54 protein-coding genes and 1 riboswitch (1 of these 55 only partly in view) are annotated in these 56,500 nt (G+C 72.0%); of the genes, 30 read left to right on the top strand and 24 right to left on the bottom strand.

Annotated features, from left to right (window positions below):
* The 6 genes from ACFWM2_RS19460 to ACFWM2_RS19435 form a co-directional block, all read right to left on the bottom strand.
* Positions 1 to 762: the 5' portion of a sterol desaturase family protein gene (locus tag ACFWM2_RS19460; RefSeq protein WP_383280945.1), read on the bottom strand. It extends 111 nt beyond the left edge of the window; only the first 762 of its 873 coding nucleotides appear in the window; the start codon lies at positions 760 to 762; its stop codon lies off the left edge, out of view.
* A 159-nt stretch (positions 763 to 921) separates the two neighbouring features.
* The gene (locus ACFWM2_RS19455; RefSeq protein ID WP_383280942.1) at positions 922 to 1,632 is read right to left on the bottom strand and encodes a VIT family protein; all 711 of its coding nucleotides are present in this window, start codon (positions 1,630 to 1,632) and stop codon (positions 922 to 924) included.
* 46 nt (positions 1,633 to 1,678) lie between these two features.
* The gene (locus ACFWM2_RS19450) at positions 1,679 to 2,974 is read right to left on the bottom strand and encodes an amidohydrolase family protein (RefSeq protein ID WP_383280939.1); all 1,296 of its coding nucleotides are present in this window, start codon (positions 2,972 to 2,974) and stop codon (positions 1,679 to 1,681) included.
* Entirely contained in the window at positions 2,971 to 4,254 is a 1,284-nt protein-coding gene (locus tag ACFWM2_RS19445; protein ID WP_383281118.1) for an amidohydrolase family protein, read from the bottom strand. Before ACFWM2_RS19445 ends, ACFWM2_RS19450 begins: the two co-directional genes overlap by 4 nt.
* Positions 4,255 to 4,345: 91 nt before the next feature.
* A complete protein-coding gene (locus ACFWM2_RS19440) occupies positions 4,346 to 5,230 on the bottom strand; it encodes an SDR family NAD(P)-dependent oxidoreductase (RefSeq protein ID WP_383280937.1) in 885 nt (294 codons plus the stop codon).
* Positions 5,230 to 6,027: an acetoacetate decarboxylase family protein gene (locus ACFWM2_RS19435; protein ID WP_383280934.1), complete on the bottom strand. Its 798-nt coding sequence runs from the start codon at positions 6,025 to 6,027 to the stop codon at positions 5,230 to 5,232. The genes ACFWM2_RS19440 and ACFWM2_RS19435 overlap by 1 nt, the downstream gene beginning before the upstream one ends.
* Before the next feature lie 144 nt (positions 6,028 to 6,171).
* Between ACFWM2_RS19435 and ACFWM2_RS19430 the strand changes: the two genes are divergently transcribed.
* From ACFWM2_RS19430 to ACFWM2_RS19405, 6 genes are all read left to right on the top strand, one after another.
* Positions 6,172 to 6,792, top strand: coding sequence for a TetR/AcrR family transcriptional regulator (locus ACFWM2_RS19430; RefSeq protein ID WP_383280931.1), 621 nt, complete (start codon positions 6,172 to 6,174; stop codon positions 6,790 to 6,792).
* A gap of 363 nt (positions 6,793 to 7,155) precedes the next feature.
* Positions 7,156 to 8,148 carry a DEDDh family exonuclease gene (locus ACFWM2_RS19425; protein ID WP_383280929.1) on the top strand — a complete coding sequence of 331 codons (993 nt, stop codon included), beginning with the start codon at positions 7,156 to 7,158 and terminating at the stop codon, positions 8,146 to 8,148.
* Between the two features lie 133 nt (positions 8,149 to 8,281).
* Entirely contained in the window at positions 8,282 to 8,515 is a 234-nt protein-coding gene (locus ACFWM2_RS19420; protein WP_383280926.1) for a hypothetical protein, read from the top strand.
* Between the two features lie 77 nt (positions 8,516 to 8,592).
* Positions 8,593 to 9,384: an SURF1 family protein gene (locus ACFWM2_RS19415; RefSeq protein ID WP_383280923.1), complete on the top strand. Its 792-nt coding sequence runs from the start codon at positions 8,593 to 8,595 to the stop codon at positions 9,382 to 9,384.
* Between the two features lie 168 nt (positions 9,385 to 9,552).
* Positions 9,553 to 11,337 (top strand): glycoside hydrolase family 15 protein, encoded by a 1,785-nt coding sequence (locus ACFWM2_RS19410; RefSeq protein WP_383280921.1) that lies wholly within the window; start codon positions 9,553 to 9,555, stop codon positions 11,335 to 11,337.
* Positions 11,338 to 11,342: 5 nt separating this feature from the next.
* On the top strand, positions 11,343 to 12,098 hold the full coding sequence (locus ACFWM2_RS19405) for an SDR family oxidoreductase (RefSeq protein ID WP_383280918.1): 756 nt from the start codon (positions 11,343 to 11,345) through the stop codon (positions 12,096 to 12,098).
* Positions 12,099 to 12,148: 50 nt separating this feature from the next.
* Here ACFWM2_RS19405 and amaP read toward each other — a convergent pair whose 3' ends face one another.
* Genes amaP through ACFWM2_RS19380 form a run of 5 tightly spaced genes read right to left on the bottom strand, consistent with a single transcriptional unit; the run spans position 12,149 to position 14,549 of the window.
* On the bottom strand, positions 12,149 to 12,736 hold the full coding sequence (gene amaP / locus ACFWM2_RS19400; protein WP_383280915.1) for an alkaline shock response membrane anchor protein AmaP: 588 nt from the start codon (positions 12,734 to 12,736) through the stop codon (positions 12,149 to 12,151).
* A 2-nt stretch (positions 12,737 to 12,738) separates the two neighbouring features.
* A complete protein-coding gene (locus tag ACFWM2_RS19395; protein ID WP_383280912.1) occupies positions 12,739 to 13,449 on the bottom strand; it encodes a DUF6286 domain-containing protein in 711 nt (236 codons plus the stop codon).
* Positions 13,446 to 13,829, bottom strand: a complete 384-nt coding sequence (locus ACFWM2_RS19390) for a hypothetical protein (protein ID WP_383280909.1) — start codon at positions 13,827 to 13,829, stop codon at positions 13,446 to 13,448. Before ACFWM2_RS19390 ends, ACFWM2_RS19395 begins: the two co-directional genes overlap by 4 nt.
* Before the next feature lie 3 nt (positions 13,830 to 13,832).
* The gene (locus ACFWM2_RS19385; RefSeq protein WP_383280906.1) at positions 13,833 to 14,018 is read right to left on the bottom strand and encodes a hypothetical protein; all 186 of its coding nucleotides are present in this window, start codon (positions 14,016 to 14,018) and stop codon (positions 13,833 to 13,835) included.
* A 33-nt stretch (positions 14,019 to 14,051) separates the two neighbouring features.
* Positions 14,052 to 14,549 (bottom strand): Asp23/Gls24 family envelope stress response protein, encoded by a 498-nt coding sequence (locus ACFWM2_RS19380; RefSeq protein WP_383280903.1) that lies wholly within the window; start codon positions 14,547 to 14,549, stop codon positions 14,052 to 14,054.
* Between the two features lie 87 nt (positions 14,550 to 14,636).
* On the opposite strand from ACFWM2_RS19380, the gene ACFWM2_RS19375 reads away from it, so the two are divergent.
* Positions 14,637 to 15,398 (top strand): nucleopolyhedrovirus P10 family protein, encoded by a 762-nt coding sequence (locus tag ACFWM2_RS19375; RefSeq protein ID WP_383280900.1) that lies wholly within the window; start codon positions 14,637 to 14,639, stop codon positions 15,396 to 15,398.
* 16 nt (positions 15,399 to 15,414) lie between these two features.
* Here the strand turns inward: ACFWM2_RS19375 and ACFWM2_RS19370 are convergent, their stop codons facing one another.
* From ACFWM2_RS19370 to ACFWM2_RS19355, 4 genes are all read right to left on the bottom strand, one after another.
* Entirely contained in the window at positions 15,415 to 16,206 is a 792-nt protein-coding gene (locus ACFWM2_RS19370) for an enoyl-CoA hydratase/isomerase family protein (protein WP_383280897.1), read from the bottom strand.
* 133 nt (positions 16,207 to 16,339) lie between these two features.
* Positions 16,340 to 16,561, bottom strand: a complete 222-nt coding sequence (locus ACFWM2_RS19365; RefSeq protein ID WP_006123601.1) for a helix-turn-helix domain-containing protein — start codon at positions 16,559 to 16,561, stop codon at positions 16,340 to 16,342.
* A gap of 374 nt (positions 16,562 to 16,935) precedes the next feature.
* Positions 16,936 to 18,534, bottom strand: a complete 1,599-nt coding sequence (locus ACFWM2_RS19360; protein WP_383280895.1) for an ABC-F family ATP-binding cassette domain-containing protein — start codon at positions 18,532 to 18,534, stop codon at positions 16,936 to 16,938.
* A 91-nt stretch (positions 18,535 to 18,625) separates the two neighbouring features.
* On the bottom strand, positions 18,626 to 19,459 hold the full coding sequence (locus tag ACFWM2_RS19355) for a hypothetical protein (RefSeq protein ID WP_383280892.1): 834 nt from the start codon (positions 19,457 to 19,459) through the stop codon (positions 18,626 to 18,628).
* A 188-nt stretch (positions 19,460 to 19,647) separates the two neighbouring features.
* Here ACFWM2_RS19355 and ACFWM2_RS19350 point away from each other — a divergent pair, with 188 nt between their 5' ends.
* Positions 19,648 to 20,538, top strand: coding sequence for a neutral zinc metallopeptidase (locus ACFWM2_RS19350; protein WP_383280890.1), 891 nt, complete (start codon positions 19,648 to 19,650; stop codon positions 20,536 to 20,538).
* 139 nt (positions 20,539 to 20,677) lie between these two features.
* Positions 20,678 to 21,091, top strand: a complete 414-nt coding sequence (locus ACFWM2_RS19345; protein WP_383280887.1) for a VOC family protein — start codon at positions 20,678 to 20,680, stop codon at positions 21,089 to 21,091.
* 8 nt (positions 21,092 to 21,099) lie between these two features.
* On the opposite strand, the gene ACFWM2_RS19340 is transcribed toward ACFWM2_RS19345, so the two are convergent.
* The 3 genes from ACFWM2_RS19340 to ACFWM2_RS19330 all read right to left on the bottom strand — a co-directional run bounded on the left by ACFWM2_RS19340 (position 21,100) and on the right by ACFWM2_RS19330 (position 24,911).
* Complete coding sequence (locus ACFWM2_RS19340) at positions 21,100 to 22,494, bottom strand: hypothetical protein (protein ID WP_383280884.1); 1,395 nt, start codon at positions 22,492 to 22,494, stop codon at positions 21,100 to 21,102.
* 359 nt (positions 22,495 to 22,853) lie between these two features.
* Positions 22,854 to 23,981: an alpha/beta hydrolase gene (locus ACFWM2_RS19335; RefSeq protein WP_383280881.1), complete on the bottom strand. Its 1,128-nt coding sequence runs from the start codon at positions 23,979 to 23,981 to the stop codon at positions 22,854 to 22,856.
* A gap of 198 nt (positions 23,982 to 24,179) precedes the next feature.
* Positions 24,180 to 24,911 carry a class II aldolase/adducin family protein gene (locus tag ACFWM2_RS19330; protein ID WP_383280878.1) on the bottom strand — a complete coding sequence of 244 codons (732 nt, stop codon included), beginning with the start codon at positions 24,909 to 24,911 and terminating at the stop codon, positions 24,180 to 24,182.
* Between the two features lie 196 nt (positions 24,912 to 25,107).
* Here ACFWM2_RS19330 and ACFWM2_RS19325 point away from each other — a divergent pair, with 196 nt between their 5' ends.
* From ACFWM2_RS19325 to cobI, 10 genes are all read left to right on the top strand, one after another.
* Positions 25,108 to 25,848 carry a lysozyme gene (locus ACFWM2_RS19325; RefSeq protein WP_383280875.1) on the top strand — a complete coding sequence of 247 codons (741 nt, stop codon included), beginning with the start codon at positions 25,108 to 25,110 and terminating at the stop codon, positions 25,846 to 25,848.
* A 176-nt stretch (positions 25,849 to 26,024) separates the two neighbouring features.
* On the top strand, positions 26,025 to 27,290 hold the full coding sequence (locus ACFWM2_RS19320) for an anion permease (RefSeq protein ID WP_383280872.1): 1,266 nt from the start codon (positions 26,025 to 26,027) through the stop codon (positions 27,288 to 27,290).
* A gap of 12 nt (positions 27,291 to 27,302) precedes the next feature.
* On the top strand, positions 27,303 to 27,524 hold the full coding sequence (locus ACFWM2_RS19315; protein ID WP_383280869.1) for a hypothetical protein: 222 nt from the start codon (positions 27,303 to 27,305) through the stop codon (positions 27,522 to 27,524).
* A 147-nt stretch (positions 27,525 to 27,671) separates the two neighbouring features.
* A riboswitch (cobalamin riboswitch) is annotated at positions 27,672 to 27,815 on the top strand.
* Between the two features lie 99 nt (positions 27,816 to 27,914).
* On the top strand, positions 27,915 to 28,865 hold the full coding sequence (locus ACFWM2_RS19310) for a cobalamin biosynthesis protein (RefSeq protein ID WP_383280866.1): 951 nt from the start codon (positions 27,915 to 27,917) through the stop codon (positions 28,863 to 28,865).
* Complete coding sequence (locus tag ACFWM2_RS19305) at positions 28,862 to 30,394, top strand: cobyric acid synthase (RefSeq protein WP_383280863.1); 1,533 nt, start codon at positions 28,862 to 28,864, stop codon at positions 30,392 to 30,394. The genes ACFWM2_RS19310 and ACFWM2_RS19305 overlap by 4 nt, the downstream gene beginning before the upstream one ends.
* Positions 30,391 to 34,059 (top strand): cobaltochelatase subunit CobN, encoded by a 3,669-nt coding sequence (cobN, locus tag ACFWM2_RS19300; protein WP_383280860.1) that lies wholly within the window; start codon positions 30,391 to 30,393, stop codon positions 34,057 to 34,059. Before ACFWM2_RS19305 ends, cobN begins: the two co-directional genes overlap by 4 nt.
* A complete protein-coding gene (locus tag ACFWM2_RS19295; RefSeq protein ID WP_383280858.1) occupies positions 34,056 to 36,077 on the top strand; it encodes a putative cobaltochelatase in 2,022 nt (673 codons plus the stop codon). Before cobN ends, ACFWM2_RS19295 begins: the two co-directional genes overlap by 4 nt.
* Positions 36,077 to 36,676 carry a cob(I)yrinic acid a,c-diamide adenosyltransferase gene (cobO, locus tag ACFWM2_RS19290; RefSeq protein WP_383280855.1) on the top strand — a complete coding sequence of 200 codons (600 nt, stop codon included), beginning with the start codon at positions 36,077 to 36,079 and terminating at the stop codon, positions 36,674 to 36,676. Before ACFWM2_RS19295 ends, cobO begins: the two co-directional genes overlap by 1 nt.
* Positions 36,676 to 38,034: a cobyrinate a,c-diamide synthase gene (locus ACFWM2_RS19285; RefSeq protein WP_383280852.1), complete on the top strand. Its 1,359-nt coding sequence runs from the start codon at positions 36,676 to 36,678 to the stop codon at positions 38,032 to 38,034. Before cobO ends, ACFWM2_RS19285 begins: the two co-directional genes overlap by 1 nt.
* Positions 38,031 to 38,762 (top strand): precorrin-2 C(20)-methyltransferase, encoded by a 732-nt coding sequence (gene cobI, locus ACFWM2_RS19280; protein WP_383280850.1) that lies wholly within the window; start codon positions 38,031 to 38,033, stop codon positions 38,760 to 38,762. Before ACFWM2_RS19285 ends, cobI begins: the two co-directional genes overlap by 4 nt.
* 104 nt (positions 38,763 to 38,866) lie before the next feature.
* Here the strand turns inward: cobI and ACFWM2_RS19275 are convergent, their stop codons facing one another.
* Positions 38,867 to 39,595 (bottom strand): ZIP family metal transporter, encoded by a 729-nt coding sequence (locus tag ACFWM2_RS19275; RefSeq protein WP_383280847.1) that lies wholly within the window; start codon positions 39,593 to 39,595, stop codon positions 38,867 to 38,869.
* A gap of 188 nt (positions 39,596 to 39,783) precedes the next feature.
* On the opposite strand from ACFWM2_RS19275, the gene cobM reads away from it, so the two are divergent.
* From cobM to cobC, 6 genes are read left to right on the top strand one after another with little or no spacing between them, the layout of a single operon-like run.
* A complete protein-coding gene (cobM, locus tag ACFWM2_RS19270; RefSeq protein ID WP_383280844.1) occupies positions 39,784 to 40,602 on the top strand; it encodes a precorrin-4 C(11)-methyltransferase in 819 nt (272 codons plus the stop codon).
* The gene (cbiE, locus tag ACFWM2_RS19265; protein WP_383280841.1) at positions 40,599 to 41,858 is read left to right on the top strand and encodes a precorrin-6y C5,15-methyltransferase (decarboxylating) subunit CbiE; all 1,260 of its coding nucleotides are present in this window, start codon (positions 40,599 to 40,601) and stop codon (positions 41,856 to 41,858) included. Before cobM ends, cbiE begins: the two co-directional genes overlap by 4 nt.
* On the top strand, positions 41,855 to 43,546 hold the full coding sequence (cobJ, locus tag ACFWM2_RS19260; RefSeq protein WP_383280838.1) for a precorrin-3B C(17)-methyltransferase: 1,692 nt from the start codon (positions 41,855 to 41,857) through the stop codon (positions 43,544 to 43,546). Before cbiE ends, cobJ begins: the two co-directional genes overlap by 4 nt.
* Positions 43,543 to 44,181, top strand: coding sequence for a precorrin-8X methylmutase (locus tag ACFWM2_RS19255; protein WP_383280835.1), 639 nt, complete (start codon positions 43,543 to 43,545; stop codon positions 44,179 to 44,181). The genes cobJ and ACFWM2_RS19255 overlap by 4 nt, the downstream gene beginning before the upstream one ends.
* Positions 44,178 to 45,110 carry a sirohydrochlorin chelatase gene (locus tag ACFWM2_RS19250; protein WP_383280832.1) on the top strand — a complete coding sequence of 311 codons (933 nt, stop codon included), beginning with the start codon at positions 44,178 to 44,180 and terminating at the stop codon, positions 45,108 to 45,110. Before ACFWM2_RS19255 ends, ACFWM2_RS19250 begins: the two co-directional genes overlap by 4 nt.
* Positions 45,100 to 46,191 carry an Rv2231c family pyridoxal phosphate-dependent protein CobC gene (gene cobC, locus ACFWM2_RS19245; protein ID WP_383280829.1) on the top strand — a complete coding sequence of 364 codons (1,092 nt, stop codon included), beginning with the start codon at positions 45,100 to 45,102 and terminating at the stop codon, positions 46,189 to 46,191. The genes ACFWM2_RS19250 and cobC overlap by 11 nt, the downstream gene beginning before the upstream one ends.
* A 168-nt stretch (positions 46,192 to 46,359) precedes the next feature.
* Here the strand turns inward: cobC and ACFWM2_RS19240 are convergent, their stop codons facing one another.
* From ACFWM2_RS19240 to ACFWM2_RS19220, 5 genes are all read right to left on the bottom strand, one after another.
* Positions 46,360 to 47,265, bottom strand: a complete 906-nt coding sequence (locus ACFWM2_RS19240; RefSeq protein ID WP_383280826.1) for an SCO1860 family LAETG-anchored protein — start codon at positions 47,263 to 47,265, stop codon at positions 46,360 to 46,362.
* 387 nt (positions 47,266 to 47,652) lie between these two features.
* Positions 47,653 to 48,744 (bottom strand): amidohydrolase family protein, encoded by a 1,092-nt coding sequence (locus ACFWM2_RS19235; RefSeq protein WP_383280823.1) that lies wholly within the window; start codon positions 48,742 to 48,744, stop codon positions 47,653 to 47,655.
* Positions 48,745 to 48,847: 103 nt separating this feature from the next.
* Positions 48,848 to 49,660, bottom strand: a complete 813-nt coding sequence (locus tag ACFWM2_RS19230; RefSeq protein WP_383280820.1) for an amino acid ABC transporter ATP-binding protein — start codon at positions 49,658 to 49,660, stop codon at positions 48,848 to 48,850.
* On the bottom strand, positions 49,657 to 50,490 hold the full coding sequence (locus tag ACFWM2_RS19225; protein WP_383280818.1) for an amino acid ABC transporter permease: 834 nt from the start codon (positions 50,488 to 50,490) through the stop codon (positions 49,657 to 49,659). Before ACFWM2_RS19225 ends, ACFWM2_RS19230 begins: the two co-directional genes overlap by 4 nt.
* Positions 50,487 to 51,335, bottom strand: a complete 849-nt coding sequence (locus ACFWM2_RS19220) for a transporter substrate-binding domain-containing protein (protein WP_383280815.1) — start codon at positions 51,333 to 51,335, stop codon at positions 50,487 to 50,489. Before ACFWM2_RS19220 ends, ACFWM2_RS19225 begins: the two co-directional genes overlap by 4 nt.
* Before the next feature lie 253 nt (positions 51,336 to 51,588).
* On the opposite strand from ACFWM2_RS19220, the gene ACFWM2_RS19215 reads away from it, so the two are divergent.
* The 5 genes from ACFWM2_RS19215 (at position 51,589) to thpD (ending at position 56,372) form a co-directional block, all read left to right on the top strand.
* Positions 51,589 to 52,698, top strand: a complete 1,110-nt coding sequence (locus ACFWM2_RS19215) for a pyridoxal-phosphate-dependent aminotransferase family protein (RefSeq protein ID WP_383281116.1) — start codon at positions 51,589 to 51,591, stop codon at positions 52,696 to 52,698.
* 426 nt (positions 52,699 to 53,124) lie between these two features.
* On the top strand, positions 53,125 to 53,670 hold the full coding sequence (gene ectA, locus ACFWM2_RS19210) for a diaminobutyrate acetyltransferase (protein WP_383280812.1): 546 nt from the start codon (positions 53,125 to 53,127) through the stop codon (positions 53,668 to 53,670).
* An 80-nt stretch (positions 53,671 to 53,750) separates the two neighbouring features.
* Positions 53,751 to 55,025, top strand: a complete 1,275-nt coding sequence (gene ectB, locus ACFWM2_RS19205; protein WP_383280809.1) for a diaminobutyrate--2-oxoglutarate transaminase — start codon at positions 53,751 to 53,753, stop codon at positions 55,023 to 55,025.
* A gap of 50 nt (positions 55,026 to 55,075) precedes the next feature.
* Positions 55,076 to 55,480: an ectoine synthase gene (locus ACFWM2_RS19200; RefSeq protein ID WP_383280807.1), complete on the top strand. Its 405-nt coding sequence runs from the start codon at positions 55,076 to 55,078 to the stop codon at positions 55,478 to 55,480.
* Positions 55,481 to 55,484: 4 nt separating this feature from the next.
* A complete protein-coding gene (gene thpD, locus ACFWM2_RS19195) occupies positions 55,485 to 56,372 on the top strand; it encodes an ectoine hydroxylase (protein ID WP_383280804.1) in 888 nt (295 codons plus the stop codon).
* Positions 56,373 to 56,500 lie beyond the last annotated feature (128 nt).

Below are 56,500 nucleotides of genomic sequence, written 5' to 3'. Positions count from 1 at the left end.
CAGGTCCCTGGCGATGGCGGCGTACTCATGGGTGGCCACGCGCAGCGGGTTGTAGGTGGCGATGTTCTTGGTGAGCCCGTAGACGGGCCGGTCGGTCTCCGCGACGAAGGACCCGAAGAGCCGGTCCCAGACGATGAGGATCCCGCCGAAGTTACGGTCGAGGTAGCCGCCCTGGGAGGCGTGGTGGACGCGGTGGTGCGACGGCGTGTTGAGGACGAACTCGAAGGGGCGGGGCAGCTTGCCGATGCGCTCGGTGTGGATCCAGAACTGGTAGACGAGATTCGCCGAGGAGCAGAAGGCAAGCGCGGCGGGGTGCACACCGAGGAGGATCAGGGGGACGTAGAAGGGCCAGACGGTGAGTGACGTCCAGGGCTGGCGCAGAGCGGTCGTGAGGTTGAACTTCCGGCTGGAGTGGTGGACGACGTGGCACGCCCAGAGGATGCGGATGACGTGATGTCCGCGGTGCGACCAGTAGTAGAAGAAGTCCTGGCCGAGCAGCATCAGCGGCACGGTCCACCACAGCACGGGCACGCGCAGCGGGGTCAGTTCGTACAGCCCCGTGTAGAGCGCGACGATCGGGATCTTCCACAGGAAGTCGAAGGCGAGACTCCCGAGGCCCATGCCGACGCTCGTCACGGCGTCCTTCGTCTCGTACCCCGCCTCCTCCTCGTCGGGATGGAGCCGGACGCTCACGATCTCGATCACCGTGAGCAGCACGAAAGCGGGTATCGACCACAGCACGACATCGGGCAGGTTCGGCATGGGTGCACCGTAGGACGGCTGGTCGGCCGCGGCTAGACGTTGTTACCGACAAGTATTACCGGCGGTACGCGCTTGCTTCTTGGCGATCTCCACCAACGTCCACCCCTGGCCGGGGCATCCTCATCCGTCACATGGGGACCCAGTAGACACGCACGGCGCCTAGACCCCGGCCGCCCCCAGCAGCGCCCCCGCCGCGTATGTCACCCCCATCGCCAGTGCCCCGCCTCCCACGTTGCGCAGGACCGCTCGCCCGGGGCCGGCCGCGCCGAGGCGGGCGCCGGACCAGCCGGTGAGCACCAGGGCGGCGAGTACCGACACCACGGTGACCGGCACGCGCCAGTCGCTCGGGGGCAGCACGATCGCGAGCAGCGGGAGCAGCGCGCCGACCGTGAAGGAGAGGAAGCTGGCCCAGGCCGCGTGCCAGGGGTTGGTGAGGTCGTCGGGGTCGATGCCGAGCTCCACGCTCGCGTGGGCCCGCAGCGCGTCCCGTTCCGTGAGCTGCCGCGCAGCCTCGAGGGCCACCGCGCGCGACAGCCCCCGCCCCTCCAGCAGTTGCGTCAGCTCCTCCAGTTCCGCCTCCGGCTCCTCCCGCAGCTCGCGGCGCTCCGTCGCCAGCGCGGCCTTCTCGGAGTCGAGCTGGGTGGACACGGAGACGTACTCGCCGGCCGCCATCGACATGGAGCCGGCGAGCAGGCCCGCCAGTCCCGCCGTCAGCAGCGACCCGCGGTCGCTCGTCGCGCCGGCCACTCCGACGACGAGTCCGGCGGTGGAGACGATGCCGTCGTTGGCGCCCAGGACCGCGGCTCGCAGCCAGTTCAGCCGCGAGCCGAGCGCGCCGCCGTGGGGCTCGTCGTGCGTGGGTTCGGTCACACCGGGAGGATCGCACCCCGAGCGGCTTCCACCCGGTACCGACCCGTCACCAGACCCGTACCGAGCCGCCCCGCGCGAACACCGGACTCGTCGCGTCCGCCGGTGGGGTGAGGAGCGGCTCCGCCACCTCCTCCACCGTGGGGCCGACCTTCGCCGCGATCGGGTCCAGCAGGTCCAGGTCGAAGCCGTACACGCGGGCCGCGTTGCCGCCGACCATCGCGGCGATCTCCTCGCGCGGCAGCCCGGCGTACGCGATCCGCAGGCCCTCGCGCGAGTAGGGGTACGTGCCCTCGTCGTGCGGGTAGTCGCTGCCCCACATGATCTTGTCGAGGCCGATACGGCCGCGCAGCGGCACCTCGTGCGGGCGCATGAAGCTCGCACCGACGAAGCAGTTGTCCCGCCAGACCTGCGAGGGCCCCTTGCCCATCGAGGCCGCGAGTCCCGCACCGAACTTCGACTCGGCCGTGGACGCCGCCGCACCGGACTTCGACTGGGCCGTGGACGAGCCCGAAGCCGTGGACGCCCCCGAAGCGGCCGACGACTTCGTCGCCGCCGACACCAGGCGGCCGTGGTAGTAGTCCAGCATGTCCAGGACCCCGGGGATCCAGCCCGAGCCCTGTTCCGTCAGCACCAGTCTCAGGCCGGGGTGCCGCCGGAACGCGCCGCCGAAGATCAGGTGCCACAGCGCCCGGTGCGAGAACCAGGTCGTCTCCACCATGAAGACCGCCCGCGCGGCGGGTTCGTCGCCCAGTGGCGGCGACGCCGAGCCCGCGTGATGGTTCACCGGCACCCCCAGGTCGGCACAGACCGCCCAGATCGGGTCGTACGCCGAGGAGTACAGCTCGGGGAGGCCCGAACCCGGAGGTGTGCCCGGGAGCAGCAGCCCGCCCCTGAGCCCCGCGTCCGCCGCCCAGCGGATCTCCTTCACCGCCTCGTCCACGTCGTTCAGGAGGATCTGGAACACGCCCGCCCGGCGGCCCGGTACGGCCGCGCAGAAGTCCGCGAGCCAGCGGTTGTGGGCCCGCAGCCCCGCCCACCGCCGCTCGAACTCCTCGGGTGTGGGCGCGGGCGCCATCAGGGACGCCGACGGGAAGAACGGCGGAATCGTGTTCGGGAAGACCACCTCGGCGACGATCCCGTCCTCCTCCAGCTCCGCCAGGCGGCGTTCGGAGTTCCAGTTCCTGTCGGCCGTGTCGGCCAGCAGGTCCGCGTACGGATTGACGTAGGCGGCCGCCCACGCGTCGAACGCCTCGTGGTGCCTGCTCGCCAAGTACGGCCGGTAGTCGAGGAGATCGGCGCCCGCGTGGCAGTCAGCGGAAATCACCGTGTACCGGTCGCTCATGACGCGGTCCCCAGCACCGGGAAGTCGTGGTCCGTCAGCCAGTGCCTGCCCACCTCGCGCGAGCGGGCCCAGGACGCCTCGACGGCCGTCTGGTCGTCGGGCTGGCCGAGGTCGGCCGGGACGGGGCCGATACGGCGGGCCAGCGGGGTGAGCGCGGCGACGTCGAAGCCGAAGACCTCCGCCGCGGCCAGGCCCAGCATGCGGCGGGTCTCCGGCACCGGGATGTCGTGGAAGGTCCGCGACAGCCACCCGCGCGTGTCGGGCCAGGTCCCCTCGGGGTGCGGGAAGTCGCTGCCCCAGAGGATGTTGTCCACGCCGATCTCGTAACGCTGGGCCAGCTCACGGCGCTTGGTGTTGGTGGCGCAGATGAAGACCTGCCGGTCCAGGTACTCGTGCGGGGGCCGCCGCAGCTCCGCGAACGGCGACAGCTTCTTGCCGCCGTGCGCACCGAGGTAGAGCCGGTCCATGAACCACAGGAGATTCGGCAGCCACCAGCAACCCGACTCCGCCACACCGAACCTGAGGCCGGGGTGGCGCTCGAAGACGCCCGACCAGAGCAGGAACCAGAGGGGGCGGGCCGGCCACCAGGTGACCTCGGAGACGTAGATTCCGAGGTGGTCGCCGTACTCGTGGCGCGGGGCCGCGCCGGAGTGGGTGACGACGGGCATCGCGCACTCGGCGGCCGCGGCCCACACGGGGTCGTAACGGCGGTCGTGGTACGGCTCCTTGTCGACCCACATGGAGGGGATCATCAGGGCGCCCAGGCCCGACTCCTTGGCACGGTGGATCTCGGCCACCACCCGTGACGGCTCGGCCGTGATCGGCAACAGGGCCACTCCGCAGTGCCGTTCGGGGTGTTCACCGACGAACTCCGCGAGCCAGCGGTTGTGCGCCTGGGCACCCGCCATGCCGAGTTCGGGGTCCTGGTCGCCGGAGAGTCCGAGGCCCACCCCGAAGGGTGCGGCGGTCCGGCTGTCCACGGCGTCGGCGTCCGGGAAGACGACCTCGGCGGCCACCCCGTCGCCGTCCAGCTCCTTGACTCGCTGAGCGGTGTCCCAGCCGCCGCGCAGCCCCTCCTCGTTGTCCTGGAACCACCGGTCCGCGAACGCCTCGTTCCGGACGCCCAGGCGGGTCATCTCCTCGCGGCGCCGGTCGCGTCCCGCGAGGAAGTCGTCGAAGTCCCGGTGGAACCGGGGGTCCAGATAGGGCCGGTACTCCTCGGTGGGCAGCCCGGCGTGGCAGTCGGAGGAGATGATCAGGTAGGGGTCCCGGTCGGTCACCGCCCCGGGGCTCTCGGTCCGGTCGGCCCCTGATGCGGTCGTCGCACACCCCTCGGTGCGGTCAGTCCCTGATGCGGTCATCACACGCCCCTCAGTCCAGGATGAAGTTCTCCAGGTACGACGGCACGGCACGGTCGAGCATCGACTGCGCCCGAGCCCGGATCTGCCGGTCGCTGTGCTCGCTCTCGGGCAGCAGCCAGAAGCGGTCCGCGCGGATCCCTTCGGCGACCAGGTCGGCCACCTCCTCGACCGGGGTGAAGCTCACGTCCCGGCCCGCCTCCTTCATCGCGGCCTCCCACTGGCCGAGGCTGCGGTAGGGCGTCCTGCGCGGGCGCTGTTTCGCGTACCGCTCGGGGCGGTTGCGGTGCGACTCCCACAGGCCGGTGCGGAGCATGTGGGGCCCCGGGAAGAGGACGGAGGCGCCCACGCGCGCGTGCTCCGCCTTCAGATGCGCGTACAGGGACTCGGTCATCGTCACGACGGCCGCCTTGGTGACGGCGTACACCGAGGCGGTGGGGAGCGGCGCGATCCCGCCGTCGCCCGACGACGTGTTGACGACATGGCCCGGCTCACCCGAGGCGAGCATCCGCGGCACGAAGGCCTGGATGCCGTGGAAGACGCCCCAGACGTTGACCGCGAAGGCCCACTTCCAGTCGTTCGGATCGTGCTCCCACATCCGGCCCTCGGCCCCCGAGCCGACACCCGCGTTGTTGCACAGCACGTGCACCGCGCCGTACGTCTCGTACACCGACTCGGCCAGCGCGACGACCTGCTCGCGCTCGCCGACGTCGACCACGCGCGCGTGCACCTCGGCGCCCTCCAGCCGCAGTTCGGCGGCCGCCTTCTCCAGGGCGCCCTCCTCGACGTCCGCGAGGACCACCTTCAGACCGTCGGCCGCGAACCGCCGGGCCATCGCGAGCCCGATCCCGCTCGCCGCGCCGGTGACGACCGCGACCTGTCCTTCGCCGAGGCGCATCAGGCACTCCCCCCGGGCGGTCCGTCGAGGATCTGCTGCGGATCGTCGTAACGCTGGTGGATGTACGGCAACAGGGCCTGCGCGCCGACCCGTTCCACGACCCTGCCCCGCTGGTCGGTGGTCTTCTCGCCGATGGTGATCCCCACCAGCTCCCTGACGGGAAGGTCGGCGACGGGGTCGTACATCGATTCACGCAGTACGACGTCACCCGTGATCCGCTCCAGCCTGCGGACCTTCTCGTTGCGCAGGCAGTGCACCAGGAAGGCATCGCCCTCCAGGCCCGAACCGTCCACCGCGGGAAGGAACTTGAAGTAGAAGTCGGTCTTCTGCGCGGGCTCCGGGAGCGGCAGGTTCCCGCTGACCGCGCCGCGCACCTCGACGAACGCGATGCCGTGCCGGGCCAGTGCCGCCCGTACGACGAGACCCTCGCGTTCGACGGTCACCTCGCCGAGCTTCTTGGGTTCGCCGAAGACCTCGCGGCCGCCGGTGAGGGCCCGCTCGTGGGTCATCGGCATGACCAGCGGGTACCAGCCCTCGACGCCGTCGTGCTCGGCCGCGACGGCGAACGAGCCCGCGCCCAACGGGTATCCGGGCAGGTCGACCTTGCTGATGTTCACCCGCACCAGCGCGCGGCCGGTGGGCTTGAGAGGCGGCGGCAGGACCGCCGCGACCGCGTCCGGATCGCTCTCCCAGACGGCCACCACCCCGGTCGACCAGATGTCGGGGAGCCTGGCGCCCGCGGTGCGCGCGGCGGCGATCTCCGCCTCGGTCCGCGCCCCGTACCGCACTCGTGCCATGTCGTCGTACCGCCCTTCGCTGATGAACCGTCAGGAGGGTGCTCTGTAACAGGGTTACAGCAGCCCTCGCGAAGGGTAAATACGCGTGCAGAAAACGGAATTGAGGGCAGCGAAGCGCCTCTGAGCGACGGGAGAGGGAACACCGTGGGCAGACCGGCACTCACCCGCGACGACGTCCTGGAGGCGGCCGCCGGACTCGTGAAGCAGCACGGGCCCGGAGCCCTGACCATGCGCAAGCTCGCCGCCGAGCTGGGCACCGCGGTCACCTCGATCTACTGGCACATCGGCAATCGCGAGTCCCTGCTCGACGCGCTCGTCGAACGGACCGTCGCCGACCTCGGCGAGATCCGGCCGACCGGCCGCACGCCCGCGCAGCGCGTCGTGTCCGTGGCCCGCATCCTGCGCCGGCGGCTGCGCGCCCATCCGCACCTGATCGCGATGGTGCACGAACGCGGCCTGACGGAACGGATGTTCCTGCCCGCGCAGCAGGCCCTGGTGCACGAGGTGCACGCGGCGGGACTGCGGGGCGCGCGGGCCGCCGAGGTCGTACGCGCCGTCCAGTTCCAGGTCGTGGGCCACGTCCTCGTGGAGCGCGCCCGCGAGCGCACACCCGGCCGGCGGCCGGGTGAGCCCGAGCTGTGGGCGCCGGATACGGCCGAGGGCGATTCCGCGCTGGCCCGCGCCCTGGCCCGCCCCGCCGATCCCGAGCGGCTGTTCACCGCGTCCGTGCGGGCCCTGGTCGACGGGCTTCTGTCACCGGAGTGAGCGAGACCACCCCGGGTGGACCGGCCGGCCGCCGTGCCCGAGCGCCGGACACCCTCGCAGGTACGGTCGATGCCGTACACCGGCCGGCCACCCGCACGACCGACGCCCCGTTCGCACGACCGGCCCCCCCCTCCGCACGACCGGCCCCCCTCCGCACGACCGGCGCCCCCATTCCGCCCAGTCGACGCCCCCCCTCCACACAGCCGACGCCCCGTCCGATTTCGCAGCAAATGCCCTGAGAATCCGTCAGAAAGGCGTGCGCGTACGGCCCCGCGGGCGCACCGTCCTCCCGAGGCCGCCGGTCGCGGCGCGGCGACGGGCCCGGACCGTCACTGTCCGAGCCGCCCCGTATCCTCATGGACCATGCTCGAAGACCTCACGACAGCAGCGTCCCCAGCCCCCTGGCCGGCCGCGTATCCGAAGGGATACGCGGTCGTTGACGTGGAGACCACCGGGCTGGCCCGGGACGACCGGATCATTTCGGCCGCCGTCTACCGGCTGGACGCACGCGGCGAGGTCGAGGACCACTGGTACACGATGGTCAACCCGGAGCGGGATCCGGGCCCGGTGTGGATCCACGGTCTGACGAGCGACATGCTCGAAGGGGCGCCGCTCTTCCCGGACATCGCCGAGGAGTTCGCGAACCGCCTCGCGGACCGGGTGCTCGTCGCGCACAACGCCGTCTTCGACTGGTCCATGATCGCCCGCGAGTACGCGCGCGCGGAGAGCGAGGCGCCGGTGCGTCAGCGCCTGTGCACCATCGCCCTGTCCAAGGAGCTGCGGCTGCCGCTGCCCAACCACAAGCTGGAGTCGCTGGCCGCGCACTTCGGCGTCGTACAGCAGCGGGCGCACCATGCGCTGGACGACGCGCGCGTGCTCGCCGAGGCGTTCCGGCCGAGCCTGCGGGCCGCCGCGCGCGACGGGGTCCGGTTGCCTCTGCTCGAGTGCCGGCCACTCACCGAGTGGTCCGGCGCGCCGCGGATCGGACAGCAGTCGACCGGTGGCCCGCCCTCCGGGGGCTACGGGTCGGGCAGTTGGCGGCCCTCCCGCAAGCGGCCCGCCTGTCCGTACCCCAACCCGGGCCGGTACGAAGACGGCGCATCGCTCAAGCAGGGCATGCGGGTCGCGTTCTCCGGGGACACCTCGGTCGACCGCGAGCTGCTGGAGGACCGCGCCGTCGAGGCCGGGCTGCACATCGCGACGAGCCTGTCCCGGCTCACCAGCCTGCTCGTCACGAACGATCCGGACTCGGGTACGTCCAAGGTGGTCAAGGCCCGGCAGTACGGGACGCCGGTGATCGACGAGGCCGCGTTCGGACAGCTGCTGCGAGACGTGGAGCCGGCCTCGGGGGCGTGAGCGCCCTCGGCTCGGCCGGGCCTCGCCCGGGGCTCCGCACCCGCCCGCAGGCCCGAGGTCAGACGGGTGATTGCCGGGCGACTCGCCCACGGCCCGCTCGCCCGATCCGCGTCGGCGCCCCACCCTGTGGCGCATGGCGAGATGTGAAGTATGTGGCAATGACTACGGTATGACGTTCGAAATCCATGCCCAGGGTTCGGTGCATGTCTTCGACTGCTTCTCCTGCGCGATTCACCGCATGGCCCCCATCTGTGAGCACTGTCGCGTCCAGATCATCGGCCAGGGAGTCGAGGTCGAGGGCCACTGGTACTGCGGCGCCCACTGCGCCCGCGCGGAGGGAAGGGTGGGCATCATCGACAGGGTCTGAGCCGGGTCGGGCCCCCGCGCGGCCCCTGTCGGGACCCTCCCGGCGGGGGCCGATTCATGCGGGGTAACGTCATTGGGGTGTACCGCTTCCTGTTGTCCCGGCAGTGGGTGATTCTCACCCTTCTGATGCTCGCGCTCATCCCGACCATGATCGAGCTGGGCTTCTGGCAGCTGCACCGCCACGAGCACAAGGTGGCGCTGAACACCGTGATCTCCAACTCGCTGGCCGCCGAACCGGTGTCCGCCGAGTCGCTGACCGGGCCGGGCCGGCACGTCAGGCACGACGACCTGTACCGCCGGGTCACCGCGAAGGGCACCTTCGACACCGCGCACGAGGTCGTGGTGCGCCGCCGTACGAACTCCGACGGGGAGGTCGGCTTCCACGTCCTGACCCCCTTCGTCCTGGACGACGGGCGGGTGCTGGTGGTGAACCGGGGCTGGATCCCCGCGAACGACGTACAGACGGCGTTCCCCAAGGTCCCCGCGCCCGCGAAGGGCGAGCTCACCGTCACCGGCCGGCTGATGGCCGACGAGACGACCGCCGACAGCGGCATCAAGAACGTCCAGGGACTGCCGGACCGTCAGGTCATGCTGATCAACAGCGGCCAGGAGGCGGAGCGGCTCGGCAAGCAGGTCCTCGGCGGCTACATCGAGCAGACCTCGCCGGCCCCCAAGGGCGGCTCCCCCGAGCTGATCCCCGACCCGGAACACAGCGACATCGGTCCGCACATGGCGTACGCCATCCAGTGGTGGCTGTTCTCCGCCGGCGTTCCCGTGGGCTGGGTCGTCCTCGTCCGGCGTGAGCGCCGGGACCGGGCGGAGGCCGCCGAGAAGGCGACCACGCCGGAGGCGACCCCGGCCGCCGTGTAGAGACCCGCACACCCCTACCGCCCGGGACGACCCCGGCCGCCGTGTAGCCCCGTAGACCCATACGGCCCACGTCGAGGACCGCCGCCGCACCCACCCGCGCCCCTTTCGGGTGCTCACGCCACTCCGGCGGCCCGATTGGCGGTCGTCCGCTTCGGGAACCCGTCCACCGTGCAACGACGCATCGAGGACTACGCGCTCATCGGCGACGAACAGACGGCCGCCCTGGTGGGGCGCGACGGCTCGGTCGACTGGCTGTGTCTGCCACGGTTCGACTCGCCCGCGTGCTTCGCGGCGCTGCTGGGCGACGACGACCACGGCCACTGGCGCCTCGGGCCCAAGGGCGCGGGTCCCTGCACCCGCCGCGCGTACCGGCCCGACTCGCTGGTGCTGGACACCGAGTGGGAGACGGACGAGGGCTCGGTCCGCGTCACCGACCTGATGCCGCAGCGCGAACACGCCCCCGATCTCGTACGCGTCGTCGAAGGGCTCAGCGGCCGGGTGACGATGCGCAGCACCCTCCGGCTGCGCTTCGACTACGGCTCGGTCGTGCCGTGGATGCGCAGATCGGACGGCCAGCGGGTGGCCGTGGCGGGGCCGGACGCCGTCTGGTTCCGCAGCGAGCCGCCCGTGCGCACCTGGGGCAAGGACTTCCGCACGTACTCGGAGTTCACCGTGGAGGCCGGCGAGAAGGTGGCCTTCGTGCTCACCTGGCACCCCTCGCACCGGCCGCGCCCGCCGCTCTGCGATCCCTTGGACGCGCTGCGCTCCAGCGTCGAGGACTGGCAGAAGTGGGCGGCGCGCTGCAGCTACGAGGGGCCGCACCGGGACATGGTCGTGCGGTCGTTGATCACCCTGAAGGCCCTCACCTACGAGCCGACCGGGGGCATCGTGGCCGCTCCCACCACCTCGCTCCCGGAGGAGCTGGGCGGCATCCGCAACTGGGACTACCGCTACTGCTGGCTGCGCGACGCCACGCTCACCCTCGGCGCGCTGCTCTCCGTCGGGTACGTGGAGGAGGCCGAGGCCTGGCGTGACTGGCTGCTGCGGGCGGTCGCGGGCGACCCGGCGGACCTGCAGATCATGTACGGCCTCGGTGGCGAGCGCCGCCTCACCGAGTACGAACTGCCGTGGCTGCCCGGCTTCGCGGACTCCGCACCCGTCCGGGTGGGCAACGACGCGGTGGAGCAATTGCAGCTGGACGTGTACGGCGAGGTCATCGACTCGCTCACGCTGGCCCGGCGCGCGGGGCTGCCCATGAAGCCGCACATGTGGCGGGTGCAGGTCGCCCTGATGGAGTTCCTGCGGACCGCCTGGCGACAGCCGGACGAGGGACTGTGGGAGGTGCGCGGGCCGCGCCGGCACTTCGTGCACTCGAAGGTGATGGCGTGGGTGGCCGCCGACCGCGCGGTCCGGGCGCTGGAGTTCGACCCGAAGCTCACCGGCGACCTGGAGGGCTGGCGGGCGATGCGGGACGAGGTGCACCGGGAGGTGTGCGAGCGCGGCTACGACGCCGAGCGGAACACCTTCACGCAGTCCTACGGTTCACGCGAACTGGACGCCTCCACGCTGCTCATCCCCCGCGTCGGTTTCCTGCCGCCCGACGATCCGCGGGTGATCGGCACGATCAACGCGATCCGCGACGAACTCGGCCACAGCGGTTTCGTGCGCCGCTACAGCACCGACGAGACCGACATCGACGGACTGCCCGGCGACGAGGGCACGTTCCTCGTCTGTTCGTTCTGGCTCGCGGAGGCGCTGCACATGACGGGCCGCACCGACGAGGCGCGGGAGCTGTTCGAGCGGCTGGTGGGGCTGGCCAACGACGTGGGCCTGCTCTCCGAGGAGTACGACCCCATCGCCGGGCGCCAGCTCGGGAACTTCCCGCAGGCGTTCAGTCATATCGGTCTGGTGACCACCGCCCTCGCCCTGTTCGGGGGCGAGAGGGCAGGATAGGGGTCATGGATCTTGGACTGAAGGACCGTGTGTACGTCGTCACGGGTGCCACCCGTGGCCTGGGCAACGCCGCGGCGCGTGAGCTCGTCGCCGACGGCGCGAAGGTGATCGTCACGGGGCGGGACGAGAAGCGGGTGACCGAGGCCGCCGCGGCGCTCGGCCCGAACGCCGTCGGTGTGTCCGCCGACAATGCCGACCCGGCGGTCGCGGACCGGCTGATCGGCGCCGCCCATGAGCACTTCGGCGGTTTCGACGGCATCCTCATCAGCGTCGGCGGCCCGCCGCCCGGCTTCGTCGCCGACAACACGGACGAGCAGTGGACGGCCGCGTTCGAGTCCGTCTTCCTCGGTGCGGTACGGCTGGCCCGCGCGGCCGCCGCGGAGCTCGGCGAGGGCGGTGTCATCGGCTTCGTGCTCTCCGGCTCGGTGTACGAGCCGATCCCGGGGCTGACCATCTCGAACGGACTGCGGCCCGGCCTCGCGGGCTTCGCCAAGTCACTGGCGGACGAGCTGGGCCCGCGCGGCATCCGCGTCGTCGGCCTGCTTCCGGCCCGCATCGACACGGACCGCGTCCGCGAGCTCGACGCCCTCTCCGCCGACCCGGAGGCCACCCGCGCGGCCAACGAGTCGCGCATCCCGCTGCGCCGCTACGGCTTCCCGGAGGAGTTCGGCCGCGCGGCCGCGTTCCTGCTCTCGCCCGGGGCCTCCTATCTGACGGGCATCATGCTGCCGGTGGACGGCGGCGTGCGGCACGGGTTCTGAGGGCGTCGTCCGGATGAGTCTCCCGGACCCTCCACGTCCTGGGCGCGTGCTCAACTGACGCGTTCGGCCCGGTGCTTGGCCGCGCGGAGACGGACCTCCGCGGGAAGCGTCGCGAGGCCGGCCGAGTCCCGGGCGTGCGCCAGTGCCTCGGCCGTCAGCCGGTGCAGCGTGTCCCGGGGGTCGGCGTGCGGCTGCAACCGGAGCTGCGCCCGGGCCTCCGGGGCGCTGCGCCGTCCGGTCAGCAGGATCCGCGCCCGCTCGACGCCCTCCAGCTCCTCCGCCTCACCGGCCAGTACGCCCTCCAGCGCCCGGCCGCGCAGCAGCGCGCCCTCGCCGTCGCCGGTGTCGACGAGGACCTCGGCCAGCCGGCGCCGCCGCAGCACGGCCGACAGCCACCACAGGGCGAGCAGCAGCAGGACGGCGAGTACGGCGATGACGGCCGGCCACCACCAGCTCTCGTCGCGCCAGCGGGCCCGGTCGGCGTCGCTGAGCAGCACATCGTGCCGCCCGTCATGGATCCACCAGGAGGGCGGCTTCGCGCCGAGCCCGATGGCGAGCACGGAACCGCCGAGAACGACCAGCACGAGTCCGGCGAGCCCCAGCAGCACCCGGTTGACGACCCTCAGCACGGACCTCACCTCTACCCCTTCCGGCCGGGACGGCCGACGTGCACCGACAGGGCGTGGCGCCGGGCGAGCCCGAGCCCTCTGATCCCGTCGGTGAGCGTGGTGTCCAAGTCGGCGCGTACGTCGTCGAGTTCACGGAAGTGCGAGAGGGCCCGGACGTCGACCTTCCGGCGCCCCACCCGGACCCGGACCGCGCGCACCCCGGAGACCTCCATGGCCCGGTCGCGCAGCACCAGGGCCGCGGCGCCACGGTGCAGGCCGGCCCGGACATCGGCGTGCGGGCGCCGCATCGGCAGCACATCGCGCAGACCGGGGGTGGCGGCTAGGACGATCAGCCAGAGCCCGAGGGCCACGGCGACGCCGGCGCCGACGAGCACCCAGGTGTCGTCGAGGGGCCGTTCGGCGAGCTGCCGGGCGAGCGACCTGCGCCAGCGCAGGGCCGGATGGTCGGCTCGTACGGCCGCGATGTCGTACAGCAGGACGCCCGCGGCCGCGAGGATCAGCAGCGCGACGATGCCCGCCGGGACGCGGCGCACGGACCAGAAGCGGCCCTGTCCGTCGCCCTCGTCGTCGAGGGTGGGCAGCGGTTCGTACGCCGCCGCGGAGGCGGACTGGCCCAGTTCGCTCTCGGGCCCCTTCTCCATGACCTCCACGACCGGCAGCCGCTGGGTGCCGCCGCCCTCGGAGGTGCTCAAGGTGTTCTTCTCGTCCCGGGGCTCGCTCACTGCGTCCTCCCCTGTGCCGCGCCGGGCGCCTGTGCCAGGTGCAGCCGCTCCACCTGAACGGCCACCTCCGGTACTTCCATCCCCGCCAACGCCTTTACCCGCTGGGCGACATGACGACGCACCGCAGTGCACTGGCCACCGATGTCGGAGGGGTATGCGAGGTCGAGGCTGACGCGGACCCGGGCGGTGTTGTGGCGCACCACGACGGTGGCATGCGGAGCCGTGGCGGCCGCGGGCCGTGTCTCCAGCGTCTCGCGGGCGGCCTGGGCAGCGATCTTCGCGACGACCCGGTCGGCGATCCGGGTCGCGCCGCGGTCGCCCGCCGGGACGGCCGTCGCGGGCCGTCGCGTCTCACTGAGCCGCCCGGCCTGCGGGGCCACGTGTCACCGCCGCCGGTCGTCGCGGGAGCGGAAGAAGTCGCCGAGGTCCAGATCGCCCTCCAGGAACCGCCCGACGACGAAACCGATGGCCCCCAGGGCCGCCACCAGCAAAAAGGCCCCGAATCCGCCGAAGTAGCCGGCGAAGCCCAGCGCCATTCCGGCGATCATGCCGATCACGGCCAAGCTCATGGTGCGCTCCTCAACAATCCGGGTCGTCCGTGGTCACTGGAGCCGTGACTCCGGCTCCTCGTCCTCTTCGTCCGGCAGCTTCACGTCACTGACGGCGATGTTGACCTCGACGACCTCGAGCCCGGTCATGCGCTCGACGGCCGCGATCACGTTCTCGCGCACATCGCGGGCGACGTCCGCGATCGACACCCCGTACTCGACGACGATCTCCAGGTCGAGCGCGGTCTGCACCTCGCCGACCTCGGCCTTGACGCCGCGCGAGACGGACTTGGTGCCACCGGGCACCCGGTCCCGCACCGCTCCGAAGGTCCGGCTCAGCCCGCTGCCCATGGCGTGCACGCCGAGCACGTCGCGGGCGGCGAGTCCGGCGATCTTCTCCACCACACCGTCGGCGATCGTGGTCCGCCCGCGCGTGGCCGGGTCTCCGCCGCCGCGCTTGGTCGTACCGGTCCTGCGGGTCTGCGTGGTGCCGGGCAGTTCCTGTTCGCCCGCGGGGTTATCCGGCCGCTTCCGCTCACTCATGTCGGTCATCGCCGTACATCCCTTTCGGTCGTCCTCCTTCGCCCACAGTAAGCGGGGTTGCGCGGTCTCGCGCCGGGGATGGGGCAGGCTGGGGGAATGACGGCGGACCGATGGACGCAGGCTGTACGGAATCAGCTGGGGCTCGGCAGGCTGCTGCCGCTCGGTGACGCGCGCGACGGCGCGTGGATCACGGAGGAGGCGGCGCGCTCGTCCCTTCGGTACGCGGCCCATGCCGTACGCGGGGTGCGTCTGGGCGCGCTCCGAGTCGCCCTCGCCGACCCGGAGCTGCTGGACGAGCCCGCGGTGCCGCCGCCGCCCAGCGCCCTGCCGCCCGGTCCGCTCCGGCTCACCGGGGAGTTCGCGGCCGCGGCGGATCCCACCGCTCAGGGGGCGGAACCACTGCCCGCGACCGCTGCCCGGCTGCGGGGCGCCCTGCTGGCCGCCGCGACAGGGCACCTCGGCCTGCGGGTCACGGAGGTGGATCTGCGGGTGACGGGCCTCCTGGACGCGGACGAGACCCCCGAAGCCGTACGCCCCGCTGATGCGGTGCCGGCCGCGCTGCCGGCCGACGTCGAGGAGGCCCGGGTCGCCGCGGCCGCATTGGCCGTCCCGGGCGTCACCCGTCTGACGGACGCCATGGGCCAACCGGTCCACATCGAGGACCGCCCGGAGGACGGCGCGGGCGGCGGAACTGCGCTGCCGCGGCGCCACGTCCGCGTTGAGTTCGCCGTGTCTGCGGACACGCGGGCCGTGGACGTGGCCCGCGCGGTCCGTGCGACCGTGGCGGAGGCCCTGCCAGAGCAGCCTTCCGTGGCCGTCGTCGTCACCATGGTGGACAGACGCCCCGGGGTGCTGTGAACGGGCTGGGGAGGGGTTACTCGCCGATCCCGGCGAGGTCGCGCAGGCGACGCGCCTGGGCGGCACGCTCAGCGGTGCGCTGCTCCTCGTAGGAGCGGTCCTGCGCCCCGCGGAGCAGGGCCTTGGTCTCGATCACCGCGTCGCGCGGGGCGGAGAGCAGGGCGCCGGCGAGGTCCCGGACCGTGTCGTCGAGCTGCTCGGCGGGCACCGCGAGGTTGGCGAGGCCGGTGCGCTCGGCCTCCTCAGCCGACACAAAGCGCCCGGTCGCGCAGATCTCCAGCGCACGGGCGTACCCCACGAGACTCACCAGCGGATGGGTCCCCGTGAGGTCGGGCACGAGCCCCAGGCTGGTCTCGCGCATCGCGAACTGCACGTCGTCGGCGACGACGCGCAGGTCACAAGCGAGAGCGAGCTGGAAGCCCGCACCGATGGCATGTCCTTGCACGGCGGCGATGGACACGACGTCGCTGCGCCGCCACCAGGTGAACGCCTCCTGGTATTCGGCGATGGTCGCGTCGAGTTCGGTGTCGGAGCCACGCGCGAGGTCGATGAACGACGGTTCGCCGTCGAAGCCCTCGGGCGTGAACGCCTGCCGGTCGAGGCCCGCCGAGAAGGACTTGCCCTCGGCGCGCAGCACCACCACCCGGACAGAGCCCGGCAATGACCGTCCGGCCTGCGTCAACGCCCGCCACAGCGCAGGACTCTGGGCGTTGCGCTTGGCCGGATTGGCCAGTGTCACCGTGGCGATCGCCTCGTCGACGGTGAGCTGGACACCATCCTTGTCGAGTAGCGGGTCGAGCGAAGCCATGGCAAGCCTCCGATGCGTGCGGTCACAGGAGATGCCGTACGACGGCATCCTTAAGTGACTGCACAGTAACCACCCGGTCGGTCAACCCGACCGCCCGGGTGGTCACCACCGAAGCCGATGGGGACGTCCGGCCTCAGGCCGAGGCGGCCTTCTTGCCTCGCGTCGCTCCGCCACGCCCACGGAGCGTGACGCCCGACTCGCTGAGCATCCGGTGCACGAAGCCATACGAACGGCCGGTCTCTTCGGCCAGCGCTCGGATGCTCGCACCGGAGTCGTACTTCTTCTTCAGGTCTGCCGCGAGCTTGTCGCGCGCGGCGCCGGTTACCCGGCTGCCCTTCTTCAGAGTCTCGGCCACCCGTGCCTCCTCGTGGGAAGTGCGCTCTGGACTTCTCATGATCACCCCTCCCGGGCTTCATGGCCAGCCATTCGGCAAGGTCGATAAGACAAGGTTTTGACGACAGGAGCCCGTCCCCACGAGTGGAATCCAGAATTCCGCACCGAGCTCTCCGTACGGCCGAACGGGTTCATCCACGAAGTGCCAGGTCAGCGACGCGAGACGGCCGAGGCCTTGGGAACCAAGGGCTCGGCCGCGAAATCGATGTAGGACACACCTCGGTATGAGGAGATCTCACACAGATGATGGATCACGGATCGGCCGAATGATCCATACGCAGTGGATCAGTCATTCGATCACGCCCGGCTGACGCCCCCGGGGGCCCGGGCCGGGACTTATGCCAGCGCGACCAGATCCGCGTAGTCCGCGCCCCACAGGTCCTCGACGCCGTCGGGCAGCAGGATGATCCGCTCCGGCTGGAGCGCCTCGACGGCGCCCTCGTCGTGGGTGACGAGCACGACCGCGCCCTTGTAGGTGCGCAGCGCGCCGAGGATCTCCTCACGGCTGGCCGGGTCGAGGTTGTTGGTCGGCTCGTCGAGGAGGAGGACGTTCGCGGAGGAGACCACCAGGGTCGCGAGCGCGAGACGGGTCTTCTCGCCGCCGGACAGCACACCGGCCGGCTTGTCGACGTCGTCGCCGGAGAACAGGAACGAGCCGAGCGTCTTGCGCACCTCGACCAGGTCCAGGTCGGGGGCGGCGGAGCGCATGTTCTCCAGGACCGTGCGGTCCGGGTCGAGGGTCTCGTGCTCCTGCGCGTAGTAGCCGAGCTTGAGGCCGTGGCCCTCGATGACCTCACCGGTGTCCGGCTTCTCGGCGCCGCCGAGCAGCTTCAGAAGAGTCGTTTTTCCGGCACCGTTCAGACCGAGGATCACGACGCGTGAGCCCTTGTCGATGGCCAGGTCGACGTCGGTGAAGATCTCCAGCGAGCCGTACGACTTCGACAGCCCCTCGGCCATCAGGGGGGTCTTGCCGCAGGGCGACGGCTCGGGGAACCGCAGCTTGGCGACCTTGTCGGACTTCCGCTGGGACTCCAGGCCCGCGAGCAGCCTGTCGGCCCGGCGGGCCATGTTCTGTGCGGCGACGGTCTTGGTGGCCTTGGCGCGCATCTTGTCCGCCTGCGAGTGCAGCGCGGCGGCCTTCTTCTCGGCGTTCTGCCGCTCGCGCTTGCGGCGCTTCTCGTCGGCCTCGCGCTGCTGCTGGTAGAGCTTCCAGCCCATGTTGTAGAAGTCGATCTCGGCGCGGTTGGCGTCCAGGTAGAACACCTTGTTGACGACCGTCTCGACCAGGTCCACGTCGTGGGAGATGACGACGAAGCCACCGCGGTAGCTCTTCAGGTAGTCGCGCAGCCAGACGATCGAGTCGGCGTCGAGGTGGTTGGTCGGCTCGTCCAGGAGCAGCGTGTCGGCGTCCGAGAAGAGGATCCGGGCCAGCTCGATACGGCGGCGCTGACCGCCGGAGAGCGTGTGCAGGGGCTGGCCGAGCACCCGGTCGGGCAGATTCAGCGCGGCGGCGATGGTGGCGGCCTCGGCCTCGGCGGAGTACCCGCCCTTGGTGAGGAACTCGGTCTCCTGGCGCTCGTACTGCCGCATGGCCTTTTCGCGGGTGGCGCCCGCGCCGTTGGCGATGCGCTGCTCGTTCTCGCGCATCTTGCGGATCAGGGTGTCCAGGCCGCGGGCGGAGAGGATGCGGTCGCGGGCCAGTACGTCGAGGTCGCCGGTGCGGGGGTCCTGCGGGAGATAGCCGACCTCGCCGGAGCGGGTGACGGTGCCGCCGGCGGGGACACCCTGACCGGCGAGGACCTTGGTGAGAGTGGTCTTGCCCGCGCCGTTGCGGCCGACCAGGCCGATGCGGTCGCCCTTGGCGATTCGGAAGGTGGCGGACTCGATGAGGACACGGGCGCCGGCGCGCAGCTCGATACCGGAGGCGGAGATCACGGACAGACTCCAGGGCGGGATGGATGACGGGGTGGGCGGCTGAGGACGTTCCCGCCGTCTAATGCGCGAGGAGAATGGCCATGGGCCAAGTCTAACGGGGCCGTGCAACCACTTTTCCTGTGTGCGGGCGTTCGGGACTGTGACGCTCGTTGCCCAGCGGGGTGCGGGACGGGGTGATCCGGCCGAGGTCGTCCACGCCGATGATCTGGGCGGTCCACGGCTCGGTGGCCCCGCACGGCTGCGCCAGCAGCAGTGCCCCGCCCCGGCGCACGGCGCGGTCGGGCACGAAGGCGCATCCGCGACGGGCGGGCAGCACCCAGCGCAGATCGCCGTCCGCGGTGCGGTAGGCGGCGATACGGCCGGGGGTGACCACGGCGAGCATGCGCTCCCCGCGACCGAGCAGCCGCAGGACACCGCCTCCCCCATGGGCGGCGAGCCAGGGCGCGGCCCCGGGCAGCGCGCGGTGCCAGCGGACCGTGTCGCCGTCCGGCGCGGTGTCGGTGACCAGCCCGTCGTCCCAGAGCGCGAGTGCGTGCACGCGCGCGGGGAGCACGGCCAGCGGGCGCCGTCCCTCGCGGGCGTAGCTCCAGCGGACGCGGCCGGTCGCCGGGTCGTACGCCTCGACGACGGCCCCTCTCGTCCGCAGCCGGCCCGGCGCCGTGTGCTCCGCGCGCGCGGAGGCGGCGAGGTGATCGCCGTAGGGAGCGGGGCGGACGTGGTGGGCGGTGGCCAGGAGGGGGGCCGCCAGCAGGACGGCGAGGGCCGCGGGGAGCAGCCGGCGGAGGGTCCGGGGGCGGGCGTGGAGCGCGCTCGGGGGCGGCGCTGGCAGGGTGGCCGGGGCGTGCGCCGGGGCCTTGGTGACGGCCGGCCCGGGACGCGGGGCGGCCGGGACCGGCTGTGGTCCCTCGACCGGCAGTACGACCACCCTTGCCCCCCTCAGGTTGCCCGCCCATGGATCAGGCGCAGAGCGTAGGCGGGCGGGGCGGGCGGGGCGCCGGGACACGGCGGGCGGGCGGAGCTCGTCCCCCGTTCGGACCTTCGCCCGGCGCCGCGGGCCGGGCGAAGTAGAAGGATGGCGGCCACGGACCGACGTACGCAGAGGGTGGTGCGCCCATGCAGTTCGACGACGACGCCGACCTGGACACCTCCGAGGTGCAGGATGTGCGCGGCAGTCGAATCCCCGGCGGCAGAGCGACCGTCGGCGGCGGCATCGCCGGACTGATCGCACTGCTCCTGGGTCTGTTCTTCGGAGTGGGCCCCGACCAGCTGGGTCTCTCCTCCGGCAACGACGATCCCGCGCCGACGGCGTCCTCCCTGGCCCAGGTCCAGCAGACCTGCCGCACGGGACAGGACGCGAACACCAAGGAGGACTGCCGCATCGTGGCGGTGGTCAACAGCGTGCAGGACTACTGGCGGCAGGAGTTCAGGCGTCGCAGCGGTACGTACACGCTGTCGCCGACGGTGTTCTTCAGCGGCCGGGTCGGCACCGCGTGCGGGACGGCTACGTCGGCCGTGGGGCCCTTCTACTGCCCCGGTGACCGCAAGGTCTATCTGGACCTCGGCTTCTTCGACGAGCTGCGGACCAAATTCGGCTCCAGTGGCGGGCCGTTCGCGCAGGCGTACGTGGTGGCCCACGAGTACGGCCATCATGTGCAGGACCTGATGGGGACGCTGGGCAGGGCGCAGGACGGGCGGACCGGCGCGAACAGCAACGCGGTCAAGGTCGAGCTGCAGGCCGACTGCTACGCGGGGGTGTGGTCGCACAACGCGACCACCGCAAAGGACGAGTCGACCGGCAAGCCGCTGATCACCAGCCTCACGGACGCCGACATCCGGGACGGCCTGGACGCGGCGGCCGCCGTCGGCGACGACCGGATCCAGGAGAAGTTCCAGGGCCGGGTGACGCCGGAGTCCTTCACCCACGGCTCGGCCGCGCAGCGGCAGCAGTGGTTCTACCAGGGCTACCGCAGCGGCGACATGGCCCAGTGCAACACCTTCCGCTGAGTGCGCCGCGGCGTCGGTCCCGCGCCGGCCGCTCCCGCTCGCCCGGGCCGTTGTCAGTGGCCGGTGCAAGACTGTGGAGCAGGTCACATCCGCCGACGGGACCGGGCGGAAACCGACAGGACCACAGGGAGTGATCGGCATGGCAGGCACGGACGGCAGGCGCCCGAGCACCTACCCGACGCTGTTGTACGCGGACGCGAAAGCGGCGATCAGGCAGCTCACGGAGGCCTTCGGCTTCACCGAGCTGTCGGTGTACGAGGGCGAGGACGGGGCGGTGATGCACGCCGAGCTGGTGCAGGGCAACGGCGCGGTGATGCTCGGCTCCAAGGGCCGCGGCGGCGTCTTCGACACCGCGATGAAGGGCGCCGGCCCCACCGGGGTGTACGTGGTGGTCGACGACGTGGACGCCCATCATCAGCAGGCCGTGGACCACGGCGCGGAGATCCTGATGCCCCCGACGGACCAGGACTACGGCTCGCGGGACTACATGGCCCGGGACATAGAGGGCAACATCTGGAGCTTCGGGACGTACGCCCCCGAGATAGGGGCGTAGGGCGTCCGTCAGCTCCCTCCGGTGTGCACCTGGAAAGCCGCTCTGCGGACGGCCTTGGCGAGTGCCGGGTCCGGGTGCGCCGCGGCGAGCGCCACCAGGACCTGCACGGTGCGGGGATGCCCGACCGCGCGCACCTCGTCGAGCAGCGCGGGCACGGTGGGCTGCACGGCGGACTCCAAGTGCCGTACGAGAAGCGGGGCTTCACCGTGGTCCGCGACGGCGGCCGCGGTGTCCACCCACAGCCAGGTGGCCTCTTCACGGGTGAGCACCTCGTGGACGTCCTCCGGGTCGTGGCCCTCGTGCTCGGCGAGCCACAGCAGGGCGTAGGGGCGGAGCGGGGTCCGGTCGGCCACGGCACGGACGTCGGGCTCCGCGGGGGCGCCGACCACCCGCAGCGCCTCGAAGGCCAGACCGCGCAGCAGGGCGTCCTCGCCCCGGGCGGCGTCGAGGAGTTCGGTGACGGCGCTGCCGACGGGGCGGGCGGCGAGCCAGGCGCGGTACTCGGCGCGGGCCGCGTTCGGGCGCAGCTGCGCGCAGCCGCGGAGCATGTCCTCGGCGGGCTGCTCGATGTTCCCGGCGGGGCTCTGCGCGGCGACGCAGATCTGCTCCAGCTTGACCCAGACCGCCCAGCTGCCGAGCGGCGTGAGGGTGGCCTGTCCGTCGGCGCAGGTCAGGGCGCCGACGGCGGCGAGGGCGTGCAGAGCCCAGTCGAGGAGCGGCGGCAGCGGGGTGTCCGCCGGCTCGACGGCGGGGTCGGGCTGGGGGCCGTAGGGGATCTCGCAGCGCTCCGTGCGCAGTTCCGTGACGCGCTGTTCGAGGAGGTCCAGGAGCTGCTCGACGGGGACGGGCCCGGCGGACAGTTGAAGGAAGGAGAGCACCTGCGGCATCGCGGAGACGACCTCGGCGACGGCGGCGGGCTCGCGGTCGGTGGGCTCCGGATAGGCGAGCGACCAGGCGTCGAAAAGGGCGACCCAGCCGCGCAGTACGGCGCTGTCGTCGCGGTTCCAGGCGCGCAGGCGCCAGCCGGGGCGCGCGCAGTCGCCGTGCACCTCGACGAGGCCGGCCAGACGTGCGGTGTCCCAGTCGGCGCGGACCTGAGCCGGGGTCAGTCCCAGTTCCCCGGCGGCCCGTTCGGCGGTGGCCTCGGAGAGGGCGCCCTTGCCGTCGGGAGTCGCGCCGTCGCGCCCGGGACGGAGTGCGGAGTCGGCCCAGCGGGCGACACGGGCCGCGCCGGCCAGGCCGGAGCGTGCCATCCGCGCCAGTTCCGAGGGTGCCGGTGTGCCCTCGGGGGGCCGGGGCGCGGGGCGGCGTGAGCGGCGTTGGGTCACCGCTCGGGAGGCGGCGGCAAGAGGCCGCGGGCGGACGAGTCGGAGCCTGGAGTCGCGCGGGTTACGGGACGTCACAGGTGCAGTCTTCCGGTTGACAGTCCGAAAACCCAAACGGAATGGGACGGCGGGCGGCCCGGGCGAGGGGCGCGCGCGTCTCGGCGGACGCCCGACACCCTTGAGCCGCCTCTTGCGCGAGGCCGAAACGGAAGGAGCACCGCCGCCGCGCCGAAGCGTTTCCGCGGGCAGTCGCGGGGGCGGCTCCGAGCCGTCCGCGCGCCCCGGGTCGTCGGCCGGGAAACCGGTCGGAAGACCGTCGGGCCGTCCGCGGGGCAACCGCCGGGAGCCCTTCGCCGGCCCCGGCGGGATCTCCCCTGGACCGCCGTCCCTTGGGGGCGGGATACAGCCACCGCCCGCCGTCGGCCCGTCCGAGCCGGCTACATCAACGGGGTGAGGAACCGGCGCAGTGCCTCCTCGTAATCCGCCGGGTCGGCGTTCCACATGGCGCCGTGCGGAGCGTGCGGGACGGTGTGCAGGGTGACCCGGTCCGGGCGCCGGGCGGCGAGCCGGCGCGAGAAGTCCCAGGGGGCGATCGCGTCGTCGGGCCCGTGCAGCAGCAGGACCGGCACCTTCAGGCGGCCCGGGTCGGCGGCCTCCACGATGCGGTCGCCCTGCAGACCCGTGCGCCCCTGTGCGGCGCGGACCGCCAGGGGCAGCAGTGCGGCGGGCGTGCGCCGGGCCGAGGCCAGGGCGCGCAGCGTGGTCTCCCAGCTGAGCACGGGCGAATCGAGGACGAGCCCCGTGATGCGGTCGCGCACCGCGGAGTGCGCGGCGGCGCGCAGCGCCATGGTGGCGCCCGTGGACCAGCCGTACAGGACGATCCGTTCGGCGCCGTAGCGCACGGCGTAGCGGAGGGCGGCGTCCAGGTCGCGCCATTCGGTCTCGCCGAGGTGGTTCAGGCCGTCCTGGGGGCGGGGGGCGCCGAGGTCGCCGCGGTAGGCGACGTCGAGGACGGGGAGCTGCTGGCGGTGCAGGAACTCCATGACGTTCATGGGGTGTTCACGGGTGGCGCCGAGACCGTGCACGGTGATCACCCAGGTGTCGCGGGTGCCGGGCACGAACCAGGCGGGCAGGGCGCCGAGTTCTCCGGGGACGTTGACGTCGGCGTGGTCCAGGCCGAGCGCGGTGCTCGGATTGCCCACGTGGAGGTTCGGGGTGAGCCACACCCGGTCGCCGGGCCGGAGAGTGCCGTGGGTGACGCGCTCCAGACGGCGTACCACCGTGTCGGCGGGGTGCGGGGCGGAGTCCAGGACCGGCCCCACGACCGCGTGGGAGCCGTCACCGCTCAGGCCGTACGTTCCCGGGCGCAGCGAGGCCAGGTCGCGGGTGAGGGTGATCTGGCCGGCGGCCGTGGAGTGCACGGTGAGGCGCGGCTCGGTGGGCAGCGGCCGGCCCGGGGGCGCCTTCAGCGCGGCATCGCTGGCGTACCGGCCGGCGGCGACGGAGGCCGCGCCGGCGGCCAGGGCAACGGTGACGGCGGCGGCCGTCGCTTTGACAGTGCGCACCGGTCCAGTCTCCCGGGGGAGCCCGCTGTCGGCCAGCGGGAGGACGGACACGAGCCGGCCTTTCCCTTCCGGCCCGGGACCTCGTCTTACGGGTGCGCGTGCTCGGCACCGCAGGACCAGCGCGTCTCGGCACGCCGCAGGACCGGCGCGTCTCGGCCGAGCGCCGTCGAGGACCGGGGCTGATCCGAACGGACCCCCCTAGCCCGGCTGGCCGTACCCCCGCAGCCGCTCCCCCGCCTGCTCCGCCTGTTCCTGGGTGAGGAGGTTCGGGGTCAGGCCCGGTACTGAGGACGCCGTCAGCCAGACGCGGCACATCCACTCCAGCTGGGCGGTGCGGTCGTAGGCCTGGGTGAGGCTGGTGCCGTAGGTGACGGTGCCGTGGTTCTGGAGGAGGCAGCCGGAGCGGTCGGCGAGGGCCCGGAGCATGTTCTCGGCCAACTCCTGTGTGCCGTAGGTCGCATAGGGGGCAACCCGGACCGGTCCGCCGAGCGCTCCGGACATGTAGTGGATCAGCGGGAGCTCCGGTACGAGCGTCGAGACGGCCGTCGCGTGGACGGCGTGGGTGTGCACGACGGCGCGCGCGCCGGTGGTGCGGTAGACGGCGAGGTGCATGGGCAGTTCGCTCGTCGGCACGAGCGTGCCGCGCAGCTGCCGGCCGTCCAGGTCGACGGCGACGACGTCCGCGGACGTCAGCCGGTCGTAGGGCACTCCCGACGGCGTGACCAGGACCGTGTCCCCGACGCGGACCGAGACGTTGCCCGACGTACCGACGACCAGCCCGTCGGACACGGTCCGGCGGGCTGTCGCCACGAGCTCGTCCCAGGCACGCTCCACCGCCCCCGGCGCACCCGGCCCACGCGCGCCCTGTGCGTCCTCCCGCCCACCCCGGTCGTCCCCGTCGTCCCCTGTGTCACGCCGCTGTTCAGCCATGGCGCGATCCTGCCAGGAGGGCGCGTCAACACCGTGCCGGGCGGGGGCACTTTAGAGGTCAACGCCGGCCCCCGGCAGAGCGCATACAGCCACACATCGCCCTCGCCGTGCGATTGGCCGGTGTGGGACCGGAACCCGGTGATCTTCCAGTAACCTCTGGGGGATTTGTCGCGCACGTCGCCATCCGGGGGGAAATATGGCCCGTGATCACAAACCGTTCCGCCATCGCGCCTGCGCCGTCGCGGCCTCCGCGGCGGCGCTGGCCGTCGCGGGGACCCTGCTCGCCGGGAATCCAGCCTCGGGGGCGGCCGCACCGCGCGGACACGACGTCTCCTCGCACCAGAAGAACGTCGACTGGCCGAAGGCACGCGCGAAGGGCGCCAGGTTCGTCTACGTCAAGGCGACCGAGTCCACCACCTACCGCAACCCCTACTTCAGCGGGCAGTACGACGGTTCGCGCGCCGCGGGCCTGCTGCGGGGCGCCTATCACTTCGCGCTGCCGGACAGGTCGTCCGGCGGGGCGCAGGCCGCGTACTTCGTGCGCAACGGCGGCACCTGGCGCGCGGACGGCTGGACGCTGCCGCCCGCGCTCGACATCGAGTACAACCCGTACGGCAAGAAGTGCTACGGCCTGAGCAGGACCGCGATGGTGAAGTGGATCAAGGCGTTCAGCGACGAGGTCAAGCGGGCGACCGGCCGTCGACCGGTGATCTACACGACCACCCACTGGTGGAACGACTGCACCGGCGCCAGCCGCGCCTTCGCCTCGAACCACGCCCTGTGGCTCGCCCGCTACGACTCGGCCGACCCCGGAACGCTGCCCGCAGGCTGGACGTTCTGGACGTTCTGGCAGTACGACAACAGTGGCAGCCTTCCTGGTGACCAGAATCTCTTCAACGGATCCCTGGCGCGGCTGAAGACGTTCGCGAAGGGGTAGCAGCCGCGCCGGAGCCCAATATTCCGGCTCTGTTCGACACACGAGCCGCCGCTTCGACACAAGTGGAGTGGCGACACGCCGATTGGGTCACTCCTCCGCCCGCCCCAGTTCATCTTCCGTTCACCCAGGTTGCCTACGGTCCTTGTGCCACTGACGTCAAACAGAAGCCTGGGTAAATGGAACACATCACGCTTCTCCTCGGGATCGTGATCGTCACCGCTCTCGTGTTCGATTTCACGAACGGTTTCCACGACACTGCCAACGCGATGGCGACGACCATCTCGACCGGCGCTCTGAAACCCAAGACGGCGGTGGCCATGTCCGCCGTGCTGAACCTGGTCGGCGCATTCCTCTCCGTGGAGGTCGCCAAGACGATCTCCGGCGGCATCATCAACGAAGAGGGAATCCGCACCGAGGTGATCTTCGCGGCGCTCGTCGGCGCCATTCTCTGGAATCTGCTGACCTGGCTCCTGGGTCTGCCCTCCAGTTCCTCCCACGCACTCTTCGGCGGCCTCATCGGCGCCGCGGTCATGTCGGCCGGCTGGTCGTCGGTGAACGGCTCGACCGTCGTCAGCAAGGTCCTGATCCCCGCGGTCGCCGCTCCCCTGGTGGCCGGCCTGGCCGCACTACTGGCGACGCGCCTGTCGTACGTCATCGGCCGGCGCGCCGACGAGAAGGCGACCGCGAAGGGCTATCGCGCGGGCCAGATCGCCTCCGCGGGCCTGGTCTCGCTGGCCCACGGCACCAACGACGCGCAGAAGACCATGGGCATCATCACCCTCGCCCTGGTCACCGGCGGTGTGATCGCCCCGGACTCCAACCCTCCCACCTGGGTCATCGTCTCGGCCGGTATGGCCATCGCGCTCGGCACCTACCTCGGCGGCTGGCGCATCATCCGCACGATGGGCAAGGGCCTCACCGACCTCGCCCCGCAGCAGGGCTTCGCCGCCCAGACCAGCGCGGCCACGGTCATCCTGGCCTCCTCGCACCTGGGCTTCTCGCTCTCCACCACCCAGTCCTGCTCCGGCGCGGTGATGGGCGCCGGCCTCGGCCGCAAGGGCGGGGTCGTCCGCTGGTCGACCGCGACCCGGATGTTCGTCGCCTGGGGTCTGACGCTGCCGGCCGCCGGGCTCGTCGGCGCCGGCGCGGAGTTCCTCACCCAGCAGGGCACCTGGGGCATCGTCGCCACGGGCGCGCTGCTCCTGACCGGAGCCGGCGTCATCTGGACGCTGTCGCGCCGCAAGCCGGTCACCATCGACAACGTGAACGACGTCGACGCCGAGCCCGCGGGCGTCGTCACGACCGCGATCATCGCTGTCACCCCGCCGCCTGCGGGCCCGATCGCCACGGTCGGCGCCGATCTCGACGCCCACCTGATGACGACCATCCCGGCGCCGGACCCCGGCCCCTCCGCCGAGCCCACCCGCCCGGCCACGGTCTAAGGAACGAACAGCATGCACATCGACTGGGCAGCCCTCGGCTCCGTCTTCGGAGTCAGCCTCGTGGCCACCGTGGCCCTCGTCGGCCTCTTCACCCTGGGCGTCGTCGGCCTCGCCAAGCGCGAGTCCGCCTCGGCACAGGGCGGTTCGGCCGCCTTCGCGGTCACCGGCGCGTACGCCTGCTTCGCCGCCTGCGCGGCGGCGGTGGCGTACGGCATCTATCTGATCGTCGCCTGACACCCGGAAGGACTCGGGAGCCGGATACCCAAAACCGGCGAAAAGCGCATCACTTCACGTGGGGTGCGGGACGGATCGACGTCCCGCACCCCACGCGTGTGTGGGCCTTCGCACACTCTCCCTCCGCAGGTCAACAGCAAGTTGACGGGTGTTCTCACCCCGTGGTGGACTGCCGGAGCCAAGTACGGCGGCAGGAGAGGAAGCCGGTGCGAATCCGGCGCGGTCCCGCCACTGTCACCGGGGAAGAGAATCCCCGGGAGCCAGGAACTCTCACCGCCGGTCTCGTCGAACCAGGGCGTGGACACCCTGAGTGAGGACATATCGCCATGCGCGGCTGCCCCAATGCGTTGAGTACCCCGGTCCGAGCCGACGTTCCGGTCGGCTGAACCGATGCGTGCCGATCGCGTCTTCGCGTACGGCACCGCCGCCGGCCTCCTCGGTGACCTGCTCCTCGGCGATCCCCGCCGCGGGCACCCGGTCGCCGTCTTCGGGCGGGCCGCGGGTGCCGTGGAGCGGACGTTGTGGCGCGACCACCGCGGGTGGGGCGCACTGCACACCGCCGTCTGCGCGGGCGGTGCCGCCGGGCTCGCCGCCCTCGCGAGCCGTTCCCTGCGAAGCTCCGGTGCCGCCTCCCTCGCGCTGACCGCCACCGCCACCTGGGCCGTCGTGGGCGGGACCTCCCTCGCCCGGGAGGCCCGGGCGATCGGCGGTGCGCTGGCGGCCGGGGACATCGAGGTGGCCCGGGAGCGGCTGCCGCATCTGTGCGGGCGGGATCCTCAGGCACTCGACGCGGACGGAATCGCGCGTGCCGTCGTCGAGTCCGTGGCCGAGAACACCTCCGACGCCGTGGTGGGAGCGCTCGTGTGGGGCGCCGTGGCCGGTGTGCCCGGGCTGGCCGGCTTCCGGGCCGTCAACACACTGGACGCCATGGTCGGGCACAGGTCCGCCAAGTACCGCCGCTTCGGCTGGGCTTCGGCGCGGCTCGACGACGTCATGGGGTGGCCCGGCGCCCGGCTGACCGCCGTACTCGCCGCCGTCGCGGGCAGCGACCCGCGCGGCGCCGTACGCGCCTGGCGCGAGGACGCCGGCCGGCACCCCAGTCCCAACGCCGGCCCCGTCGAAGCCTCGTTCGCGGGCGCGCTCGGCGTGCGGCTCGGCGGCACCCTCGCGTACGGGGGCCGGGTCGAGCACCGGCCCGTCCTCAACGAGACCGGGCGGGCCGTCGAAGTCGCCGACATCGAGCGGGCCGTACGGCTGTCGCGGCGGGTGAGCACGCTCGCCCTGGCTGCCTGTACCGCCGGACAACTGCTGTTCAAGAGCAAGAGGGGGGCCGCGTCATGAGCGGCGGACTGCTGATCGCCGGAACGACCTCCGACGCAGGCAAGAGCGTCGTGACCGCCGGGATCTGCCGGTGGCTGGTGCGCCAGGGTGTGAAGGTCGCGCCCTTCAAGGCGCAGAACATGTCCCTGAACTCGTTCGTCACGCGCGAGGGCGCCGAGATCGGACGGGCCCAGGCCATGCAGGCCCAGGCCGCCCGGGTGGAGCCCACCGCGCAGATGAACCCGGTACTGCTGAAGCCGGGCGGTGACCGCAGCAGCCAAGTGGTGCTGATGGGCAGGCCGGTGGGCGAGATGACCGCGCGCGGCTATCACGGCGGACGCCAGGAGGCACTGCTCGGGACCGTCCTCGACTGTCTGGCCGAGTTGCGGGGCACGTATGACGCGGTGATCTGTGAAGGGGCAGGCAGCCCGGCCGAGATCAATCTGCGGCGGACCGACATCGTGAACATGGGGATCGCGCGGAACGCGCGGCTGCCCGTGCTCGTGGTCGGGGACATCGACCGCGGCGGTGTCTTCGCGTCCTTCTTCGGGACGGTCGCGCTGCTGAGCCGCGCGGACCAGGAGCTCGTCGCCGGGTTCCTGGTCAACAAGTTCCGCGGCGACGTCTCCCTGCTGGAACCGGGGCTCGACATGCTCCGGGGCCTGACCGGACGGCCCTCTTACGGCGTGCTGCCGTTCCGGCACGGTCTGGGGATCGACGAGGAGGACGGGCTGCGGGTGTCGCTGCGCGGGACCGTGCGCGAGTCCGTGGTGGCACCCCCCGTCGGCGCGGACGTGCTGCGCGTCGCCGTCTGCGCGGTCCCGCTGATGTCCAACTTCACGGACGTGGACGCGCTGGCCGCCGAGCCGGGTGTCGTCGTGCGGTTCGTGGACCGGGCCGAGGAGTTGGCCGACGCGGACCTCGTCGTCGTCCCGGGGACCCGGGGGACGGTGAAGGCGCTGGCGTGGCTGCGGGAGCGCGGGCTCGCCGACGCGATCGCGCGCCGGGCCGCCGAGGGGCGGCCGGTGCTCGGGATCTGCGGCGGCTTCCAGGTCCTCGGCGAGCACATCGAGGACGAGGTCGAGTCGCGGGCGGGACACGTCGACGGACTCGGGCTGCTGCCCGTACGGGTGCGGTTCGCGCGGGAGAAGACGCTGACCCGGCCCGTGGGGGAAGCGCTCGGCGAACCCGTCGAGGGGTACGAGATCCACCACGGCGTCGCCGAAGTAACCGGCGGAGAAGCGTTCATCTCTGATGGCAATGGGCACAGCTTGGACGGCTGCCGGGTCGGCGCCGTCTGGGGCACGCACTGGCACGGCTCACTGGAGTCGGACGGCTTCCGGCGTGCCTTTCTGCGCGAGGTGGCGGCCGCCGCGGGGCGTCGCTTCGTGCCGGCCGCCGACACGTCGTTCGCGGCGCTGCGCGAGGAGCAGCTGGACCGGCTCGGCGATCTGATCGAGGAACACGCGGACACGGACGCGCTGTGGCGGCTCATCGAGTCGGGCGCGCCGCAAGGACTGCCTTTCATTCCACCGGGAGCGCCCGCATGAGCACAGTGTTGTTGTTGTCGACCGCCGACACGGACCTACTGGCGGCCCGGGCCTCCGGCGCCGCGTACCGGATCGGCAATCCGACCCGCGTGGATGTCGCGGAGGAGTTGCCCGCGCTCGTCGCGGGGGCGGACATCGTCGTCGTACGACTGCTCGGCGGCAAGCGGGCCTGGGAGGACGGGCTCGCCTTCCTGAAGGCGTCCGGCATCCCGACCGTGCTGCTGGGTGGGGAGACCGTCCCCGACGCCGAGTTGATGGCCGAGTCGTCGGTGCCGGCCGGCGTCGTCGCGGAGGCGCTGCGCTATCTCGTGGAGGGCGGCCCGGACAATCTGACCGAGCTGACGCGTTTCCTCTCGGACACCGTGCTGCTGACCGGCGAGGGCTTCGAAGAGCCGCGGAAGACGGCGGAGTACGGCGTGAGCGGCGAGCGCCCGTTCATCGAGGGCCGTCCGACGATCGGCGTGCTCTTCTACCGGGCCCACGAGCTGTCCGGCAACACCGCCTTCGTCGACACGCTCTGCGACGCGATCGAGGCCCGGGGCGCCAACGCCCTTGCCGTGTACTGCGGTTCGCTGCGCGGTGCCGACTCCGGTCTGTACGAGATCCTCGGGAAGGCCGACGCGCTGGTCGCCACCGTGCTCGCCGCGGGCGGCACCCATGCCTCGCAGGCGTCGGCGGGCGGCGACGAGGAGGCCTGGGACATCGGGGCGCTCGCCGATCTCGACATCCCGGTCCTGCAAGGGCTGTGCCTGACCTCGTCGCACGCCGCGTGGGACGCGTCGGACGCCGCCGTCTCCCCCATGGACGCGGCGATGCAGGTCGCGATCCCGGAGTTCGACGGGCGGCTCATCACGGTCCCCTTCTCCTTCAAGGAGCAGGGCCCGGACGACGTCCCGGTGTACGTCGCCGACCCCGAGCGGGCCGCGCGCGTCGCCGGAATCGCCGTGCGGCACGCCCGGCTGAAGCACAAGCCGAACGCGGAGAAGAAGCTCGCGCTCGTCTTCACCGCCTACCCGACCAAGCACTCCCGGGTCGGCAACGCGGTGGGTCTGGACACGCCCGCCTCGGCGGTACGGGTCCTCGACGCCCTCAAGGACGCCGGGTACGGGGTGACCGAATACCCCGACAACGGCGACGAGTTGATCCACCGGCTGATCGCGGCCGGCGGCCACGACGTCGAGTGGCTCACCGAGGAGCAGCTCGCCACCGCACCCGCGCGCGTGCCGCTCGCCGACTACCAGGCATGGTTCGACACGTTGGACCCCGACCTGCGGAACGGGATGCTGGAGGCGTGGGGCGAGCCGCCGGGCTCGCTGTACGTCGACGGCGACGACATCGTGCTGGCCTCCCTCCAGTTCGGGAACGTCGTCGTGATGATCCAGCCGCCGCGCGGCTTCGGCGAGAACCCGATCGCGATCTACCACGACCCGGACATGCCGCCGTCGCACCACTACATGGCGGCCTACCGGTGGCTGGAGGCTGCGACATCAGAGGGGGGCTTCGGCGCGGACGCCGTCGTCCACATGGGCAAGCACGGCACGATGGAATGGCTGCCCGGCAAGGGACTTGGCCTCAGCAGCGGCTGCGCGCCCGACGCCGTACTCGGTGAACTCCCGCTCATCTACCCCTTCATCGTCAACGACCCCGGCGAGGGCACCCAGGCCAAGCGGCGCGGGCACGCCACGGTCGTCGACCACCTCGTGCCGCCGATGGCACGCGCGGACACGTACGGCGACCTGGCGAAGCTGGAGCAGCTCCTCGACGAGTACGCGCTCGTGTCCGACCTGGACCCGACGAAGGCGCCGGCCGTGCGCGCGCAGATCTGGACGCTGGTCAAGGCGGCCGAGCTGCACCACGACCTGCATGTCGACGACCAGCCGGACGACGACGACTTCGACTCGTTCGTCATGCACATCGACGGCTATCTGTGCGAGATCAAGGACGTGCAGATCCGCGACGGTCTGCACATTCTCGGCGGCGGCCCGGAGGCCGAGCCGCGGGTCAACCTCGTACTGGCCGTCCTGCGCGCCTCCCAGGTGTGGGGCGGCACGGCCAACGCGCTGCCCGGTCTGCGGGCCTGTCTCGCCGAGCACTTCGGGCTGGTCGAGAAGGAGTTGCTGGGCGAGCCCGGTGCGCCGGTGAAGGTGCCGGACGGGCTGACCTCGCTGGTCCAAGGGCCCGCCCGCACGGGCGCCGACGCCATCGACCTCCTCGAGCAGCTGTGCCGCCGGTTCGCGGAGGGCATGGAGGAGCGCGATTGGGACACGGCGGCCGTGCCCGCTCTCGTGCGCGAGGTGGTGGGCGTCGAACTCCCGGACGCCGTGGCCGTGCTGGAGTTCGCGTGCCGTGAGGTGGTGCCCCGGCTGGCCCGTACGACGGACGAGATCACCCACATCCTCAAGGCACTTGACGGCGGTTACATCCCGGCGGGTCCTTCGGGCTCCCCCACGCGCGGGCTCGTGAACGTCCTGCCGACCGGCCGCAACTTCTACTCGGTCGACCCCAAGGCGATCCCGTCCAGGCTGAGTTGGGAGGTCGGGCAGTCACTCGCGGACTCGCTGATCCAGCGGTACCTGAGCGACACCGGCGCGTACCCGACGTCCGTCGGCCTCACCGTGTGGGGCACCTCCGCCATGCGCACCCAGGGCGACGACATCGCGGAGATCCTCGCGCTGCTCGGCTGCCGCCCGGTGTGGGACGACGCGTCGCGCCGCGTGACGGGCTTCGAGATCGTGGGCCTTGAGGAGTTGGGCCGGCCGCGCATCGACGTCACGGTCCGCATCTCCGGGTTCTTCCGGGACGCGTTCCCGCACGTGGTCGGCCTCATCGACGACGCGGTACGCGCGGTGGCCGAACTGGACGAGCCCGCCGAGGGCAACTACGTACGCAAGCACGCCGACGAGGACACCGCCGAGCACGGCGACCGGCGGCGCGCGACGGCTCGTATCTTCGGGTCGAAGCCGGGCGCGTACGGCGCCGGGCTGCTGCCGCTCATCGACGCGCGGAACTGGCGCTCGGACGCCGACCTCGCCGAGGTGTACGCGGTCTGGGGCGGTTACGCCTACGGGCGCGGGCTCGACGGGCGGGCCGCACGCGGCGACATGGAGACCGCGTTCAAGCGCATCGCCGTCGCGGCCAAGAACGTCGACACCCGCGAGCACGACCTCGTCGACGCGGACGACTACTTCCAGTACCACGGCGGCATGGTCGCCATGGTCCGCCACCTGACGGGCACCTCCCCCGAGGCGTATGTCGGTGACTCCGCCACGCCCGACCAGGTGAAGACCCGCACGCTGGGCGAGGAGACGCACCGGGTGTTCCGCGCCCGGGTCGTCAACCCCCGCTGGATGGCGGCGATGCGGCGCCACGGCTACAAGGGTGCCTTCGAGATGGCGGCGACCGTCGACTACCTCTTCGGGTACGACGCCACGGCCGGGGTCGTCGACGACTGGATGTACGAGAAGCTCAGCGCGGAGTACGTCTTCGACCCGGAGAACCAGGACTTCATGAAGAAGTCCAACCCCTGGGCGCTGCGCGGGATCACGGAACGGCTGCTCGAAGCGGCCGACCGAGGGCTGTGGGCCGAGCCGGACGCGGACACGCTGGAGCGGCTGCGCGCCACCTATCTGGAGCTCGAAGGCGATTTGGAGGGCGACGACCAGTGAGTACTCCCTTTCCGTTCACGGCCGTGGTCGGCCAGGACGACCTGCGGCTCGCGCTGCTGCTGAACGCCGTGTCGCCCGCGGTCGGCGGTGTGCTGGTCCGCGGCGAGAAGGGCACCGCCAAGTCCACGGCCGTACGCGCCCTTTCGGCTCTCGTGCCGGAGGTGGACGTCGTCGCGGGGTGCCGTTTCTCGTGTGCGCCCGGCGCTCCGGACCCGGCGTGCCCGGACGGGCCGCACGAGGCCGGGCCGGGTGTCCAACGCCCCGCGCGCATGGTCGAGTTGCCGGTCGGCGCGTCCGAGGACCGGCTCGTGGGCGCCCTCGACATCGAGCGGGCGCTCGCGGAGGGCGTGAAGGCCTTCGAGCCGGGCCTGCTCGCCGACGCGCACCGCGGGATCCTGTACGTCGACGAGGTGAACCTGCTCCACGACCACCTGGTCGACCTGCTCCTCGACGCGGCCGCGATGGGTGCCTCGTACGTCGAGCGTGAGGGCGTCTCCGTACGGCATGCCGCGCGTTTCCTGCTCGTCGGGACCATGAACCCCGAGGAGGGCGAACTGCGGCCGCAGTTGCTCGACCGGTTCGGGCTGACGGTCGAGGTCGCGGCCTCGCGGGAGCCCGACCAGCGGGTCGAGGTCGTCCGGCGCCGGCTCGCCTACGACGACGATCCGGAGGGCTTCGCCGCCCGCTGGGCCGACGAGGAGTCCGCCGTACGGGCCCGGATCGTGGGCGCGCGGAAGCTGCTGCCGTCCGTGCGGCTCGGGGACGGGGCGCTGCGGCAGATCGCGGCGACCTGTGCGGCCTTCGAGGTCGACGGGATGCGCGCGGACATCGTGATGGCGCGGACGGCGACCGCGCTGGCCGCGTGGGACGGGCGGACCGAGGTGCTCGCCGAGGACGTGCGGCAGGCGGCGCTGCTGGCGCTGCCGCACCGGCGGCGCCGGAACCCCTTCGACGCGCCGGGTCTCGACGAGGACAAGCTCGACGAGACGCTGGAGGAGTTCGGCGGCCAGGACGGCGACGGGGACGACGATCCCGATCCGGACGGGCCCGGTGGCGGCGGACAGCCGCCGCAGGACGGACCGGACGACGGGACCGACGACGATTCCGCACCGGAGGCGCCGGGTGACGTCCCCGCGCAGGCCGAGTCCGGCGGGGATGGGCAGCCTCAGCCGGGCGGTGAGCAGTCCCCCGTGCGCGCCGCCGAGCCCTTCCGTACGAAGGTGCTGAGCGTGCCCGGTCTCGGTGAGGGCGCGGCGGGCCGGCGCTCGCGCGCACGGACCGAACACGGCCGGACGACCGGCTCGCGGCGGCCCCAAGGGGCGCTCACCAAGCTGCACTTGGCGGCCACCGTGCAGGCGGCGGCGCCGCATCAGCTGGCGCGCGGGCGCTCCGGCCGCGGTCTCGTCGTACGGCGGGACGATCTGCGCCAGGCCACCCGCGAGGGGCGTGAGGGCAACCTCGTGCTGTTCGTCGTGGACGCCTCCGGGTCGATGGCGGCACGGCAGCGGATGAGCGCCGTGAAGGGCGCGGTGCTGTCGCTGCTGCTCGACGCCTATCAGCGGCGGGACAAGGTGGGGCTGGTGACCTTCCGCGGGTCGGCGGCCGAGGTGGCGCTGCCGCCCACCTCGTCCGTGGACGCGGCGGCGGCCCGGCTGGAGTCGCTGCCCACCGGCGGCCGGACGCCGCTGGCGGCCGGCCTGCTGCGCGCGCACGACGTGCTGCGGGTCGAGCGGCTGCGGGACGCGGCCCGGCGGCCCCTGGTCGTCCTGGTGACGGACGGGCGGGCCACGGGTGGTCCGGAGCCGGTGGCCCTCGCCGGGCGTGCGGCACGGCTCTTCGCGGCCGACGGGGTCGCCTCCGTCGTCGTCGACTGCGAGGCGGGGCCGGTACGGCTGGGGCTCGCGGGGCAGCTCGCGGGTGAGCTGGGCGGGACGGCCGTGACGCTGGACGAGCTGCGCGCGGACTCGATCGCCGGTCTTGTCAGGGATGTGCAGGGGACTTCGAGGAGGGCCGCGTAATGCCGCAGGGGCAGCCGAGTGTCGTACCGGACGACGGGCTGACGACACGTCAGCGCCGGAACCGGCCGCTGGTGGTGGTCCACACGGGCGTGGGCAAGGGCAAGTCCACCGCCGCGTTCGGGCTCGCGCTGCGTGCCTGGAACCAGGGGTGGCCCATCGGGGTGTTCCAGTTCGTCAAGTCGGCGAAGTGGAAGGTCGGCGAGGAGAACGCGCTGCGCGTGCTGGGTGCGTCCGGCGAGGGCGGGTCCGTCGACTGGCACAAGATGGGCGAGGGCTGGTCGTGGGTGCAGCGCGACTCCCAGATGGACAACGAGGAGAAGGCCCGCGAGGGGTGGGAGCAGGTCAAGCGGGACCTCGCCGCCGAGACGTACCAGCTGTACGTGCTGGACGAGTTCGCCTACCCGATGCACTGGGGCTGGGTCGACGTCGACGAGGTCGTGGCCGTGCTGCGGGACCGGCCCGGGACCCAGCATGTCGTGATCACCGGGCGCAACGCCCCCGGGAAGCTGGTGGACTTCGCCGATCTGGTCACCGACATGTCCAAGGTCAAGCATCCGATGGACGCGGGCCAGAAGGGCCAGAGGGGCATCGAGTGGTGATGTCCGTCCCTCGGCTGGTCATCGCCGCGCCCTCCTCGGGCAGCGGCAAGACCACCGTTGCCACGGGGCTGATGGCGGCCTTCGCCTCGCGGGGGCTCGCCGTCTCCCCGCACAAGGTGGGGCCCGACTACATCGACCCCGGGTATCACTCGCTCGCCACCGGGCTCGTGGGGCGGAACCTCGACGCGTATCTGTGCGGGGAGGAGTCGGTCGCGCCGCTGTTCGCGCACGGTGCGCGCGGCTGCGATCTCGCCGTCGTCGAGGGTGTGATGGGGTTGTTCGACGGGGCCGCGGCCCAGGGCGAGTTGGCGTCCACGGCCCACGTCGCGAAGCTGTTGCGGGCACCGGTGGTGCTGGTCGTGGACGCCTCGTCGCAGTCGCGGTCCGTGGCCGCGCTGGTGCACGGGTTCGCCTCCTGGGATCCCGGGGTGCGGATCGCGGGCGTGATCCTCAACAAGGTGGGGTCCGAGCGGCACGAGGCGCTGCTGCGGGAGGCTCTGGACGAGTCCGGGGTGCCCGTTCTCGGGGTGCTGCGGCGTGCTCCGCAGGTGGACACACCGTCGCGGCACCTCGGGCTGGTGCCCGTTGCCGAGCGGCGGCCCGCGGCCGTCGAGGCGGTGGCCGCGATGGCATCGCAGGTGCGGGAGGGGTGTGACCTCGATGCGCTCCTTGCGCTGGCGCGCGGTGCGCCCGCGTTGTCGGCCGCGGCGTGGGATGCGGCTGAGGCCGTGGGTCCAGCGGCGGAGCCGCTCAAGGATGCGGTGGTCGCCCTTGCCGGTGGGCCCGCGTTCACGTTCTCCTATGCCGAACATGCCGAACTGCTGACCGCCGCCGGGGCCGAGGTCGTCACCTTCGATCCGCTGCGGGACGAGCAACTTCCGGACGGGACAGCCGGTTTGGTCATCGGGGGCGGGTTCCCCGAGGTGTACGCGCCCGAGCTGTCGGCCAATGAGCCGCTGCGGCAGGCCGTCGCGGAGCTGGCGCTCAGCGGGGCACCCGTCGCCGCCGAGTGCGCCGGGCTGCTGTATCTCTCCCGTGAGCTCGACGGACAGCCCATGTGCGGCGTCCTCGACGCGAAGGCCCGGATGAGCGAGCGGCTCACCCTGGGCTACCGGGACGCCGTCGCCGTGTCGGAGAGTGTGCTCGCGGAGGCGGGAGCGCGGATGCGCGGGCACGAGTTCCACCGGACCGTGGTCGAGCCGGGCGCGGGGGTGGCTCCCGCGTGGGGTGTACGCGCCCCGGCGCCGCGGGTCGAAGGTTTCGTACAACAAGGTGTGCACGCGAGTTATCTGCACACGCACTGGGCGTCCGCGCCCGGAGTCGCCCGTCGGTTCGTGGAGAGGTGCCTGACGTCATGAGCAGCAAGCTGATCGGAGTCGGGGTCGGCCCCGGGGACCCGGAGCTGGTCACCGTCAAGGGCGTCAACGCTCTGCGGGCGGCCGAGGTCGTCGTCGTGCCCGTCATGGACACCGGTGAACGCGGGCGCGCCGAGGCGACCGTCCTGCACTACGTGCCCGAGGAGAAGGTCGTACGGGTGGTGTTCGCGCTCAACGAGCGGACCGACCGTGCGCGGCGCGAGGCGGCGTGGGACGCCGCCGGGCAGCGGGTCGCCGAGTTGCTCGGCCGGCACGCCACCGTCGCCTTCGCCACCATCGGCGACCCGAACGTGTACTCCACGTTCACCTATCTCGCCCACACCATCGGGGAGTTGGTACCGGGAACAGTGGTGGAGACCGTCCCGGGCATCACCGCCATGCAGGACCTCGCCGCCCGCTCCGGGGCCGTCCTCACGGAGGGGACGGAGCCGCTGACCCTGGTGCCGGTGACCGCCGGGGCCGCCGTGCTCAAGGACGCGCTGCACGGGCCGGGCACGGTCGTGGCGTACAAGTTCGGGCGGCAGGCGCGGGAGGTCGCGGCGGCGCTGCGCGAGACCGGTCGCCTCGACGACGCCGTGTGGGGCTCCGCGCTCGGGCTGCCCGAGGAGGCCATCCGGCCGGCCGCCGAGCTCGACGGCGGTCCGCTGCCCTACCTCTCCACGCTGATCGCGCCCGCCCCGCGCGACGGCGGGCGCGGCGGGAAACTGTGAACGCGGGGAGACGGCAGGCGCCGGCCCGCCGGGCCCACCACCAGCCGGACGAACGGCAGGGCTCAGCCCGCCACACCCACGTCCAGCCGGACGAACGGCAGGGCTCAGCCCGCCAGGCCCACCACCAGCCAGATGAAGACCACGCCCGCGACCGTGCACAGCAGGGTCGAGCGGGCCGGGTGCTCGTGGTGGGCCTCCGGGAGGATCTCGGCCGCGGCGAGATACAGCAGGACGCCGCCGAAGAGGCCCAGATAGGCGCCGAGCGCCTCCTCCGGGATGGTGATGAAGAGCGTCGAGGCGGCGCCGACCACCGGGGCCACCGCATCCGCGACGAGCATCGTGATCGCCTTGCGGCGGGCGTTCCCGTACAGGCTCGTGATCGTGTACGTGTTGAATCCGTCCGCGAAGTCATGGGCGATCACGGCGAGCGCCACCGCCAGGCCCATGCCGCCGCCCACCTGGAACGCGGCTCCGATCGCCACGCCGTCCATGGCGCTGTGCCCGACCATCGCGGCCGCCGCGGTCAGGCCCACCTGGGGTGCCCGGCCGTCGTGCTCGTCGCCGCCGTGCGCGGCCTGCCGGGTGGCGAGCAGCCGTTCCACCAGATGGGCCAGCAGGAACCCGGCCACGAACAGCAGCAGCGCAGCGGGGACGCCGAAGACGTCCTTGCCCGCCGCGGCGATCGCCTCCGGGAGCAGATCGAGGCCGACGACGCCGAGCATCAGGCCGCCGGCCAGGCCCAGGACCAGGTGACGACGGTCGGTCACACGCTGCGCCGTCCAACCGCCGGCCAGCGTCATCAGGAACGCGCCGAGCGCGACGAAGACCGCCATAGGCCCTTGCTATCCGATCAGCCCCTGTTCCCGCACCTCCGACGGCTGTGCGCGCACTGACTTTTCGCATGAAAACGGGGCTTTTCGCAGAACCAGAACTTCCCGGTACCAGAGCCTCGCAGGACCAGAGTTTCGTAGGACCAGAGTTTTCGTAGGACCAGAGTTTTCGTAGGAGAGGACCGATTTCCATGGCCGATGCCCACGCCGGCAAGGTGACCTTCGTCGGTGCCGGCCCCGGCGCCGCCGATCTGTTGACGTTCCGCGCCGCGCGCGCCATCGCGGAGGCGGACATCGTGATCTGGGCGGCCAGCCTGGTGCAGGCGGAGGTCCTCGACCACGCGCGCGAGGGTGCGGAGGTGCTGGACTCCGCCACGATGTCCCTGGAGGACGTCGTCGCCGTGTACGAGCGCGCCGCCGAGGACGGGCTCAAGGTGGCCCGCATCCACTCCGGCGACCCGGCCCTGTGGGGCGGTACGCAGGAGCAGGTCGACCGGTGTGCCGACATCGGCGTCGAGACGGAGATCGTCCCCGGGGTCTCCTCGTTCTCCGCCGTCGCCGCCCTCGCGCAGCGCGAGCTGACGATCCCGGAGGTCGCGCAGTCCGTGATCCTCACCCGGCTCGGCGGCGGCAAGACGCCGATGCCGCCCGGTGAGGAGGTGCGGGAGTTCGCCCGGCACGGGACGACGATGGCGCTCTTCCTGTCGGCCGCCCGCAGCGGACAGCTCGTACGGGAGCTCCTGGAGGGCGGCTACCCGACCTCGACGCCGGTCGTCGTCGCGTACCAGGCGACCTGGCCGGAGGAGCTGATCGTGACGTGCACGATCGAGACGCTGGAGGAGACCGTCAAGGAGCACAAGCTCTGGAAGCACACGCTCTTCCTGGTCGGCCCGGCACTCGGCGCGAGCGGCACCCGCTCGCACCTCTACCACCCCGGGCACTTCCACGGCTTCCGCAAGGCCGACCCCGAGGCCCGCAAGGCCCTGCGCGCGCGAGGTGCGAAGCCGTGATCACCGTCGTCGGTACGGGGACGGGCGCGCCCCTCTCCGCGGACGCCGAGACGGCGCTGGCCGGGGCGGCCCTCGTGGTCGGGGCCGGGCGCCATCTGACGGCAGCGAGGCTGCCGGACACCGCCGCGCGGATCGTGCTGGGGGCGCTCGCACCCGCCCTGGACGCGATCGAACGGCACCTGGAGAAGTACGCGGACGAACAGCCCGTCGTCGTACTCGCCTCGGGAGACCCCGGGTTCTTCGGGATCGTCCGGGCGCTGGCCGAGCGGTTCGGCCCGGAGCGGCTGAAGGTCGACCCCGGGGTCTCGTCCGTGGCCACCGCCTTCGCGCGGCTCGGGCTGCCCTGGGACGACGCCGTGGTGGTGAGCGCCCACGGGCGTGATGTCCGCACCGCCGTCAACGTCTGCCGGTCGCATCCGAAGGTGGCCGTGCTCACCGGCCCCGGCGCCGGGCCCGCCGAACTGGGCGCCGCGCTCGCCTACCGCTCCGGCGAACGCGTCCTCGTCGTGGCGAGCGCGCTCGGCGACCCGGAGCGCGAGCGCGTGGACCGCGTGACGCCGGCCGAGGCCGCGTCCCGCGAGTGGGGTACGACGGTGAGTGTCGTGCTGTGCCTGGACGAGACGCGCGCCCTGGCGCCCCTGCGCACCGTGGCAGGACCGCCCCTCGGCCCCACCCGATGGGCCCTGGGCGAGAGCGAGTTCGCGCACCGCGACTCGATGATCACCAAGTTCGAGGTACGGGCACTCGCGCTGGCCCGGCTGGGTCCGCGGCTGGGCGACCTCGTCTGGGACGTGGGCGCGGGGTCCGGCTCCGTCGCCGTCGAGTGCGCGCGGTTCGGAGCCTCCGTCACCGCGATAGAGAAGACGCGGGACGGGGTGGACCGTATCCGCGCCAACGCCGACGCACACGGCGTGGACGTCCGGGTGGTGCACGGCGCGGCGCCCACCGTGCTGTCCGACCTGGACGATCCGGACGCCGTCTTCATCGGCGGCGGGGGCCGCGAGCTGCCCGCCATCGTGGCGGCCTGCGCGCGGCGGGCCCGGCGAGCCGTGGTGATCGCGATGGCCGCGCTCGACCGGGTGCCGGCGGTCCGGGAGGCGCTCACCGCCGCGGGGTTCGACTGTGACGGTGTGCTGTTGCAGTCCTCGCGGCTCGCGCCGCTGCCGGGAGACGTCACCCGGCTCGCGGCGACCAATCCCGTTTTTCTGCTGTGGGGCGCCAGGCCTCCGGCCCGTACCGAAGGAGTCCCCCAGTGATCGGCCTGATTTCCGCCACGGCGGCCGGGGCGGCTGCCCGTGACCGGCTGGCCGCGTCCTGGCCCGACCGGACGCGGGTGTACGACGGACCGGTCGCGGACGCCGTACGGCGGGCCTTCGCCGAGTGCGACCAGCTGGTGTGCTTCCTCGCCACCGGGGCCGTGGTGCGTCTGGTCGCACCGCTGCTCTCCGGCAAGGCGGCCGACCCGGGGGTCGTGTGCGTCGACGAGGCGGGGCGGTTCGCCGTGTCCCTCCTGGGCGGCCATGGCGGCGGCGCCAACGAACTGGCCCGTGAGGTGGGCGAGTTGCTGGGCGCCGAGCCGGTGGTGACGACGGCGACCGACGCGGTGGGGGTGCCGGGGCTGGACACGCTCGGCTTTCCGGTGGAGGGCAATGTCGCCGGGGTCACCCGGGCCCTGCTCGACGGGGAACCCGTGAGCCTGCACGCCGACCTCGCGTGGCCCCTTCCTCCGCTCCCGGTGACGCCGGGCGGCACGTACGCGATCCGGCTCACCGACCGCGCCGTCGAGCACGGCGAGCACGAGGTCGTTCTCCGGCCGCCCTCCCTCGTCGTCGGCGTCGGTGCGTCCAGGGGCGCTCCGGTGGACGAGGTGCTGGGACTTGTCGAGCGCGTGCTCCGGGAAGCCGGGCTCTCCGCGAAGTCCGTCGCGGAGCTGGCCACCGTCGACGCCAAGGCGGCCGAGCCGGGGATCATCGGCGCGGCCGAGCGGCTCGGAGTACCCGTGGTGACGTACAGCGCGGCGGAGCTGGCGGCGGTCGAGGTGCCGAACCCCTCGGACGCGCCGCTCGCGGCGGTCGGCACGCCGTCCGTGGCGGAGGCCGCGGCGCTCGTCCGCGGGGGTGAACTGCTCGTCCCCAAGCGGAAGTCGGGGCGATCGGACGGGCAGCCCGCGATGGCGACCTGCGCGGTCGTACGGCGCACGGCGCGCGGGCGGCTGGCCGTGGTCGGGCTCGGCCCGGGCGCGCGCGACCTGCTCACCCCGCGCGCCAAGGAGGAGTTGCGGCGGGCCTCCGTACTCGTCGGACTCGACCAGTACGTCGACCAGATCCGTGATCTGCTGCGGCCCGGCACCCGGATCCTGGAGTCGGGGCTCGGCGCCGAGGAGGAGCGGGCGCGGACGGCGGTGGCCGAGGCCCGGCGCGGGCAGGCCGTCGCGCTGATCGGCAGCGGTGACGCGGGCGTGTACGCGATGGCGTCGCCGGCGCTGGCCGAGGCGTCCGACGACATCGACGTGGTCGGGGTGCCCGGTGTGACGGCCGCGCTCGCCGCCGGGGCGATCCTGGGCGCGCCGCTGGGCCACGACCATGTGTCGATCAGCCTCTCCGACCTGCACACGCCGTGGGAGGTCATCGAGCGCCGGGTTCGGGCCGCCGCGGAGGCCGACATCGTCGTGACCTTCTACAACCCTCGCAGCCGGGGCCGCGACTGGCAGCTGCCGAAGGCGCTCGCGATCCTCGCGGAGCACCGGGAGCCGACGACGCCGGTGGGCGTCGTGCGGAACGCCTCGCGTCCGGATGAGAGCAGCCTTCTCACCACCCTCGCCGGTCTCGACCCGGCCGTGGTGGACATGATGACCGTCGTGACCGTGGGCAACACGGCGACCCGAGAGATCGCCGGTCGCATGGTGACACCGCGCGGCTACCGCTGGCAGGAGGATCCCAAGTGAGCCCAACGAGCCGGGTGTTCCCGGAGGTCCGGGTCGTGCACCCCATCGAGCAGGAGTCCTTCCGGCGACTGCGGGCCCGGCTGGACACCTCGCACTTCCCGCCGCTGACGCGCGCGGTCGTGGAGCGCGTGATCCACTCGGCGGCCGACCTCGGGTACGCCGACGATCTCGTCATGGACGAGGATGTGCTGGAGAAGGCGCATGCCGCGCTGCACGCCGGTGCGGCCGTCGTCGTGGACGTGGAGATGGTCGCGGCCGGCATCACCCGCCGCGACACCGTCTGCCGGCTCAGGGACGCCAAGTCCGGTCCGGGGCTGACCCGTTCGGCGCACGCGATCCGGCTCGCGTACGAGGACGTGGGGCCCGGCGCGCTGTGGGTGATCGGCAACGCACCGACCGCCCTGGAGGAACTGCTCACCCTGAACGCCGATCCGGCGCTCGTCATCGGTCTGCCCGTCGGCTTCGTCGGCGCGACCGAGTCCAAGGCCGCGCTGCGCGAGAGCGGGCTGCCCGCTGTCAGCAACGTGTCCGAGAAGGGCGGTTCGGCCGTCGCCTCGGCCGCGCTCAACGCCCTGCTGTACCACCCCGTCGCACCGGCCGCCGAGGCCGCACCGTCCGTCAAGGAGACATCGTGACCACCCCTGCCCCCGCCCTGCTCATCGCCGGACACGGCACCCGGGACGCGGCCGGAGCCGAGGCCTTCCGCGACTTCGTCAGGGAGCTCGGGCGCCGCCATCCCGAACTGCCCGTCGCGGGCGGGTTCATCGAGCTGTCGCCGCCGCCGCTCACCGAGGCGGTGGGCGAGCTCGTGGCGCAGGGGGTACGGCGTTTCGCCGCCGTACCGCTGATGCTGGTGTCCGCCGGGCACGCCAAGGGGGACATCCCGGCGGCGCTGACCCGCGAGAAGGAGCGGCACCCCGGGATCTCGTACACGTACGGACGTCCGCTGGGCCCGCACCCGTCGCTGCTGGCCGTGCTGGAGCGGCGCCTGGACGAGGCCCTCGGCGGTACGGTCCGTACTCCCGAGGACCGCGCCGACGTCACCGTGCTGCTCGTCGGGCGCGGCTCGACCGACCCGGACGCCAACGCCGAGGTGCACAAGGCGGCGCGGCTGCTGTGGGAGGGCCGGGGCTACGCGGGCGTGGAGACGGCCTTCGTCTCGCTGGCCGCGCCCGACGTGCCGTCCGGACTCGACCGCTGCGTGAAGCTGGGCGCGCGCCGGGTCGTCGTCCTGCCGTACTTCCTGTTCACCGGGATACTCCCGGACCGGGTGCGGCAGCAGACCGAGGGCTGGGCAGCCGCGCACCCGGAGGTCGAGGTGCGGTCCGCCGATGTCATCGGTGCCGAACCGGAGCTGCTCGACCTGGTGATGGAGCGCTACCGGGAGGCGATCGCGGGCGATCTGCGGATGAACTGCGACTCCTGTGTCTACCGGATCGCGCTGCCGGGCTTCGAGGACAAGGTCGGGCTCCCGCAGCAGCCCCACTTCCACCCGGACGACGACGGCGACCACCACGGACACCACCACGGTGGCCATGCGCACTCGCACTCCCATGCCCACTGAGGACGCGACCGGGACCGGGTCCGCGGGTCCGGGGCACGATCTGCGGCACCACGGTGACGCCGAGATGCGGGACGAGGGCTCCACGCTCACCGATCTCGCCGTGAACGTCCGCTCCGGCACACCCCCGGTGTGGCTGCGCGAGCGGATCGCCGAGTCGCTCACCGGGCTGGCCGCCTATCCGGACGGACGTGCCGCGCGGGCCGCGGTGGCGGCGCGGCACGGGCTGCCCGTGGAACAGGTGCTGCTCACCGCCGGGGCGGCCGAGGCCTTCGTGCTCCTCGCCCGGGCCCTGAAGGTGCGTCACCCCGTCGTCGTGCACCCGCAGTTCACCGAACCGGAGGCCGCCCTGCGGGACGCCGGGCACACGGTCGGACGCGTCCTGCTGCGCGAGGAGGACGGTTTCCGGCTCGACCCCGCGGCCGTCCCCGAGGCCGCCGACCTGGTCGTGATCGGCAACCCGACCAATCCGACGTCCGTCCTCCATCCGGCCGCTCTGATCGCCGGACTCGCCCGGCCCGGGCGGACGTTGGTGGTCGACGAGGCGTTCATGGACGCGGTGCCCGGCGAGCGCGAGGCGCTCGCCGGGCGGGTGGACATTCCCGGGCTCGTGGTGCTGCGCAGCCTCACGAAGACGTGGGGGCTGGCCGGGCTGCGGATCGGGTACGTCCTGGCCGCTTCCGAGACGGTCGCGGAGCTGGAGCGGGCCCAGCCGCTGTGGCCGGTGTCCACGCCCGCGCTCGCCGCGGCGGCGGCCTGCGTGTCCTCCCAGGCGCTCGCGGAGGCCGCCCACGCGGCCCACCGCATCGCCGCGGACCGGGCCCATCTGGTCGCCGGGCTCAGGGAGTTCGAGCCCGACGGCCTGCGGGTCGTCGAGCCCGCCGAGGGTTCGTTCGTGCTCGTACGGCTGCCGCGGGCGGCGGCAGTCCGCCGGCACCTGCGGGACCTCGGCTTCGCCGTGCGCCGCGGGGACACCTTCCCGGGACTGGGAGAGGACTGGCTGCGGCTCGCGGTGCGGGACCGGACGACGGTGAACGGCTTTCTGCAGGCGCTGGACCGGGCGGTGACACTGGCCGGGAGGTGAGGTGTGGGGCGCTCCCCAGGGGTGTTCCCTCGGGGTGTTTCCCAAGGGGTGTTTCGCCCCCACCGCCCCTTCCCGGCCCGAATCGGGGCTCCGCCCCGCGCCCCGCTCCTCGAACGCCGGAGGGGCTGAAATTCCGTCCGGCGTTCGAGGGCGGGCGCCTCGAAGTCGTCAGCCCCGGCCGCGCCGGGCCAGCAGCACCCCTCCCCCGCCCACCGCGAGCAGCACGATCGCGCCACCCGCGATGTACGGCGTCGTCGAGCTCCCGCCGGTCTCGGCGAGCCCCGCCTCCGCCGGCGCACCCTGCGGCTTCACGTCGGACACGGGGTCCGTGCTCGGCGCGGACTTCGCCGGCTCGGCCGGCGACTCGCAGGTGGCGCCCGCGAGGGTCAGCGTGCCCTCGACCTCGGCGACGTTCAGCTTCAACGGGTTGATGGAGACCTTGAGTTCGAGTGCGGAGGCGGCCGCCGTGCGGGACGTGGTCCGCGTCGTGGAGAGGTCGAGGCTGACCTCCCCGACGCCCGGCACGCTCACTTGCGTGGGACCGCCGGCGGACAGTGTCACCTTCTTGCCGAGCACGGTCACCGAGCCCAGCAGGTTCGAGGAGGCGACCGGCTTCTTGCCGGCCACGCAGGTCGCCCTGGACGTGACCTGCTCGACCTCGATGAGGGAGAGAAGCGGCAGACCCGGTACGTGCAGCTTGGCGTGCGCGAGGTTCGTGTAGCCCTCGGCCTTGGCAGCGGAGACCGTCGCCCGGGCGGTGGCCACGTCCGCGCGCAGCACGCTGAACGGGCGACCGCCGTCGACCCCGTCCAACTCGGCGGTGAGCGCGGTCTTCTGGGCGCTCCGGGGCGCCTGGACTTCGTTGAGGGAGACCGCGAGCGGGACGTTCACGGTCTTGTTCAGGAGGGACACGTCGAGCCCGGTACGCAGCACGACGGCACTCGCGCGGCCGTGGTCGGCGGTCGCGTGAGCGGAGCCCGCACCGGCCAGTACCGCGGGACCTGCGGTCAGGACGGTGGCCGCCGCGGTGGCGGCGAGACGGCGTGCGGGCATGCGGAACTTGTTTCCGTTCAAGGTGGTGGGACCCCCAGTAGAGAACAGACTTGGGACCCGGCAAGAATTACGCACTGAGAGTGAACAGTCAGCAACCTGACGTGACTTCACTCCAACGTGGGGTTTCCGCGCGTTTCTTCGAATCCCGGGGCACGGTTGTTCCCTCGGGTCACTCACTCAACTCCCCTTGTGCGAACACGCCGGTTGACGCCCCGGAGCACGAAAAGAAGTGCACAACGAGCCGGGTTCAGGAAGCGTCACGCTGCGTCAACCGGGAGCCGCGCCCGGAAGGCATGCCCGCGCGTCATGCCCGCGCGTCATGCCCGGGAGTCGTGCCCGGGAGTCGTGCCCGGGAGTCGTGCACGGGAGTCGCGCTCGAGAGTCGTGCCCGGGAGTCGTGCCCGGGAGTCAGCCGGTGACCCGGCCGTTCAGCACCACCCGGCGCGGCGCGGCCAGCACCCGCACGTCCGCACGCGGGTCCTCGTCGTACACCACGAGGTCGGCGGGCGCTCCCTCGTCCAGTCCCGGCCGTCCCAGCCAACTGCGGGCGCCCCACGCGGTGGCGGACAGCGCGTCGAGGGGCGGGATGCCCGCGGTGACGAGCTCGGCGACCTCGGCCGCGACGAGGCCGTGCGGGAGGGTGCCGCCCGCGTCGGTGCCGACGAACACCGGGATCCCCGCGTCGTACGCGGCGCGCACGGTGTCGTAGCGCCGCTCGTGCAGTCGCCGCATGTGGGCGGACCAGGTGGGGAACTTGGCCTCGCCGTCCGCCGCGAGCTGGGGGAACAGCGCGATGTTCACGAGCGTCGGGACGATGGCGACGCCGCGTGAGGCGAAGAGCGGGATGGTGTCCTCGGTGAGGCCGGTCGCGTGCTCGATGCAGTCGATGCCCGCCTCGACCAGGTCCCGCAGGGAGTCCTCGGCGAAGCAGTGCGCGGTGACACGGGCGCCCAGGCGGTGGGCCTCGGCGATGGCCACCTCGACGGCGTCCCGGGGCCAGCAGGCGCTGAGATCGCCCGTGCCCCGGTCGATCCAGTCGCCCACCAGCTTCACCCAGCCGTCGCCGCGCCGGGCCTCCTGGGCGACGTACGCCACGAGGTCGCCGGGTTCGATCTCGTGGGCGAAGTTGCGGATGTAGCGGCGGGTGCGGGCGATGTGGCGGCCCGCCCGGATGATCTTCGGGAGGTCCTCGCGGTCGTCGGTCCAGCGGGTGTCGGAGGGCGAGCCCGCGTCCCGGATCAGCAGGGTGCCGGCCTCTCGGTCGGTCAGCGCCTGCTTCTCCGCGACGTCCGCCGGCACCGGCCCGTGGTTGCCGAGCCCGACATGGCAGTGCGCGTCGACGAGACCGGGCAGCGCCCAGCCCTCGACGGTGCGGACGTCGCGGGCGCCGGCGGGTCGCTCGTACGAGATCCTTCCGCCGACGACCCAGAGTTCGTCCCGGACGTCGTCGGGCCCGACGAGCACCCGCCCCTTCACGTGCAGCACCGTGCGATCGCTCATGCACGGCACCTTAATTCGTGCACCGGGGGCGGGCGCCAGAGCCCCTTTTCGAGGGCCTCTACCCGCGGGCGCACAGCTCTTGCCGAATGCCCGTACCGCGGGGCTAGAGCTCCTTGTCGACGGGCGTGTCCGGCGTCGTGGCCGACCCCTCCTCCACCTCCGCCATCGCGGGGTCGAGGAGCCGGGACAGGAAGTGGCGCGTCCGCTCGTGGCTCGGGTTGCCGATGACCTGCGCCGGGACGCCCTCCTCGACGATCACGCCGTCGTCCATGAAGACGACCCGGTCGGCGACCTCGCGCGCGAAGGACATCTCGTGGGTGACGACCATCATGGTCATCCCCTCGTTGGCGAGCATCCGCATGACGGCGAGGACATCGCCGACGAGCTCCGGGTCGAGCGCCGAGGTCGGCTCGTCGAAGAGCATGACCTGCGGCCCCATGGCCAGCGCCCTGGCGATCGCCACCCGCTGCTGCTGGCCGCCGGAGAGGGAGGCGGGGTAGGCGTCCGCCTTCTCGGAGAGGCCCACGCGCTCCAGGTTCTCGGCGGCCACGCGAGCGGCCTGCGCCTTGTCACGGCCGAGGACCCGGCGCTGCGGCAGGGTCAGGTTGTCGGTCACCGACAGGTGCGGGAAGAGGTTGAACTGCTGGAAGACCATGCCGATCCGGCGGCGTACGGCATCGATGTCGACGTCGGGGTGCGTGACCTCCGTACCGCCGACGAAGACCTCGCCCTTGCTGGGTTCCTCCAGGAGGTTCACACAGCGGAGCAGGGTCGACTTGCCGGAGCCGGACGGGCCGATGACGCACACGACCTCGCCCGTCCCGACCGCCAGGTCGATGCCGCGCAGCACCTCGTTGTCACCGAAGGACTTGTGCAGGCCCTTCACCTGGATCTCTGGTGTCTGCGGCGTGCTCACTTGGTGGCCTCCCCGGCCTTCGCCTCAAGACGGCGTACGACGAATCCGAGCGGCACGGTGACCAGCAGATAGCACAGGCCCGCGACCAGGATCGGTGTGGAGTTGGCGGTCTGGCTCGCCAGGTCACGGCCGAACTTGGTGAGTTCGCGCTCCTCCAGCGTGACACCGAGGAACAGCACCAGCGAGGAGTCCTTGAAGAGCAGGACCAACTCGTTGGTGAGCGGCGGGATCACGACGCGGAACGCCTGCGGGATGATGATCGAGACCATGGCCCGCGCATGCGAGAAGCCCAGCGAACGGGCCGCCTCCATCTGCCCCTTGGGCACGGCCTGGATGCCCGCGCGGATCGTCTCGGCCATGTACGCCGCCGAGACCAGCCCGAGCGCGAGCGCGACCTTGCCGTAGGTGCCGCCCGGAATCTCCGTGCCCGGGAACGCCAGCGGCACGGCGACGCCCACGAAGACGAAGATCAGCAGGGCGGGCAGGCCCCGGAAGATCTCGATGTAGATGCCGGCGACCCAGCGGTAGGGGCCCACCGGGGACAGCCGCATCAGGGCGATGACCATGCCCAGCACGAGACCGAAGACGAAACCGGACATCGTGTAGAGGACGGTGTTCTTCAGCGCCAGCGTGATGACGTCCGGGAACATCTGCCGGACCAGGTCCCACTGCGCGAACTGGTTCTTCAGCTGCCCCCAGTCGGCGGTGAGCGCGAGCGCGATCACCGCCGCGACGAAGAGGGCGTACTGCGCCCCGCGTGACAGGGCGCGCTTCTGACGTCGGGTCAGGCCGGACTTGCGGGGCTGGGCCGGTGCGTCGGCACCACTCATGAGGCGGAGGGGGAGGCGGAGGCAGCGGCGTCGTACGGACCGATCCACTTCTCGTACAGCTTCTTGTACGTGCCGTCGGCCTTCGCGTCCTTGATCGCCTTGTTGATGGCGGCGAGGAGCTTGGTGTTGCCCTTCTTCACCGTGAAGCCGTACTGCTCACCGGTGTTGAGGTTGTCCACCACCTTGAAGGCGCTCGCGTTGGCCTTGTCCTTCAGCCAGCCCTGGACGACCGGGTAGTCGATGATGACGGCCTGGACCTGGCCGGAGCGCAGTCCGTTGAGCACCGCGTCGGAGGACTCGAAGGAGACCGGGTCGAAGCCCTGCTTCTTCGCGTAGTCCTCGCCGGTGGTCTGGGCCTGCGAACCGAGCTTCTTGCCCTTGGACTTGACCTCCGCGAGCGAGTTGACGCCGCTCTTCTTGTCGACCAGGACCGCCTGCGTGGCGTTGAAGTACGGGTCGGAGAAGTCGACGTTCTTCTTGCGCTCCTCGGTGATCGTCATGCCGGCCGCGGCGAGGTCGCACTGGCCGGAGTTGAGGAAGGCACCGGTCTTGAAGTTCTCGAAGGGCGTGTCGACGAAATCCTGCTTCACGCCGAGGTCCTTGGCGACCAGGTCGATGAGGGAGACGTCGAAACCCTGGACCTTGCCGTCGATCTCCGACTGGAAAGGCGGGTACGGGAGGTGGGTGCAGGTCGTGAGCTGACCGCCCTTGACCAGCGTGACTCCGCCTGCGGTGGTCGTCTTGCCTCCTCCGTCGTCCGAGGAGCAGCCGGCCACGAGCAGCAGCCCGGCCGTCGCGGTGGTGGCGGCCAGAATGCGGGTCCGGCGTCCTTGGACCGAGTTCACGAGGACCTCCTGTCGGGGAACTGAGAGTTCCGATTATAAGGAAAGGTTTGACTCACTCAAATCAATCCGATGGTCCGCATCCTGCCCGGCCTCGGATACGGGCGGCGGCCGACCCGGCGGGGCGCACGTCACGAACCTTCGCGACAGCACCCCCCGCACCTCGTCCGGATCCCCCGGGGGACCGCCGGTTACGCTCGAATCCCGCGTATCCGCGCGTCCGGTACCGCAGCCCGTGAGCGAAGAGAGCACCGCCGTGACCCACCCCTTCCTGGACCTGGCCCCGCTGAGCGCGGCGCACTTCGCGGAGATCGAGGACCGCGTGGCGCGGCTGCTCTCCACCGAGCAGGACGTCGTGATCATGCAGGGCGAGGCGCTGCTTCCGCTGGAGGGGGCCATTCGCGGGACGGCCGGTCCCGGCACCACCGCACTCAACGTGATCACCGGCCCCTACGGGCAGACCTTCGGGGACTGGCTGCGCGACTGCGGCGCCACGGTGATCGACCTCCCGGTGCCCTTCCACACGGCGGTGACGGCCGCGCAGGTGCGGGAGGCGTTCGCCGCGCACCCGTCGATCGACTTCGTCTCGCTGGTGCACGCGGAGGCGGCGACGGGGAACACGAACCCGGTCGCGGAGATCGGCGAGGTGGTGCGGGAGCACGGCGCGCTGTTCTATCTGGACGCGGTGGCGTCGATCGGCGCGGAGCCGGTGCTGCCGGACGCGTGGGGTGTGGACCTGTGCGTGATCGGCGCGCAGAAGGCGATGGGCGGGCCCGCGGGCGTGTCGGCGGTCTCCGTGAGTGAGCGGGCCTGGGCGCGGATGGCGGACAACCCCGCGGCGCCCCGGCGCTCGTACCTGTCGCTCCTCGACTGGAAGCAGCGCTGGATCGACGGCGGCCGCAAGGCCCTGCTGCACGCACCGGCACAGCTGGAGATGCTGGCCCTGGAGGCGTGCGTCGAGCGCATCGAGGCGGAGGGGCCGGCCGCGGTGATGGCCCGCCACGCCTCGGCCGCGGCGGCCACCCGGGCGGGGGCGCTCGCGCTGGGCGGCGGGCTCGAGCCGTACGTGTACGAGGCGGCGGACGCGGCGCCCGTGGCGACGACGCTGCGCGCGCCCTCGGGGATCGACGCCTCGGAGCTGGTCGCGCGGGCGCTGGCGGCGGATCCGGCGCTTCCGCTGGCGGCGGGCGGGGGTGCGCTCGCCAAGGAGATGATCCGGGTGAACCACTACGGGCCGGACGCCACGCGCGGTGTCGTGCGGGCCTGTCTCGCGGCGCTGGGCTCCGCGCTGGGGGAGCTGGGCGTCGCGGTGGACCTGGAGGCGGCGGGCCGGGCGGTGGGGGACGCGTGGGGCGCGGGGGCCTGAGCCGGGTTTCACCCCGCCCCCCTGCCCTGCCCGCACCCGGAACCCCCTGTCGCGCTGCGCGCTCGTCCTCGAACGACGGACGGGCCGAAACGGGAATTCACGGGGCCACCAGCCGCTTTTATAGGCTGCTTATTCGGGTACTATTTCCGAGTAGTTTCCCGTAGTTCTTCTGCCCGCTTTTTTTGGCGCTAAACACAAAGATTTTGCGAACGACAACCGACGTAATTCGGATAGATCACGCAGCGATTACAGGGCTGTGACGCACTCCACAGCACGTCCATTTCCTCCCCTATTATCCGGGCAAGGTTGGGCATAACGCACCGGATAACAGTGATCGATCGCGCCCGCGCGATAACATACGAGTGGCTCATACGTAACCCCGACCGACGATGCAATTTGAACTTTCGCTCGGTAAATTCACTCCGCATGACCGCCGCACAAGCAGACCTGCAAGCGGAATTCCTGGAAATGCCGGACGGCCTTCGGATCGACCGTCCGGAGGTGGCCGACGGGGCCGCCCTCTGGCGCATCGCCAAGGACTCCGTAACCCTCGACCTCAACTCCTCGTACAGCTACCTCCTGTGGTGCCGTGACTTCGCCGGTACGTCGGCGGTGGCGCGCGACCCGGAGGGCAAGCCCGTCGGCTTCGTGACCGGGTACGTCCGGCCCGAGCGTCCGCACACCCTGCTCGTGTGGCAGGTGGCCGTCGACGACGCCTACCGCGGACGAGGACTCGCCGGGGCACTGCTCGACGGGCTGACCGCGCGGGTCGCCCGGGACAGCGAGCACGGGCTGAGGGCGGTCGAGACGACCATCACCCCGGACAACACCGCCTCCGATCGCCTGTTCACCTCGTACGCCGCGCGTCACGGCGCGAGCGTCGAGCGCGAGGCGCTGTTCGACGCCGGACAGTTCCCCGACGGCTCGCACGACCCCGAGGTGCTCTACCGCATCGGGCCGCTGTCCTTCTGACCGGGCTCCGCGTCCGGCACCCCACGACTTTGATCTCCCACACCCCCCACGACTTTTCATCTCCCAGGAGGAGACCCGCTGTGACCATCACCCAGCCCGACCTGAGCGTCTTCGAGACCCTGGAGTCGGAGGTGCGCAGCTACTGCCGCGGCTGGCCCACCATCTTCGACCGCGCGCAGGGCAGCCGCATGTACGACGAGGACGGCCACGAGTACCTCGACTTCTTCGCCGGCGCCGGGTCTCTCAACTACGGGCACAACAACCCCGTACTCAAACGCGCCCTGATCGACTACCTGGAGCGCGACGGCGTCACCCACGGTCTCGACATGTCGACGACCGCCAAGCGCGCGTTCCTCGAGTCCTTCCAGAACCTGATCCTGCGGCCGCGCGATCTGCCCTACAAGGTCATGTTCCCGGGCCCGACGGGCACCAACGCCGTCGAGTCCGCGCTGAAGCTGGCCCGCAAGGTCAAGGGCCGCGAGGCGATCGTGTCCTTCACCAACGCCTTCCACGGGATGTCCCTGGGCTCGCTGGCCGTCACCGGCAACGCGTTCAAGCGGGCCGGTGCCGGTATCCCGCTCGTGCACGGCACCCCGATGCCCTTCGACAACTACTTCGAGGGCCAGGTCCCGGACTTCCTCTGGTTCGAGCGGCTGCTCGAGGACCAGGGTTCCGGCCTCAACAAGCCCGCCGCGGTGATCGTCGAGACCGTGCAGGGCGAGGGCGGCATCAACGTCGCGCGCCCCGAGTGGCTGCGTGCCCTGGCCGACCTGTGCAAGCGCCAGGACATGCTGCTGATCGTCGACGACATCCAGATGGGCTGCGGGCGGACGGGAGCGTTCTTCTCCTTCGAGGAGGCGGGCGTCACCCCGGACATCGTGACCGTGTCCAAGTCCATCAGCGGCTACGGACTCCCCATGTCCCTGTGCCTGTTCAAGCCCGAGCTGGACATCTGGGAGCCGGGCGAGCACAACGGCACCTTCCGCGGCAACAACCCCGCGTTCGTGACCGCCGCCGCGGCCCTGCAGACGTACTGGGCCGACGGGTCGGCGATGGAGAAGCAGACCCGTGCCCGCGGCGAGCAGGTCGAGCAGGCGCTGATCTCCATCACCGAGGAGAACCTCGCCGACATCAAGGAGTACCGGGGACGCGGTCTCGTCTGGGGCCTGGAGTTCAAGGAGAAGGCGCGCGCGGGACGCGTCGCTCAGCGTGCCTTCGAACTCGGTCTGCTCATCGAGACCTCGGGCCCCGAGAGCGAGGTCGTCAAGCTGCTTCCGGCACTGACGATCACGCCCGAGGAGCTGGACGAGGGTCTGCGCACCCTCGCCCGCGCCGTCCGCGAGACGGTCGCCTAGACCGTCGTCACGAACCACCGAGCACCGAGCAGGAAAGGCAGCGAGACACCGTGATCGTCCGATCGTTCAAGGACATCGAGGGAACCGACCGTCATGTGAAGGCGAAGTCCGGCACGTGGGAGAGCAAGCGCATCGTGCTCGCCAAGGAGCAGGTCGGTTTCTCTCTGCACGAGACGACTCTGTACGCGGGTACCGAGACGTCGATGTGGTACGCGAACCACATCGAGGCCGTCCTCTGCGTGGAGGGCGAGGCCGAACTGACCAATGACGAGACCGGCGAGAAGCACTGGATCACGCCCGGCACGATGTACCTGCTGAACGGTCACGAGCGTCACACCATGCGCCCCAAGACCGACTTCCGGTGCGTCTGCGTCTTCAATCCGCCCGTCACCGGACGGGAGGACCACGACGAGAACGGCGTATACCCGCTGCTGACCGAGCCCGAGGAGGTCTGAGCAGATGACCACGATCACCGATCTGTACCCGAGTCGCGGCGCCACCGAGGTGTCCGTGCCCCGTCAGGACCCGGTCGTGTGGAGCGCACCGGGCGAGCCCGGCCCGATCTCGGTGCCCGAGCTCCAGACGTACGAGCGCGACGGCTTCCTGCCCGTCGAGGAGCTCATCACCGCGAACGAAGTCGCCGTCTACCACGAGGAGTTGGAGCGGCTCATCGCCGATCCGGCGATCCGGGCCGACGACCGCTCGATCATCGAGCCGCAGTCCCAGGAGATCCGCTCGGTCTTCGAGGTCCACCGGATCAGCGAGGTCTTCGCCGGCCTGGTGCGCGACGAGCGCGTGGTCGGCCGGGCCCGCCAGATCCTCGGTTCGGACGTCTACGTCCACCAGTCGCGGATCAACGTCAAGCCGGGCTTCGGCGCCAGCGGGTTCTACTGGCACTCGGACTTCGAGACCTGGCACGCCGAGGACGGCCTGCCGAACATGCGGACGGTGTCCGTCTCGATCGCGCTGACCGAGAACTACGACACCAATGGCGGCCTCATGATCATGCCGGGGTCGCACCACACGTACCTCGGGTGCGCGGGGGCCACGCCGAAGGACAACTACAAGAAGTCGCTGCAGATGCAGGACGCGGGCACGCCGTCCGACGAGGCGCTCACCGGGTTCGCGAGCCGGCACGGCATCAAGCTCTTCACGGGCAAGGCCGGTTCGGCGACCTGGTTCGACTGCAACTGTATGCACGGCTCCGGGGACAACATCACCCCGTTCCCGCGCAGCAACGTCTTCATCGTGTTCAACAGCGTGGAGAACACGGCGGTGGAGCCGTTCTCGGCGCCGGTACGGCGGCCGGAGTTCATCGGGGCACGGGACTTCACGCCGGTGCGGTAGTCGTGATCCGTGGCGTGGGGGGGGGGGGGCCCCCCGGGGGGAGGGCCCCCCCCCCCCCCCCCCACCCACCAAAAAACCGACCCCCCCAAAAACCCCCCCCCCCCCCCACCCCCCTAGACAGCCTTTCC

The organism is Streptomyces sp. NPDC058371 (assembly GCF_042723265.1).
In the GTDB taxonomy this organism is placed as follows: Bacteria; Actinomycetota; Actinomycetes; order Streptomycetales; family Streptomycetaceae; genus Streptomyces.
Note: the sequence above shows the minus strand (reverse complement) of the source record. Positions and strands in the feature narration are given on the sequence as shown.

Excerpts from the sequence above, each read along its gene's own strand:
- ACFWM2_RS19450 (WP_383280939.1), bottom strand. The coding sequence starts at position 2,974 with ATGAGCGACCGGTACACGGTGATTTCCGCTGACTGCCACGCGGGCGCC.
- ACFWM2_RS19440 (WP_383280937.1), bottom strand. The coding sequence starts at position 5,230 with ATGCGCCTCGGCGAAGGACAGGTCGCGGTCGTCACCGGCGCGGCGAGC.
- ACFWM2_RS19435 (WP_383280934.1), bottom strand. The coding sequence starts at position 6,027 with ATGGCACGAGTGCGGTACGGGGCGCGGACCGAGGCGGAGATCGCCGCC.
- ACFWM2_RS19425 (WP_383280929.1), top strand. The coding sequence starts at position 7,156 with ATGCTCGAAGACCTCACGACAGCAGCGTCCCCAGCCCCCTGGCCGGCC.
- ACFWM2_RS19420 (WP_383280926.1), top strand. The coding sequence starts at position 8,282 with ATGGCGAGATGTGAAGTATGTGGCAATGACTACGGTATGACGTTCGAA.
- ACFWM2_RS19405 (WP_383280918.1), top strand. The coding sequence starts at position 11,343 with ATGGATCTTGGACTGAAGGACCGTGTGTACGTCGTCACGGGTGCCACC.
- ACFWM2_RS19385 (WP_383280906.1), bottom strand. The coding sequence starts at position 14,018 with ATGAGCTTGGCCGTGATCGGCATGATCGCCGGAATGGCGCTGGGCTTC.
- ACFWM2_RS19380 (WP_383280903.1), bottom strand. The coding sequence starts at position 14,549 with ATGACCGACATGAGTGAGCGGAAGCGGCCGGATAACCCCGCGGGCGAA.
- ACFWM2_RS19375 (WP_383280900.1), top strand. The coding sequence starts at position 14,637 with ATGACGGCGGACCGATGGACGCAGGCTGTACGGAATCAGCTGGGGCTC.
- ACFWM2_RS19370 (WP_383280897.1), bottom strand. The coding sequence starts at position 16,206 with ATGGCTTCGCTCGACCCGCTACTCGACAAGGATGGTGTCCAGCTCACC.
- ACFWM2_RS19350 (WP_383280890.1), top strand. The coding sequence starts at position 19,648 with ATGCAGTTCGACGACGACGCCGACCTGGACACCTCCGAGGTGCAGGAT.
- ACFWM2_RS19345 (WP_383280887.1), top strand. The coding sequence starts at position 20,678 with ATGGCAGGCACGGACGGCAGGCGCCCGAGCACCTACCCGACGCTGTTG.
- ACFWM2_RS19330 (WP_383280878.1), bottom strand. The coding sequence starts at position 24,911 with ATGGCTGAACAGCGGCGTGACACAGGGGACGACGGGGACGACCGGGGT.
- ACFWM2_RS19325 (WP_383280875.1), top strand. The coding sequence starts at position 25,108 with ATGGCCCGTGATCACAAACCGTTCCGCCATCGCGCCTGCGCCGTCGCG.
- ACFWM2_RS19320 (WP_383280872.1), top strand. The coding sequence starts at position 26,025 with ATGGAACACATCACGCTTCTCCTCGGGATCGTGATCGTCACCGCTCTC.
- ACFWM2_RS19315 (WP_383280869.1), top strand. The coding sequence starts at position 27,303 with ATGCACATCGACTGGGCAGCCCTCGGCTCCGTCTTCGGAGTCAGCCTC.
- ACFWM2_RS19310 (WP_383280866.1), top strand. The coding sequence starts at position 27,915 with ATGCGTGCCGATCGCGTCTTCGCGTACGGCACCGCCGCCGGCCTCCTC.
- ACFWM2_RS19305 (WP_383280863.1), top strand. The coding sequence starts at position 28,862 with ATGAGCGGCGGACTGCTGATCGCCGGAACGACCTCCGACGCAGGCAAG.
- cobN (WP_383280860.1), top strand. The coding sequence starts at position 30,391 with ATGAGCACAGTGTTGTTGTTGTCGACCGCCGACACGGACCTACTGGCG.
- cobO (WP_383280855.1), top strand. The coding sequence starts at position 36,077 with ATGCCGCAGGGGCAGCCGAGTGTCGTACCGGACGACGGGCTGACGACA.
- ACFWM2_RS19285 (WP_383280852.1), top strand. The coding sequence starts at position 36,676 with ATGTCCGTCCCTCGGCTGGTCATCGCCGCGCCCTCCTCGGGCAGCGGC.
- cobI (WP_383280850.1), top strand. The coding sequence starts at position 38,031 with ATGAGCAGCAAGCTGATCGGAGTCGGGGTCGGCCCCGGGGACCCGGAG.
- ACFWM2_RS19275 (WP_383280847.1), bottom strand. The coding sequence starts at position 39,595 with ATGGCGGTCTTCGTCGCGCTCGGCGCGTTCCTGATGACGCTGGCCGGC.
- cobM (WP_383280844.1), top strand. The coding sequence starts at position 39,784 with ATGGCCGATGCCCACGCCGGCAAGGTGACCTTCGTCGGTGCCGGCCCC.
- cobC (WP_383280829.1), top strand. The coding sequence starts at position 45,100 with ATGCCCACTGAGGACGCGACCGGGACCGGGTCCGCGGGTCCGGGGCAC.
- ACFWM2_RS19235 (WP_383280823.1), bottom strand. The coding sequence starts at position 48,744 with ATGAGCGATCGCACGGTGCTGCACGTGAAGGGGCGGGTGCTCGTCGGG.
- ACFWM2_RS19225 (WP_383280818.1), bottom strand. The coding sequence starts at position 50,490 with ATGAGTGGTGCCGACGCACCGGCCCAGCCCCGCAAGTCCGGCCTGACC.
- ectA (WP_383280812.1), top strand. The coding sequence starts at position 53,125 with ATGACCGCCGCACAAGCAGACCTGCAAGCGGAATTCCTGGAAATGCCG.
- thpD (WP_383280804.1), top strand. The coding sequence starts at position 55,485 with ATGACCACGATCACCGATCTGTACCCGAGTCGCGGCGCCACCGAGGTG.